A 54250-nucleotide genomic window follows, 5' to 3' on the forward strand; every position below is an offset into this window, starting at 1 on the left:
TGCGGCTGCAGGTGCAGTGGAACGGCGAGCGCTTTGGCGAACCGCACGGCGGCGAGATGAACTTCCACTTCGGCCAGCTCGTCGCGCACGCCGCCCGCACGCGCCGCCTCACCGCCGGCTGCATCGTCGGCTCGGGCACCGTGAGCAACGTGGCACGTGCGGCGGGCTCGGCCTGCATCGCCGAGCGCCGCGTGATCGAGAAGATCGACCAGGGCGAGATCCGCACCGGCTTCATGAAGTTCGGCGACCGCGTGCGCATGCAGGCGCTGTTCGAGGACGGCCGGCCCGGCCCCTTCGGCGTCATCGACCAGCGCGTGGTGCCGGCGTGACGGAGGCCCGCGCATGCATGTGCTGATCACCGGTGCGGCGGGGTTTCTGGGGCGGGCGCTGGCGCAGCGCCTGCTGCCCGGCCGCCGGCTGGGCGACCGGTCCGTCACCCGGCTCACGCTGCTGGACCTGGCGCTCGAAGGCCAGCCGCCGGACGGCGTGCGGCACTGCGAAGGCGACATGGGCGACGCGGACTGGCTGCGCGGCGCCCTGAACGGCGGGCCGCCCATCGATGCGCTGTTCCACCTCGCCAGCATCCCCGGTGGCACGGCCGAACAGGACTACCCGCTCTCGCGCCGCGTGAACCTGGAGGCCACGCAGACCCTGCTGGAGTACGGCCAGCAGCAGGTGGCCGCCGGCCATCGCGCGCCGGTGTTCGTGTTCGCCAGCTCCATCGCGGTGTTCGGCCACCTGCCCGCGCTGGTGGACGACGACACGCCCACCCGCCCGCAGATGACCTACGGCACCCAGAAGCGCATCGGCGAGCTGTGGGTGGACGACTTCAGCCGGCGCGGCTGGGTCGATGGCCGGGCCGTGCGCATCCCGGGCGTGCTGGCGCGCCCGCCCGCGCGCACCGGTCAGCTCTCGGCCTTCCTCAGCGACCTCATCCGCGAGCTGGCGGCGGGCCGCGCCTTCACCTGTCCCACCACGCCCGGTGCCACCACCTGGGCCTCCTCGCTGCCCTGCGTGGTCCGCCAGCTGCTGCACGCGGCCATGTTCGACGTGGCCACCAGCGGGGGCCACCGCGTGCTGACCCTGCCCACCCTGCGCTTTGCCATGGCCGATCTGGCGCGGGTGGTCGGTCGGGTGCACGGCACGCCCGCCGCCGACTTGGTGCGCTGGGCACCCGACGAGCGCATCGAAGCCCTGTTCGGGCGCTTCCCGCCGCTGCTCACGCCCCGCGCCGAGGCCGCGGGTTTCCGGGCCGACGCGGACCTGGAGGCGCTGGTGCGGCAGGCGCTGGCGCCGGGCTGAGCGGCTGGTTCAGTCCGTTCCGAGTCCCAGCTGCCCGCGCACATGCGCCAGCAGCCCCTCGCTGCCGTCCTCCACCAGGTCGAGCACGTGCTCGAAACCGTCCGGTCCACCCTGGTACGGGTCGGGCACGATGGGGCTGTCGTGCCGCTCGCAGAACTCGGCAAAACGGCGCAGCTTGCGGATGTGCCGGGGCGGGCACAGCCGCTCGGCCGCCACCTGGTTCTCCCAGTCCATCACCAGAACCAGGTCGAAGGCCTCGAAGTCGTCCGCGGTGAGCTGGCGCGCGCGCTGGTTCGAGAGGTCGTAGCCGCGCCGCAGCGCGTGGGCCTGGCTGCGGTGGTCGGGCGGCGCGCCCACGTGGTAGTTGTGCGTGCCGGCCGAGTCGACCTCGACGCGCTCGGTCAGGCCGGCCTCGCGCACCTTGGCCTCGAACACGCCGTGGGCGGTGGGGCTGCGGCAGATGTTGCCCATGCAGACAAAAAGGATGCGGTAGAGGGAAGGGGTCACTGCGTTCATGGCCTGCATTTGAACCGCAAACACGTGACTTTTCCGGGTATTCAACCCCGGGGGGGCGGGACTATGCTGTCCACTGGGGTTGGTTCGCCGCTGCGGCGCGCCGGCCCGGGCTTTCTCTTCTCTTTCTGACACCGGGACCGACATGGCCAGCGATCTGGACACGGTGCGCGTGCTGCGCGCCCTCTTCAACGACCTGCCGCGCGCGCCGCAGGGCCTGTCGCACGAGGCGACAATGGACTGGATCCGCCGCACCATGACCGACTACCCTGGCGGCGACCTGGCCTACACGCTGGAGCACATCACCCGCAACTCGCTGCTGGACATCGTGCTGCGCCTGCGCGAGGACGGCCACCTCAAGGACGACGCCGCCTTCGACCAGGCGGTCGAGCAGCTGTCCACACCCGAAGGCCGCAAGACCTTCATGGACTGGATCATCAACGCGCAGAAGAGCGTGGACGCCACCGCGCGCCTGCTCAACCGCGCCAAACGCGCCTGGAGCGAACCCGAGCCGCTGTTCGTGGCCGACCCGGTGGCGGTCAACCGCTTCATCGACAACCGCCCGACCGGGCCGGGGGCGATGTTCACCGAGTTCTCGATGCGCGACGACGCGCGCGAGGTCGGCGTGTTCGACACCGAGCCGGACGCCGTGCACGAATTCGACTGGGGCTTCATCGCCGAGGAGCCCGGCGCCTGGAACATCTACGTGGCCGAGATCTGGCGCAAGGGCACGGTGGGCCACTTCGACCGCATGCTCGGCGCCTGGCGGCTGGAAACCACCCACGCCCTGCCCGAAGGCCAGCTGCACGCACCGCACGTGCCGCCGGGCCTGACCGAGGACATCGGCATCACCCGCTTCTGCGCCTTCACCCTGCACGCCAAGACCAACCCGGCCGACCCCGATGTGCGCCGCTGGGTGGGCGAGGTGTTCATCACCCACATGCTGCCGGTGATGGCGGCGCGCGCGCTGGACGAGAACTACGACTTTCCGGCCAGAGTCATGGAGCTGAACTAGGCCCCCACGCTCCGCCGCTGCGCGGGTCGCTGCCCCCCGAGGGGGTGCGAATCCAGCTTGGGGCGGCCCGGCGCTGGATTCATACGCCTCAAGCCTCGTACAGCTCCAGCGGCAGGCCGTCCGGGTCGCTGAAAAAGGTGAAGCGCCGGCCGGTGTATTCGTCCACCCGCACCGGCTCCACTGTCACGCCGAGCGACTCCAGCCGCGCCTTGCAGGCCGGCACGTCCTCCACCACGAACGCCAGGTGCCGCAGACCCTGCGCCTCGGGGTAGGACGGGCGCGGCGGCGCGCCGGGGAAGGAGAACAGCTCCACCTGCGAGCCGTCGGGCAGGCCCAGGTCCAGCTTCCAGGAGTTGCGCGCTTCGCGGAAATGTTCGGCGATGACCGTCAGGCCCAGGACCTCGGTGTAGAAGCGCCTGGAGCGCTCGTAGTCGGAGCAGATGATGGCGGCGTGGTGGATGCGGGTGAGCATGGCGAGCGGTACCTGATGAGACGGACATTCTGTCTCAGGACGTCACCCCCACACCGCGTCCAGCGCCCCCAGCGCCGCCGCAATCACCGGTTCGCCCGCCCGCTCGGCCAGGCAGAGGAAGCTCAGATCGCATTCCAGCGCCACCTGGTCGGCCACCACCAGCCCGTGCGCCTGCGCCTCGCGCATCGCGATCGCATCGCGCACCAGTGACAGGCCGACGCCGCTCTTGACCAGATCCAGCATCGACGCCTCCTGATCGACCAGGGCCACCCGGCGCGGTTCGATGCCGGTGACCGAGCCGGGGCCGAACACGCGGCGCTGCAGCCGGTGGTGGGCGCTGGCCGGGGGCGTGGCGAGCCAGGGCAGGGCGGCCAGGGCCTTCCAGTCCTTGCCTTTGACCTGCGGCCCCCAGCCGGCGGGCGCGAGCACGCGGTAGGTGAAGCGGGTCAGGGCGCGCAGCCGGTAGGGCGGGCCCAGCGGGTCGGCCGGCAGGTCGAGGAAGAAGCCCACGTCCAGTTCGCCGCGCGCGATGCGCGCCAGCACGTCGCCGCTCATGCCCTGTCCCAGTTCGGTGTGGACCTGCGGTGCGCTTTCCACCAGCTGTTTGAGGAAGGCGCCCAGGCGGGTGAACTCGGGGTCGAGGATGGTGCCGATGCGCAGCGTGCCGCGCACCGTCTGGTGCAGCGCGGCGGCGGCCTGGCCGAAGTCCGACAGGGCGGCGAGTGCGCGGTCGGCCAGCGGCAGCAGGGCGGCGCCGTCGCGCGTGAGCGCCATGCCCTGCGGCGTGCGGGTGAACAGCTGCAGCCCGGTGGCCTCGGCCAGGGTCTTGAGCTGCAGGCTCACCGCCGGCTGGCTCAGGTGCAGGCGCTGCGCCGCGCGCGAGACATTGCCCTCGCGCGCCACGGCGACAAAGGCGCGCAGGGTCTGCGGGTCGGTGGCGGGCAGGCGGTTCGGCGGGTTCATTATTTGGCGAGCTTATACCTGGCCTTGCCACATTTCATTGGAAGTCTGTGGGCGAATCGGGCAAAGTGCCTGGCAATCGTCGGGTTGCATCATGAGCCCGGCCAATGAACAACGAGGAGACCTTGCGCATGAGCGACGCCACCGCCACCTTTGACTATGTGATCGTCGGCGCGGGCACGGCCGGCTGTCTGCTGGCCAACCGGCTCTCGGCCGACCCGTCCAAGCGCGTGCTGCTGATCGAGGCCGGGCGCAAGGACGACTACCACTGGATCCACATTCCCGTCGGCTACCTCTATTGCATCGGCAACCCGCGCACCGACTGGCTCTACCAGACCGAGGCCGACCCGGGCCTGAACGGCCGCACGCTGCGCTACCCGCGCGGCAAGACGCTGGGCGGGTGTTCGAGCATCAACGGGATGATCTACATGCGCGGCCAGGCGCGCGACTACGACCAGTGGGCGCGGCTGACGGGTGACAGCGACTGGCGCTGGGACCGCTGCCTGCCGGACTTCAAGGCGCACGAGGACCACCACCGCCTCGACCGCTACACCGAGGGCCAGGGCAACGCCACGTTTGCCGCCCTGCACGGCCACCGCAGCGTGGCCAGCTCGGGCGAGTGGCGCATCGAGAAGCAGCGCCTGCGCTGGGACGTGCTCGACGCGTTTGCGCAGGCGGCGCAGCAGGCCGGCATCCCGGCCACCGACGACTTCAACCGCGGCGACAACGAGGGCGTGGGCTATTTCGAGGTGAACCAGAAGGCCGGCTGGCGCTGGAACGCGAGCAAGGCCTTTCTGCGGCCGGTGCAGCACCGGCCCAACCTCACGGTGTGGACGCAGATCCAGGTCGAGCGCCTGCGGCTGGAGCGGGACGCGGCGGGCGCGCTGCGCTGCACCGGCGCCGACGTGGTGAGCCACGGCCAGCGCGTGCACGTGGCGGCCGCGCGCGAGGTGGTGCTCAGCGCCGGCAGCATCGGCTCGGTGCAGATCCTGCAGCTCTCGGGCATCGGCCCGGCGGCGGTGCTGCAGGCCGCAGGCGTGACGCCGTTGCACGAGCTGCCGGGCGTGGGCGAAAACCTGCAGGACCACCTGCAGATCCGCTCGGTCTACAAGGTCACCGGCGCCAAGACGCTCAACACCCTGGCCAACTCGCTCTGGGGCAAGGCGGCCATCGGCCTGGAGTACGCGCTCAAGCGCAGCGGGCCGATGAGCATGTCGCCCAGCCAGCTCGGCGCCTTCACGAGAAGCGACCCTTCACAGCCATACGCCAATCTCGAATACCACGTGCAGCCGCTCAGCCTCGACGCCTTCGGCGAACCGCTGCACAGCTTCCCGGCGTTCACCGCCAGCGTCTGCAACCTCAACCCCAGCAGCCGCGGCCATGTGCGCATCAAGAGCCCGCGCTTCGAGGACGCGCCGGCCATCGCGCCCAACTACCTCGCCACGGAGGACGACCGGAAGGTGGCGGCCGACAGCCTGCGCGTGACGCGCCGCATCGTCGGCCAGCCGGCGATGGCGAAGTACCGGCCCGAGGAGTTCAAGCCCGGTGTGCAGTACCAGAGCGACGAGGAGCTGGCCCGCCTGGCCGGCGACATCGCCAGCACCATCTTCCATCCGGTGGGCACGACCAAGATGGGGCGCGAGGACGATGCCATGGCCGTGGTCGACAGCCACCTGCGGGTGCGCGGCGTGGCCGGGCTGCGCGTGGTGGACGCGGGCGTGATGCCCACCATCACCAGTGGCAACACCAACAGCCCGACGCTGATGATCGCGGAGAAAGCGGCGCGCTGGATCGTCGCCGGGACGTGAGGCGGGGCAGTGACCCGCGCAGCGGCGGAGCGTGGGGGCTACGGGCCAGCCGCCGGGCCGCCCCAAGGCAGGCCCAGCCCCCTCGGGGGGCAGCGACCCGGGCAGCGGCGGAGCGTGGGGGCTTGTTACCTCAGGCGGCCGATGTAGCGGGCGCTGGGGTCGCTGGCCGCCGCCAGGGGCGCCGGTGCCGACACCGGCGCGCTGGGCCGGCGCACCGGTATCACCAGCGACTCCAGCCGCTCGGCCAGGGGCAGCAGTTCGTCCAGGCCGTCCTCGCGCGCCCGCTGGCGGGCAAAGCTCACCACCGCCTGCGCGTATTCCACGTTGTTCACCATCCACTCGGTGTCGGTCACGCGGCCGGTCTTGCGGCGCAGCAACACATGCAGGTGGGCGGCGGCGGCGAATGCATCGTTTTGCGACATGGTGTTTTCCTCTTCCAACGACACGGGATGCGCTGCATTTCCTGTGCCACCGGTTCCGGGCACCAAGGGAAAGCCCGTATGCACGGGTCTGGTGCGGGCGGCTACAGTACCGCCACTCGCAAACGGCGCCAGACGCCGCGACCGCGGGGGACCGAGGAGACAACCCAGTCCTATCAGAACAAATCCTTCAGCGTCCCAAGAGATGCACCGAACCATCAGCCGACCCTTGCGGGTCGGCTTTTTTTTGCCTGTGCGGCGGACGGTGGCTGGATTTTTGAGTGGAAGTTTGATTTCCATTTTGTTTCAGAAAACGGAAAGTCTTCGAACCCCCTGAATGGTGGATGGCAGTGACTGCCTGTTGGTCATTGAAAATATTTGTTTCCTGACAACGGCTTACAAGCCCGTGTCGGTGTTTTCCCTTGGTGCCCCGATCGTGGCCCGCGGATTGCGAACGGTCACACACCTGCCCATTCCCAGCGTTTGCGGGCGGGACCCGGATCCGCCCCACACAGCCCACGGAGACACCACACGATGGAAACCTTTTACGAGGTCATGCGCCGCAAAGGCATTTCGCGCCGCAGTTTCATGAAGTACTGCTCGCTCACCGCCACCTCGCTGGGGCTGGCACCGAGCTTTGTGCCTCAGATCGCCCACGCGATGGAAAACAAGCCGCGCACCCCGGTGCTCTGGCTGCACGGTCTGGAATGCACCTGCTGCACCGAAGCCTTCATCCGCTCGGCCCACCCGCTGGCCAAGGACGTGGTGCTCTCCATGATCAGCCTGGACTACGACGACACCCTGATGGCCGCCGCCGGCCACCAGGCCGAGGCCATCCTCGAAGAGATCATGACCAAGTACAAGGGTCAGTACATCCTGGCGGTGGAAGGCAACCCGCCGCTGAACGAAGACGGCATGTTCTGCATCCAGTCGGGCAAGCCCTTCATCGACAAGCTCAAGCACGTCGCCAAGGACGCCAAGGCCATCATCGCCTGGGGTTCGTGCGCCAGCTGGGGCTGCGTGCAGGCCGCCAAGCCCAACCCGACCCAGGCCACGCCGATCCACAAGGTCATCACCGACAAGCCCATCATCAAGGTGCCGGGCTGCCCGCCCATCCCCGAGGTGATGACGGGCGTGATCACCTACATGCTGACCTTCGACCGCATTCCCGAGCTGGACCGCCAGGGCCGCCCGAAGATGTTCTACAGCCAGCGCATCCACGACAAGTGCTACCGCCGCCCGCACTTCGACGCCGGCCAGTTCGTCGAGGCCTGGGACGACGAGTCTGCGCGCAAGGGCTACTGCCTCTACAAGGTCGGCTGCAAGGGCCCGACCACCTACAACGCCTGCTCCACCGTGATGTGGAACGAGGGCACGAGCTTCCCGATCAAGGCCGGCCACGGCTGCATCGGCTGCTCGGAAGACGGCTTCTGGGACAAGGGTTCGTTCTACGACCGCTTGACCGACATCCACGCCTTCGGCATCGAGGCCAACGCCGACGAGATCGGCGGCAAGGCCGCCGCGGTGGTGGGCGCTGCGGTCGCCGCGCACGCCGCGATCTCGGTCGCCAAGCGGGCGCGCGACACGTCCAAAGAGAAATCGAAGAACCACGCCTGAGGCCAGGAGAACACGACATGGGTGCTTACGAAACACAGGGCTTCAAGCTCGACAACTCCGGCCGCCGCGTGGTGGTCGACCCGGTGACCCGCATCGAGGGCCACATGCGCTGCGAGGTCAACCTCGACAGCAACAACGTCATCCGCAACGCCGTCTCCACCGGCACCATGTGGCGCGGCCTGGAGGTGATCCTCAAGGGCCGCGACCCGCGCGACGCCTGGGCCTTTGTGGAGCGCATCTGCGGCGTCTGCACCGGTTGCCACGCGCTCACCTCGGTGCGTGCGGTGGAAGACGCCCTGGGCATCAAGATCCCGCTGAACGCCCACCTGATCCGCGAGATGATGGCCAAGACGCTGCAGGTGCACGACCACGCGGTGCACTTCTACCACCTGCATGCGCTGGACTGGGTCGACGTGGTCTCGGCGCTGAACGCCGACCCGAAGAAGACCAGCGAGCTGCAGCAGCTGGTCTCGCCCTCGCACCCGCTGTCCTCGCCCGGCTACTTCCGCGACGTGCAGAACCGCCTGAAGAAGTTCGTGGAGAGCGGCCAGCTGGGCCCGTTCAGCAACGGCTACTGGGGCAGCAAGGCCTATGTGTTGCCGGCCGAGGCCAACCTGATGGCCGTGACCCACTACCTCGAAGCCCTGGACCTGCAGAAGGAATGGGTGAAGGTGCACACCATCTTCGGCGGCAAGAACCCGCACCCGAACTACATGGTCGGCGGCGTGCCCTGCGCGATCAACCTCGACGGCGACGGCGCCGCCGGCGCGCCCATCAACATGGAGCGCCTGAACTTCGTTGAAGCCCGCATCAAGGAGATGATCGAGTTCAACAACAACGTCTACATCCCGGACGTGCTGGCCATCGGCACCATCTACAAGCAGGCCGGCTGGCTCTACGGCGGCGGCCTCTCGGCCACCAACGTGGCCGACTACGGCACCTACGAGAAGGTGCCTTACGACCACAGCACGCACCAGCTGCCCGGCGGCGTGATCCTGGACGGCAACTGGGACAAGATCCACGAGATCGACCCGCGCGACCCAGAGCAGGTGCAGGAGTTTGTGACCCACAGCTGGTACACCTACGGCAACGACAGCAAGGGCCTGCACCCCTGGGACGGCATCACCGAGCCCAACTACAAGCCCGAGGGCCCGAACTTCAAGGGCACGCGCACCAAGATCGAGCAGCTCGACGAATCCGCCAAGTACTCGTGGATCAAGTCGCCGCGCTGGCGCGGCCACGCGGTCGAGGTCGGCCCGCTCTCGCGCTACATCCTGGGCTACGCCCACGCGATGAAGGGCAACAAGTGGTGCCAGCGCGTCAAGGAACAGGTGGACGCGTCGGCCGTGGCCATCAACAGCGCCATTCCCAAGGCCCTGGGCCTGCCGGAGACGCAGTACAGCGCCAAGCAGCTGCTGCCCACCACCATCGGCCGCACCCTGGCGCGCGCACTGGAGAGCCAGTACGCCGCCGAGATGATGATGGACGACTTCCGCCAGCTGGTGCAGAACATCAAGGCCGGCGACACGTCCACCGCCAACGTCGAGAAGTGGGACCCCGCCACCTGGCCCAAGGAGGCCAAGGGCGTGGGCACGGTGGCCGCGCCGCGCGGCATGCTGGGCCACTGGATCAAGATCAAGGACGGGAAGATCGAGAACTACCAGTGCGTGGTGCCCACCACCTGGAACGGTTCGCCGCGCGACGCAAAGGGCCAGATCGGCGCCTTCGAGGCCTCGCTGATGAACACGCCCATGGTCAACCCCGAGCAGCCGCTGGAGATCCTGCGCACCCTGCACAGCTTCGACCCCTGCCTGGCCTGCTCCACCCACGTGATGAGCCCGGACGGCCAGGAGATGGCCAAGGTCACGGTGCGCTGAACCCACGGAACAACGAGGAGAAACACATGCAATCGAAAACCATCCGCCGCGCCACCGCCGCAGCGCTGCTGGCCGGTCTGGCCGGCGCCGCCCAGGCCCACACCGGCCACGGCACCCACAGCCTGATGGAAGGCCTGGTCCACCCCTTCGGCCTGGACCACCTGCTGGCCATGGTGGCCGTGGGCGTCTGGTCGGTGTCTGCCCTGCCGCAGGGCAAGGCCTGGCAAGGGCCGGCCACCTTCCTGCTCGCGCTGGTCATCAGTGCGGCGCTGGGCGCGGCCGGAGTCACCGTGCCGTACCTGGAGCACGCCATCTCTTTGAGCGTGGTGCTGTTCGGCCTGATGCTGATCGTCGCCCAGCGGGCGATGCCGGTGGTGCTGGGCCTGGGGCTGATCGCCGCAGCCTCGTCGCTGCACGGCCTGGCCCACGGCGCCGAAACGCCCGAAACCGGCTTCGCGGGCTACGCCGCGGGCTTCATGCTGACCACCGCGGTGCTGCACATCAGCGGCGTCGGGGTCGGCCTGGCCATTCAGCGCTGGCTGGCCGAGCGCCGTGGCGCTGTGCTGGGCGGGCTGGGTGCCGCTGTCGGCGCCGCCGGGCTCTACTTGTTCGGCCAGCTGGTCGCCTGACCGCTACCTCTTCGCACAGGAGATCACCATGTCCTCCCTGTCTGCACAAGAACTGGCGCAGCAGCGCCTGGCCGATGTCACCGGCATCGACGAGAGCGCCGTCTCGCACGGCCAGAGCACCAAGTCGGTCTATGTGTACGAAGCCCCGGTGCGCATCTGGCACTGGGTCAACGTCGCGGCCATCACCGTGCTGTGCCTCACCGGCTACTTCATCGGCAAACCGCTGCCGACCATGCCCGGCGAGGCCAGCGCGAACTACCTGATGGGCTACATCCGTTTCGCGCACTTCACGGCCGGCTACATCCTGGCCATCGGCCTGCTGGGCCGCGCCTACTGGGCCATCGTGGGCAACCACCATGCGCGCGAGCTGTTCTGGGTGCCGCTGTTCCAGAAGGCCTACTGGGGCGAGATTTTCACCATGCTCAAGTGGTACGCCTTCCTGATCCCGCGGCCCGGCCGCTACGTGGGCCACAACCCGCTGGCGCGGCTGGCCATGTTCTCCGGCTTCCTGGTGCTGATGGTCTTCATGATCCTGACCGGCTTCGCGCTCTACAGCGAAGGCGCCGGCGTGGGCTCGTGGCAGGACACGATGTTCGGCTGGGTCATTCCGCTGTTCGGCCAGAGCCAGGACGTGCACACCTGGCACCGCCTGGGCATGTGGGCCATGATCATGTTCATCACCCTGCACGTCTACGCCGCGATCCGCGAGGACATCATGGGCCGCCAGTCCATCGTGTCGACCATGATTTCCGGTCGCCGCACCTTCAAGGACTGATGTCGTGAAGAAAGCTGCCGTCAGCTGGTCGATCCCCCCGCGCGGTGTGCCGGTGCGTGCACCGCTGCACCCGGGGCGGCTGCTGGCGCGCACCTGCCTGGCGCCGCTCTCGCTCAACCAGAGCGAGGCGGCCCGGCTGCTGGGCCTCTCGCGCCGGCGCCTGCACGAGCTGGTGCACGGCCAGCGGGCGATGTCGCCCGACACCGCGATCCGTTGCGCTCGCCAGTTCGGCATCGACGCCGGCTTCTGGCTCGCGCAGCAGGCCGCCTGGGACAGCTTCCACGCCTGGAAGCGCCTGTCCTCGGGTTCGGCCACGTCCCCTTTCCCCCGCTGACTTCACACAGGTTTGCCTGCCATGCGCACCACTCCGACCGAATCCACCTGTCACCCCGGGGGTGACACCCCACCGGCCAGCATCGTCGTGCTGGGCATCGGCAACCTGCTCTGGGCCGACGAAGGCTTTGGCGTGCGCTGCATCGAAGCGCTGCAGCGCCGCTGGGAGTTCGCCGACCACGTGCAGCTCATCGACGGCGGCACCCAGGGGCTGTACCTGATCCAGCACGTGCAGGAGGCCGATGCGCTGCTGATCTTCGACGCCATCGACTACGGCCTGGAACCCGGCACGCTGAAGGAGGTGCGCGACGACGAGGTGCCGCGCTTCATGGGCGCCAAGAAGATGAGCCTGCACCAGACCGGCTTCCAGGAGGTGCTCTCGCTGGCCACGCTGACCGGCAAGTACCCGCAGCAGGTGCTGCTGATCGGCTGCCAGCCGCAGGAGCTGGAGGACTACGGCGGCAGCCTGCGCCCGGTCGTCAAGGCCGCGATGGAAACGGCGCTGGCGCTGGGTGTGGCCGAGCTGGAACGCTGGGGCGCCCGGCCGGTGGAACGCCGCACGCCGCTGGCCCCGCGCGAGGCCGTGACGCTGGACGAACTGGCGCTGACCGCCTACGAGGCGCAAAGGCCCGCAGCGGAAGAAGCCTGCCGCATCGGCGACGACCGCTTCATGCCGAAGGCCGAGGTCTGAACCATGTGCATCGGCATCCCCATGCAGGTGGTCGAGGCCGATGGCCGCTTCGCCTTGTGCGAAGGCCGCGGCGAGCGCCGCCGCATCAACACCGCCCTGGTCGGCGAGGTCTCCAGCGGCGATTGGCTGCTGGTCTTCCTCGACGACGCGCGCGAGCGCATCGATACCGACCGCGCGACCGAGGTGAACGCGGCGCTGGACCTGGTGCTCGGTGCCATGCAGGGTCTGGAGGCGCAGGAAGACGCGGGCTTCGCCCTGCCGTCGCAGATGAGCCCGGAACAAATGCGCGCCCTGACCGGCGCCTGAACACAAGGAGACACCATGATTGAAACCACAGAAGCCCACGCCCCCCTGGTCCAGCGCCTCGCGCGCGAGTTCGGTGCCACCTGGGTCGACGAGACCAGCGTGGCCGAATGGACCGCCGGTGGCGGCGACCGCGTCGTGCTGCTGGCCGGCGACCCGGTGCGTTTTCCCGAAGGCGTGGACGTGGCGGCGGTGCTGCCCGAGCTGATGAAGTCCTTCCCGAACCGCTTCGCTGTGGCCGTGGTGCCGCGCGACAACGAGGACGCGGTGGCCAAGCGCTACGGCTCGCAGCGCTGGCCCACGCTGCTGTTCTTCCGCGACGGCCAGTACGTGACCGCGATCGCCGGCATGCAGGACTGGGACGTGTACCTGTCCGGCGTGGCCGCCGCGCTGGCCATGCCGCCCTCGCGCCCGCCCACCATCGGCATTCCTGTCGTCAGCCAGACCGGCGGCAGCAGCTGCCACTGACCCCACCGACCACGCCCCACCGCCGCACCAGGAGCCTCTGATGAAAGCCTTTCCCATCCCCGTGGTCGCCCTCGGCCCCGGCACCCAGACCGAGGACGAGCACCTCGACTACCTGCCCATGCCCAAGGACATGGACACCTACCGCGCGCCCATGCTGCCCGAGCCGGAGGAGATTGCCGGCCGCGCGGCCGCACGCGAGGCCCTGGTCCAGGTGCTGGCGCTGCTCGACCAGGCCGCCGACGGCGGGGCGGGCGGGCAGGTGAGCCTGCAGGCCCTGCCGTCCGAAGACCGGCAGCTGATCAACCAGGTGATGGGCGAGGGCGAGGCCAGCGCCATCGTGCGCGAGGAGTCCTCGTCGCTGGAAGTGCGCATCCAGGAGTCGGTGTTCGCCGGCGTCTGGCGCCTCATGACCTTCAGCGACGGCGCCCTGGTCGACGACGTGGTCGAGGTCGGACCGGTGCCGGCCCTGCTGCGGGTGGTGGCCGAGGAAGACGCCGAGCGCGAGTACCGGCCCTGGCTCGGCCCGCTGCCGCCCAATGTGCAGAATGCGCCCCTGCTGGTCGACGAGGTGCGCGACCAGGTGGCGCGCTGGCAGCCGGGCCACACCTCGCACGTCATCAACCTGACGCTGCTGCCGGTGACGCCCGAAGACATCGGTTTCCTCGACCACCAGCTGGGCACCGGCCGCGTGCTGCTGCTCTCGCGCGGCTACGGCAACTGCCGCATCTCCAACACGCGCCTGCCGCACTGCTGGCGCGTGGTGTACTACAACTCCATGGACAAGGTGATCCTCAACACGGTCGAGGTGGTGGACATGCCCGAGGTCGCGATGGCGGCCCCGGAGGACCTGCGCGACTCGCACGAGCGCCTGAGCGACGTGCTCGGCTACCTCGAACAATCATGAGCGGCTTCGACGGTCAGGGCTTTGAAGGCTCGTACCTCGGCAACCGCGAGGTGCTGCGGCCCGGTTCGCGCCTGGAGTGCAAGATCTGCTGGTGGGTCTACGACCCCGCGGTTGGCGACCCGCAGTGGCAGATCCCGCCCGGCACGCCGTTCGCCGAGCTGCCGCCGCACTGGCGCTGCCCCAACTGCGACTGCGATGCAGAACAGTTCCTCTTGCTGCCGGACTGAGACCATGGAACACCGTGTGTCCACCCTCGTGCAGTTCTACCGCCTCGTGCAGACCGAGCGCATGCAGGGCGTGCCCATCCTCAACCCGGCGCTGTCCGTCGAGGCCGTCGGCTTCCAGTGGGGCGACGACGGGCAGACCGTGGCCGAGGGCGTGCTGATCACCCCCTGGTTCATGAGCCTGGTGCGCCTGCCGCGGGCGGTGGAAGGCCACGGCGGCCGCGTCGCGCGCAAGGCGGTGCACAGCTTCGGCAACGAACGCTTCGAGTTCATCGGCGCGCACGACCCGGCCGTGGGCTACCACGAGACCTGCGCGCTGTTCTCGCCCATGGGCGGCTTCGCCACGCAGGCGCAGGCCGTCGACACCGCCGAGGCCTCGCTGGCCCTGCTGCGACCCGCGCCGACGCCCGCGCCCGCCGCCGAGCCCGTGCCCGCGCGCCGCGCCTTCTTCACCGGCCGCCGCGGCGCGCCCGGAGCCCCGGCATGAGTGCCGCGCTGGATCTGGCCGGCCGCCTGCGCGTGCGCCCCGGCGCACCGCTGGCGCAGGCGCTGCACAGCAGCCGGCGCGACTGGGCCGGGCGGCTCGGCCAGGGCCAGCCTGCCACCGCGCTGCCGGGCCTGCTGGCCAGCCTGTTCAACCTCTGCAGCCACGCGCACCGGCTGTGCGCCCAGCTCGCGATTGCGGCGGCGCGGCCCGGCGCCATGGCGATGCCCGGTGACGCCGCGCAGCGGCTGCGCCAAGAGACTGCGCAGGAGCATGTGCGCCGCATCGGCCTGGACTGGCCGCGCCTGCTCGGCCCCGCCGACGGCCATGCCCAGGGCGCCGCGCTGCAAGCGCTTCAAACCTGCCCGCTGCTGCGGCCTGCGGCCAAAGGCGACGAGCCCTGGCCGCAGGCGCTGGACTGGCTCCAGCGCGAGTGCCTGCACATGCCGGCCACCACCTGGCTGCGCGCCTGGCAGGCCTGCGGCGCCGACTGGCTGCTCGACTGGGGCACGCGCCACGGCGGCTGGCTGCCGGCCCTGGTGCGCGGCGCGCGCGAGGCTGACAGCGGGCGCGCGCTCGACATGGCGCGGGCCCTGCGCGCGCATGGTCAGGACGACCAGCTGCGCACGCTGGCCGCAGCGTTGGCGCTCAAGCCGGGATTTGCCATGCAGCCGCTGTGGCACGGCGCCTGCGCCCACACCGGCCCCTGGGCGCGCCTGCACAGCGCCGACGACGGCCTGCCGCTCACGCCCTGGGCCCTGCTGGGCAGCCGCCTGGCCGAACTGGTGCGGCTGTGCCTGCCGGACGGGCCGGGGCAGGGCGCCGGCTGGCTGCGCCATGGGGCGCTGCACACGGCCGACGGCCAGGGCCTGGCCTGGGTCGAGATGGCGCGCGGCCTGCTGGTGCACCAGGTGGAGCTGGAGCCCGATGTGCCGGTGGTGCGCGCCTGCCGCGTGCTGGCGCCGACCGAGTGGAACTTCCACCCGGCCGGCGAGGTGGCGCGGCGCATCTCGGCGCTGGATGCCACGCTGCCCGCCGGCCTGCGCACGGGCCAGTTGAATCTGTTGATGGCGGCGTTCGACCCCTGCGTGCCGTTCGAGGTGGACGCCGCGCCAGCGGTGGAAGGAGAAGTGGCCCATGCATGAAGCGAGTCTGGCCGGCGGCGTGCTGCAGCTGGTGGAGGACACGGCGCGGCGCGAAGGCTTTGCGCGCCTGCTGGAGTTGCGGCTGGAAGCCGGGCAGCTGGCCGGTGTGGACGTGCGCGCGCTGCGCTTCGCGCTGGAGAGCCTGGCGCCCGGCACCCTGCTGGAGGGGGCGCGCATTCAGATCGACGAGCCGCCCGGGCAGGCCTGGTGCATGGCCTGCGCGCAGACCGTGGCCATCGCCCAGCGCGGCGACGCCTGCCCGGCCTGCGGCGGCTGCCAGCTGCAGCCCACGGGCGGCATGGAATTGCGCGTGATTGATATGCGCGTGAGTGATGATTGAAGCAACGTTGAAGGAGACCGACCATGTGTGTCGTGTGCGGATGCAGTGACAACAGCCCGGCCCATGCCCGGCATGTGCAACAGAGCGCGGGCAGCGAGCCCGGCGTGATCACGGTCAACCCGGCCAACGGCGACCTGCACTTCGGGGCCGGCGCGGCCCGCGTGTCGGTGCCCGGCATGAGCCAGGAACGCGCCATCAAGCTGGAGACCGACATCCTGGGCGCCAACAACCGCGTGGCGCAGCAGAACCGCGCACACTTCGAGTCGCACGGTGTGACCGCGCTCAACTTCGTCTCCAGCCCCGGCTCGGGCAAGACCACGCTGCTGTGCGCCACCATCGAGGCACTCAAGGCGCGCCAGCCCGGCCTGCACGTGGCCGTGATCGAGGGCGACCAGCAGACCAGCTTCGACGCCGACCGCATCCGCGCCACCGGCGCGCCCGCCATCCAGGTCAACACCGGCAAGGGCTGCCACCTGGATGCGCCCATGGTGGCCGAGGCGTTTGCGCAGCTGCACACACACCACCACTCGCACGACCACACCCACGGTCACGATCACGGGCATCACCACCACCACGGCGACGACCACAGCCTGCTGTTCATCGAGAACGTGGGCAACCTGGTCTGCCCCGCCGTGTGGGACCTGGGCGAGGCCGCCAAGGTGGCCATCCTCTCGGTGACCGAGGGCGAGGACAAGCCGCTGAAGTACCCCGACATGTTCGCGGCCTCGCAGCTGATGATCCTGAACAAGACCGACCTGCTGCCGCACGTGAAGTTCGACGTCGCGCGCTGCATCGACCTGGCGCGGCGCGTGAACCCGGCCATCGAGGTGATCCAGCTGTCCGCCACCACCGGCGAGGGCATGGACGCCTGGCTGCACTGGCTGGACCACGCCATGGGTCATGACCATCACCACCACGAAGCTCCGGATGCCGAAGCTGCGCTGCGTCAGCGCGTGCAGCAGCTGGAGGCCGAACTGGCCCGCGCCAAAGCTGCCTTGTCGGCCAACTGACGGACTGGCGCCATGTCCACCTCCGTGCTCGCCGTCGGCGCCTGGCTCAAGAACGCGGCCTGCCTCGTGCTGGACGGCCGCGCGCACTGGTCGCCGGTGCATGGCGACCTCAGCGACCCGGCGGCCTGCGACGCGCTGGAGCGCTCGGTGCAGGCGCTGGCACGGCAGGCGGAAGCCGCCGGTGCGCCGGTGCAGGCCATCGCACACGACCTGCACCCCGACTTCTTCAGCACCCGGCTGGCCATCGCCACCGCCGATGCGCTGGGCGTGCCGGCCATCGGCGTGCAGCACCACCACGCGCACCTCGCGGCGGTGGTCGCCGAACACGGCATCGAAGGCCCGGTGGTCGGGCTTGCGCTGGATGGCGTGGGCCTGGGAACGGACGGCATGCCCTGGGGCGGCGAACTGTTGTGGCTCGACGGGCCGCGCTGGCAGCGCCTGGGCCATTTGCAGCCGCTGGCCCTGCCCGGCGGCGACCGCGCGGCGCGCGAACCCTGGCGCATGGCGGCGAGCGCGCTGCACGCGCTGGGCCGCCGCGACCAGATCGTGCCGCGCTTCGCACCGGTGGTGGGCGAGGCCGCGGCGGCGGGCGTGCGCCAGATGCTCGACAAGCGCCTGAACTGCCCGTTGACCAGCAGCGCCGGCCGCTGGTTCGACGCCGTCGCGGGTGCGCTCGGCCTGTGTCACCACCAGCAGGACGAAGCCCAGGCGGCCATCGCGCTGGAGCAGGCCGCTGCGCGGGCGCTGGCGGTCCGGCCGGGCTTGCCGCCGCTGCCCGGCGTGGTGCAGCACACCGATGGCCGCATCGACCCGCGCGCCGTGCTGGCCCAGCTGTTCGACGTCCCCGATGCCGACACCGCCGCCGCCGGCTTCCACCTGGCCCTGGCCGATGCGCTGGCCGAGGCATTGATCGCCGCCGCGCGCGGGCGCGGCGTCCACACCGCCGCGCTGGGCGGTGGCTGCTTCTTCAACCGCATCCTGCGCGAGCGCACGGTGCAGCGTTTGCAGACCGCCGGCCTGCGGGTGTGGCAGACCGGCGACAAAGGCTGCGGCGACGCCGGGCTGGCCATCGGCCAGGCCTGGGTGGCGGTGCAGCAGCTTCAGACACCACAGACAACATCCCCCGTTGAGGAGACCACCCCATGTGCCTAGCCATTCCCGCGCGCCTTGTCGAGAAGCGCGACCACGACCAGGCGGTGGTCGACCTGGGCGGCATCCGCAAGCCCATCTCCATCGCCCTGGTACCCGAGGCCGAGGTCGGCGACTACGTGATCGTGCACGTGGGCCACGCCATCGGCATGATCGATCCGGAGGAGGCCGAGAAGACGCTCGCCTTGTTCGCCGAGATGCAGGCCATGACCGGCGCGGAGGTTCAGTCATGAAGTACATCGACGAATTCCGCGACGGCGAGTTGGCCAAACAGATCGGTGAGCGCATTCGCGCCGAGGCCGACCCGCAGCGGTCGTACAGCTTCATGGAGTTCTGCGGCGGCCACACCCACGCCATCAGCCGCTACGGCGTGCTCGAACTGCTGCCGTCCAACGTGCGCATGGTCCACGGCCCGGGCTGTCCGGTCTGCGTGCTGCCCATCGGCCGCATCGACCTGGCGATCCGCCTCGCGCTGGAGCGCGACGCCATCGTCTGCACCTACGGCGACACCATGCGCGTGCCGGCCAGCGACAGCCTCTCCCTCATCAAGGCCAAGGCGCGCGGTGGCGACATCCGCATGGTCTATTCGGCCGCCGACGCGCTGGCCATCGCCCGCGCCAACCCGCAGCGCGAGGTGGTGTTCTTCGCCATCGGCTTCGAGACCACCACGCCGCCCACGGCGCTGGCCATCCGCGACGCGCAGCGCGAAGGCCTGGCCAACTTCAGCGTGCTGTGCTGCCACGTGCTCACGCCCTCGGCCATCACCCACATCCTCGAATCGCCCGAGGTGCGGCAGTTCGGCACCGTGCCCATCGACGGCTTCGTCGGCCCCGCCCACGTCAGCATCGTGATCGGCTCCGCGCCCTACGACCATTTCGCCGAGGAGTACCGCAAGCCGGTGGTCATCGCCGGCTTCGAACCGCTGGATGTGATGCAGGCCATCCTGATGCTGGTGCGCCAGGTCAACCGCGGCGCCGCCCATGTGGAAAACGAATTCACCCGCGCCGTCACGCCCGAGGGCAACCTGCGCGCCCAGGCACTGGTGTCCGAGGTGTTCGAGCTGCGGCCCAGCTTCGAGTGGCGCGGCCTGGGCGAGGTGCCCTACAGCGCGCTCAAGATCCGCGAGGCCTTCGCGGCCTTCGACGCCGAGCGCCGCTTCGACCTCGCCTACCAGTCGGTGCCCGACAACAAGGCCTGCGAGTGCGGGGCCATCCTGCGCGGCGTGAAGAAGCCCACCGACTGCAAGATCTTCGGCACCGTCTGCACGCCCGAGAACCCGGTCGGCTCCTGCATGGTGTCCAGCGAAGGCGCCTGCGCCGCGCACTACACCTATGGCCGCTTCCGCGACATCCCCATCGTCGCCGCCACCGCCACTGAAGAGGTCACCCCATGAGAACCGAACACGACCAGGCCGGTGCCGGCGAGGCGCCCGCCCCCAAACCCGTGAAGAAAAACTACATCCGTCCGCTGGACATCAAGCACGGCCGCATCGACATGGGCCACGGCGCGGGCGGCAAGGCCGCGGCGCAGCTGATCGAGGAGCTGTTCCTGGCCGCCTTCGACAACGAATTCCTGCGCCAGGGCGACGACGGCGCGGTGCTGGCGCTGCCGGCCTTCGACCCGGCCGAGGGGCGGCTGGTGATGGCGACCGACGGCCACGTGATCTCGCCGCTGTTCTTCCCCGGCGGCGACATTGGTTGCCTGTCGGTGCACGGCACGGTCAACGACGTGGCGATGTCGGGCGCGCGGCCGCTGTACCTGAGCGCCAGCTTCATCATCGAAGAAGGCTTTCCGCTGATCGACCTGCAGCGCATCGTGCAGTCCATGGCCGCGGCATCGCGCGAGGCCGGCGTGCCGGTGGTCACCGGCGACACCAAGGTGGTGGAGCAGGGCAAGGGCGACGGCGTGTTCATCAGCACCACCGGGGTGGGCGTGCTGCCGCCGGGCGTGTCCATCAGCGGCCGCCACGCGCGGCCGGGCGACGTGGTGCTGGTCTCGGGCAGCATCGGCGACCACGGCGTGGCCGTGCTCTCGCAGCGCGAGTCGCTGGCCTTCGAGACCACCATCCAGAGCGACACCGCCGCGCTGCACACCCTGGTCGCCGCCATGCTCGCGGCGGCACCCGGCGCGGTGCGCGTGCTGCGCGACCCCACGCGCGGCGGCCTGGCCACCACGCTCAACGAGGTGGCGCGCCAGTCCGGCGTGGGCATGCTGCTGCAGGAGGCGGCGATTCCGGTCAAGCCGCAGGTCGATGCGGCCTGCGAGCTGCTGGGCCTGGACCCGCTCTACGTGGCCAACGAGGGCAAGCTGATCGCGGTGGTTGCGCCCGAGGCGGCCGAGGCCGTGCTGGCCGCCATGCGCGCCCACCCGCTGGGGCAGGACGCGGCCCGCATCGGCGAGGTGACCACCGACCCGCACCACTTCGTGCAGATGGCCACGCGCTTCGGCGGGCGGCGGGTGGTGGACTGGCTCAGTGGAGAGCAACTGCCGAGGATCTGTTGACGACCCCCCCCTGCGCCGCTGCACGGCTTCCCCCCGCTCTGGCGCGCCTTCGGCGCTGGGCAGGGGGACGGCACCTGAGGCCCGGCGAAGCCGGTTCCTCGGTGCCCCTGGAAGGGGCACCTCGCTCGGGGCGGGGTCTGATGAAAACAAGAGACGAGGAGACGTGGGATGTCGAGTCTGGTGTTTCGCAAGACCGAGGGTGGCAAGGCCGAGATCGCGCAGCGGCAGGCCGGGCTGGCGCCGGCCGCGCGGCAGCTGCTGATCCTGGTCAACGGGGTGGACAGCGTGCAGGCGCTGCTGGCCAAGGGGCTGGGCGATGTGCGCGGGCACCTGGACACGCTGCTGTCGCTGCGCCTGATCGAGCCGGTGCCGACACCGCCCAAGGCCGCGCCACTTCCTCCCGCGGCACCGTCGCCCGCACCGGACGTGCAGGCGGACTCGTCGACCGAATCTGAAGACCCGCAGCACCTGCTGGCCCTCCAGCGCCGCGCCTGGCAGACGCTGCAGCCGCACTTCGGCCCCGACACGCCCACCGTGGCGCAGGACCTGCTGGCCGCGCGCAGCATCGCGCAGTACCTCGCCTCGCTGGACGGCATCCAGGCCAAGCTGGCCATTTACATGGGACGCAAGCAGGCCGAGCGCGAGATCGACGCCCTGCGCCGCTGAACACACGCACCACCACCGCCATGTCCCTGCGCATCCTGCTGCTCTGCCACAGTTTCAACAGCCTCAGCCAGCGCCTGTACGCCGAGCTGCGCGCGCGCGGCCACACGCTCAGCGTCGAGCTGGACATCGCCGACAGCGTGACCGAAGAGGCGGTGGCGATGGCCCGGCCCGACCTGGTGCTGGCGCCGTTCCTCAAGCGCCGCATCCCGGCCTCGGTCTGGCAGCGCGTGCCCTGTTTCGTGGTGCACCCCGGCCCGCCCGGCGACCAGGGGCCGAGCGCGCTGGACTGGGCGGTGCGCGACCGCCAGCCGCACTGGGGCGTGACCGTGCTGCAGGCCGACGGTGAGTTCGACGCCGGCCCGGTCTGGGCCCACGCGTCGTTCGACATGCGCCCGGCCACCAAGGGCAGCCTGTACCGGCGCGAGGTCACGCGCGCCGCGCTGCAGGCCACGCTGGCCGCGGTGGATCGCTTCGCGGGCGGCGAGCGTGAGGCGCCCGCAGAACGATTCGCCGCCGGGCCGCCCCAAGGCGAATCAGCCCCCTCGGGGGGCAGCGACCCGCGCAGCGGCGGAGCGTGGGGGCGTGGCTGGAAGCCCTTGATGAAGCAAGCCGACCGAGCGGTGGATTGGTCGCGCGACGACACCGCGACCGTGCTTGCGAAGCTGCGCTGCGCGGACGGCCAGCCCGGCGTGCTGGATGCGCTCTGGGGCCAGTCCTGTTACCTGGGCGATGCCCACGAGGCCAGCGCCGCGACCCTGGCCGAATTCGCCGACCGCGCACCCGGCGATCTGCTGGCGGTGCGCGACGGCGCGCTGCTGCGCCGCACGGTGGATGGCGGCGTGTGGATCGGCCAGGCCCGGCTCGCCGACCCGCCCGGCACCGCGCCGGGCCAGGGCCATTTCAAACAGGCGGCGGCCGAGCTGTTCGCCACCGAAGCGGCGGCGCTGCCGCAGCGCCCCGCGCCTCTGGTGCGGCCCGACGACGAATGGGCCGAGCTGCGCTACACCGAGCACGGCCCCGAGGGCGCGCGCGTGGGCTGCCTGAGCTTCGACTTCTGCAACGGCGCCATGGGCACCGAGCGCTGCGAGCGCCTGCGCGCGGCCCTGCTGGATGTGCGCGAGCGCCCGACGCAGGTGCTGCTGCTGATGGGCGGCGATGGCTTCTTCAGCAACGGCATCGACCTCAACCGCATCGAGGCCGCGGCGCACCGCGCGGGCGACAGCGCGGCCGACGAATCCTGGCGCAACATCCAGGCCATGGACGACGTGGCACTGGCCGTGCTGGAGACCACCGACCGCCTGACGGTGAGCGTGATGCGCGGCAACGCGGGCGCGGGTGGCGTGTTCCTCGCACTCGCGGCCGACCAGGTCTGGGTGCACGAAGGCGTGGTGCTCAATCCGCACTACAAGAACATGGGCAACCTCTACGGCTCGGAGTACTGGACCTACCTGCTGCCGCGCCGCCTGGGCGAGGCCGGCGCGCGCGAGCTGATGGCGGGCCGCCTGCCGCTGCGCGCCGCCGACGCGTTGCGCATCGGCCTCATCGACGCCTGCGACGAAGGCCCGCGCGAGGGCTATGAAAACCGCGCCATTCAACGCGCGCTGGCGCTGGCCGGCTCCTACAATCATCGCGAACAGGTGGCGGCCAAACAGGCCCGGCGCGCCGCCGACGAGGTGCACTGCCCGCTGGCCCGCTACCGCGAACAGGAACTGGCGCGCATGCACCGCAACTTCTACGGCTTCGACCCGAGCTACCACGTGGCCCGGCACCACTTCGTGCACAAGCTGCCGCACGCCTGGACACCGCGCCACCTCGCCACCCACCGATGACCCCACCCCCGTTCCACGACCTCTTGCCCACCGTGCTGGTGGTGGACGACGAGGTGCGTTCGCAGGACGCGCTGCGCCGCACGCTGGACGAGGACTTCACCGTGTTCACCGCCAGCAGCGCCGACGAGGCGCGTGGCCTGCTGCAGCGCCAGCCGGTCAGCGTGATCCTGTGCGACCAGCGCATGCCCGGCATGACCGGCGTGAACTTCCTCAAGGAAGTGCGCGAGCAGTGGCCCGACATCGTGCGCATCGTCCTCTCGGGCTACACCGACAGCGAAGACATCATCGCCGGCATCAACGAGGCCGGCATCTACCAGTACATCCTCAAGCCCTGGTCGCCCGACCACCTGCTCGACGCGGTGCGCAACGCGGTGGAGGCCCAGGTGCTGCAGCAGCAGACCAGCCGGCTCGACCTGGAGCTGCGCACCAGCACCCGCGTGCTGCGCCAGCGCACCGCGAGCCAGATGGCGCAGGCCAAGAGCCATTTCGGGTTCGAGCGCATCGTGCGCGCGCCGGGCAGCCCGCTGGACCTGCTCTGCCGCATGGCCGAACGCGCGGCGCGCTACGACATCCCGGTGCTGGTGCTGGGCGAGTCGGGCACCGGCAAGGAGCTGTTGGCGCGCGCCATCCACTACGCCAGCCCGCGGCTGACCGGCCCCTTCGTGGTGGAGAACTGCGCCGCCATCCCCGACACCCTGCTCGAATCCGAACTGTTCGGCCACAAGCGCGGCGCCTTCACCGGGGCCTTTGAAGACCACGCCGGCCTGTTCCAGCGCGCCGACGGCGGCACCGTCTTCCTCGACGAAATCGGCGAGACATCGCCGGCGTTCCAGGTCAAGCTGCTGCGCGTGCTGCAGGAGGGCGAGGTGCGGCCCGTGGGCGCGGCGCGGCCGGTGCCGGTGGACGTGCGCATCATCGCCGCCACCCACCGCAACCTCGAACAGCGGGTGCGCGAGGGCCTGTTCCGCGAAGACCTCTACTACCGGCTCTCGGCCGTCGCGCTCACGGTGCCGCCGCTGCGCGAGCGGGTGGGCGACATCCCGCCCATCGCGCGCCAGATCGCGCAGGACGTGGCGGGCGAACTCGGCCACCCGGGCGCCGCACTCACCGACGAGACCCTGGCCTGCCTGCTGGCCTACCCCTGGCCCGGCAACATCCGCGAGCTGCGCAACGAGATCGGCCGCGCGCTGGCGCTGCACGAGGGCACCGAGCTGCCACCCGAGGCGTTCTCGCCGCGCGTGCTGCAGGGCCGTGCGGCCGGCGGCGGCGGTGATCTCACCGCGGCCCTGCCGGCCAGCGGCAGCCTGACCGAGCGCCTGGACGTGATCGAGGCCATGGTGCTGCGCGAGACCCTGCTGCGGCACCGCTGGAACAAGACGAAGGCGGCGGCAGAGCTGGGCCTCTCACGCGTGGGCCTGCGGGCCAAGATGCAGCGCTTCGGCCTGGACAAACCATGACCGCCTTTGACCAGCCCTCCGCCCTCCACGCCGCCGACGCGGTGCTGGCGCGCTGGCAGCACGACCCGCACGCGCTGGTGCAGGTGCTGCGCGAGACGCAGGCGCAGACGCACTGGCTGCCGCGCGAACTGCTGGCCCACATCGCGGCCGCGCTGCGCCTGACCACCGCCCATGTCGAAGGCGTGGCCAGCTTCTACCGCTTCTTCCACCTGCGGCCTGTGGGCCGGGTGCACGTGCTGTTCTCCGACAACATCACCGACCGCATGGCGGGCAGCGACGCGCTGATGGCGCGGCTGTGCGCGCGCCTGGGCGTCGCCCCCGGCCAGGTCGATGCGCAGGGCCGCTTCTGCGTCGACCGCTGTTCCTGCACCGGCCTGTGCGACCAGGGCCCGGCCCTGCTGGTCAACCACCACCAGGTGGTGACGCGGCTGGACGCCGGGCGCGTGGACCAGCTGGCCGAGCGGCTGCTGGCCGGCGTGCCGCCCGAGGACTGGCCGGCCGACTGGTTCGCGGTGGAAGACCACGTCCGGCGAGCCGACGTGCTGCTGCAGGGCCTGCCCGCCGATGCCCCGTCGCTGCCCGCCGTGTTGTCCCGCACACCCGCCGAACTGTTGGCCGAGGTCGAACGTTCGGGCCTGCGTGGCCGCGGCGGCGCAGGCTTCCCGACCGCGCGCAAGTGGCGCGCCTGCGCCGAGGCCGACGCACCCGACGGCCAGCGCTGCGTGGTCTGCAACGCCGACGAGGGCGAACCCGGCACCTTCAAGGACCGCGTGCTGCTCGGCCGCCACGCCGACGAGCTGTTCGACGGCATGACGCTGGCCGCGCGCGCCATCGGCGCGCAGACCGGCCTCGTGTACCTGCGCGGCGAATACCGATTCCTGCTGCCGCAGCTCGAAGCCGTGCTGCAGCGCCGCCGTGCGAACGGCCTGCTGGGGCGCAACGCCGGCGGCGTGGCCGGCTTTGATTTCGACATCGCCATCCACCTCGGCGCGGGCGCCTACGTCTGTGGCGAAGAGTCGGCGCTGATCGAGTCGCTGGAAGGCCAACGTGGCACGCCGCGCATCCGCCCGCCCTTCCCGGTGCAGCGCGGCTACCTCGGCCGCCCGACCGTGGTCAACAACGTCGAGACCCTGGTGGCGGTGGCCCACATCGCGCGCCGCGGCGGCGCCTGGTGGGCCGGCCTCGGCACGCCCGAATCCACCGGCACCAAGATCCATTCGGTCTCGGGCGACTGCGAGCGCCCCGGCCTCTACGAATACCCGCTGGGCACGCCGCTGGCGCAGATCCTGGCCGACTGCGGCGCGCGGAATGCGCAGGCGGTTCAGGTGGGCGGTCCCTCGGGCAGTTGCGTGCCGGCCAGCGGTTTCCATCGCGCCATCGCCTTCGAAGACCTGCCCAGCGCCGGCGCCCTGATGGTGTTCGACCAGACCCGCGACCTGTTCGAGGTCGCGCGCCACTTCGCGCGCTTCTTTGCCCACGAAAGCTGCGGCCTGTGCACGCCGTGTCGCGTCGGCACCGAGCTGGTCGTGCGCCGGCTGGACAAGCTGGCCCACGAACGCGGGGCAGGGCGCGGCTCGGCCTTCGACATCGCCCGCCTGCAAGAGCTGGACGCGCTGCTGCACAGCGGCACACACTGCGGCCTGGGCGTCTCGGCCTGCAACCCGCTGCGCGACACCCTGGCCCACTTCGGTCAGGCCTACGCCCAGCGCAGCACGGCGGCGCAGTTCCAGCCCGGGATCGACCTGGATGCCGAGCTGTCGTCGGCGCGCCGGGCGACCGGACGGCAAGACCGGGGTGCACACCTGAACACGGAGCACGGCGCATGACGACCTTCGACTTCGACGGCCAGCCCGTGCCGCTGCAGCCCGGCGACACCATCCTGCAGGCCGCCCAACGCGCTGGCCACGAGGTGCCGCACCTGTGCTGGCACGAAGGCGTCTCGGCCAGCGCCTCCTGCCGGCTGTGCACCGTGGTGGCCGACGGCCGGCCGGTGCCGGCTTGCGCCACGCCCGCGGTCGCCGGCCAGCGTGTGGAGTGCCACACCGAGGCCCTGAAGACGCGGCGCCTGCACCTGCTGCAGATGCTGTTCGTCGAGGGCAACCACTTCTGCCCCGGCTGCGAAAAAAGCGGCAACTGCCAGCTGCAGCACCAGGCCGAACGCGCCGGCATGACCGACCTGCACTACGAGCCGCTGCACCCCGAGCGCCCGGTGGACGCCAGCCACCCCGAAGTCTGGTTCGAGCCCAACCGCTGCATCCTGTGCCAGCTCTGCGTGCGCGCCAGCGACGAGCTCGATGGCAAGCGCGTGTTCGCTATCGGCGGCCACGGCATCGGTGCGAAGCTGCTGATCGACAGTGAGAGTGGCCGGCTCGGCGACAGCCAGTTGTCGGTGGAGGACCGCGCGGCCCACATCTGCCCGGTGGGCGCGCTGCTGCCCAAGCGCGTCGGCTTTGCCCAGCCCTACGGACAGCGGACCTTCGACGATGCGGAGACGCGCGGATGAACACCGACAGCACCCCCCGCAAGTGGCGTGTCGCCACGGTCTCGCTGGCCGGGTGTTTCGGCTGCCACATGTCTTTCCTCGACATCGACGAGCGCCTGTTCGGGCTGATCGAGCACATCACCTTCGACCGCTCGCCGCTGACCGACATCAAGACCGTCGGCCCCTGCGACATCGGCCTGATCGAAGGCGGGCTGTGCAACGCCGAAAACGTCGAGGTGCTGCGCGCCTTCCGCGACCAGTGTCGTGTGCTGGTGGCCGTGGGCGCCTGCGCCATCACCGGCGGCCTGCCGGCGCTGCGCAACCACCTGGACGTGGGCGAGATGATGAAGGCCGTCTACGGCGAGGTGCCGAACGACCCCGAGCTGCCGCTGCCGCTCAACCGCGTGCGGCCCATCCACGAAGTCGTGCAGATCGACCACGCGCTGCCCGGCTGCCCGCCGCCCGCCGATGCGTTCTGGCAGCTGCTGCAGGACCTGATGGCCGGGCGCGAACCGAAACTGCACAAAGGGCTCATTCGCTATGACTGACGCCGCCCGCCCGCTCGAAACCGCAGCCGACCCGCAGGGCCTGCGCCGCATCGTGATCGACCCGGTCTCGCGCGTCGAAGGCCACGGCAAGGTCACGCTGCTGCTGGACGAGCAGCAGCGCCTGCAGCAGGTGCGGCTGCACATCGTCGAGTTCCGCGGCTTCGAGCAGTTCATCGTCGGCAGGCCCTACTGGGAGGTGCCGGTGATGGTGCAGCGCCTGTGCGGCATCTGCCCGGTCTCGCACCACCTGGCCGCGTCCAAGGCGCTAGACCGCGTGGTCGGCGGCTGGCCGGTGCCCGAGGCTGCCGACCGCATCCGCCGGCTGATGCAGTACGGCCAGATCGTTCAGAGCCACGCGCTGCACTTCTTCCACCTGTCCTCGCCCGACCTGCTGTTCGGCTTCGACGCCGACGTCGCGCAGCGCAACATCGTCGGTGTGGCGATGGCGCACCCCGAGGCCGCGCGCCAGGGCGTGATGCTGCGCAAGTTCGGCCAGGAGGTGATCCGCATCACGTCGGGCAAGCGGGTGCACGGCACCGGCTCGGTGCCCGGTGGCATGAACCGCGCCGTGGCGCGCGAAGACCGCGACACGCTGCGCGCGCAGCTGCCCGAGGTGCTGGCCTGGGCCGAGGCGGCGGTGGAGCTGGCGCAGCGCCTGCACACCGGTCTGCCGCCCGCCTATGAGCACTTCGGCGAAACGCCTGCGGCCATGATGTCCCTCATCGGCCCCGGCGGCGCGATGGAGCTGTACGACGGCGCGCTGCGCCTGCGCGAGGCCGACGGCCGCATCGCGGTGGATGGCTTCGAGGACCAGCGCTACCGCGAGCTGATCGACGAGGCGGTCAAGCCCTGGACCTACATGAAGTTCCCCTACCGCCGCGCGCTCGGGCCCGAGGCCGGCTGGTACCGCGTGGGCCCGCTGGCGCGGCTCCAGAACTGCGACCACATCCCCACGCCACGCGCCGAAGCGCGGCGCCAGGCCTTCGTCGCGGCGCACGGCGGCCGGCCGGTGCACGCGGTGCTGGCCACGCACTGGGCGCGCATGATCGAGCTGCTGCACGGCGTGGAGGTGATCGCGCGGCTGCTGGACGACCCGGTCATCCTGGGCGGCCCGCTGCAGGCCACGGGCGAGCGCCAGCGCAGCGGCGTCGGCATCATCGAGGCGCCGCGCGGCACGCTGATCCACGAATACGAAGTGGGCGACGACGACCTGGTCAAGAGCTGCAATCTGATCGTCTCGACCACACACAACAACCAGGCCATGAACGAGGCGGTGCGCTCGGTCGCGCTGCAGTACCTGGACGGCCAGACCATCACCGAGCCGCTGCTCAACCACCTCGAAGTCGCCATCCGTGCCTACGACCCCTGCCTGTCCTGCGCCACCCACGCGCTGGGCCAGATGCCACTGTCGGTGACGCTGCGCGGACCGGATGGCGAGGTGCTCGACCACGTGCTGCGCTCGTCCACTGGCGAGACGCAGCGCGGCGCCACGCCGCACCCCATGGAGCGCGCGCAATGAACGAGCCGGTGGCGCCGCTGCTGGTGCTGGCCTGGGGCAACCCCAGCCGCGGCGACGACGCGCTCGGGCCGATGCTGGCTGAGCGTTTGCTGGCCCATGCCGAGGCGGCTTCGCTGGCCGGCCGCGTCGAGGTGCTGACCGATTTCCAGCTGCAGGTGGAACACGCTCTGGACCTGTTGGGCCGGGAGCGCGTGCTGTTCGTCGATGCCGCGCTCGACCTCGCAGAGCCGTTCACCGTGCGCCCGCTGCAGGCCGCGCGCGGCGGCGGCATCGGCAGCCATGCGCTGGCGCCCGAGGCGGTGCTGCAGGTGTACGAGGACCTGCATGGCCACGCGCCACCGGCCTCGACCCTGCTGGCCATTCGCGCGTCCGCTTTTGAACTGGGCGCCGCGCCGAGCGTCCAAGCGTTGAAGGATCTGGAGCAGGCCGTCGCCTGGGTCTGCCGCTGGCTGACTGGCGAACTCGTTACGGAAGAGGTCCCCGCATGAACGTCCTGTGGCTGCAATCCGGTGGCTGCGGCGGCTGCAGCATGTCGCTGCTGTGCGCCGACACGACCGACTTCCAGGGCCATCTGCGCGACGCGGGCATCCACATGCTCTGGCACCCCTCGCTCTCGCTGGCCAGCGGCGAGGACGTGCTGGCGCTGCTGCAGTCGGTCATGGACGGGGGCACGCGGCTGGACGCGCTCTGCGTCGAAGGCTCGCTGCTGCGCGGCCCCAACGGCACCGGCCGCTTCCACATGCTCGCCGGCACCGGCCTGCCCATGATCCACTGGGTGCGCGAGCTGGCGGCGAAGGCGCGCCACGTGCTGGCGGTGGGCAGCTGCGCAGCCTGGGGCGGCGTCACGGCCGGCGGTGACAACCCCACCGACGCCTGCGGCCTGCAGTACGAGGACGACCGCCCCGGCGGCCTGCTGGGGGCGGATTTCCGCAGTGGCAGCGGCCTGCCGGTGATCAACATCGCCGGCTGCCCCACGCACCCGAGCTGGGTCATCGACACGCTCATGGCGCTGGCCGCCGACGGCTTCACCGAAGACGATCTGGACCCGCTGGCCCGCCCACGCTTTTACGCCGACCAGCTGGTGCACCACGGCTGCACGCGCAACGAGTACTACGAGTTCAAAGCCAGCGCCGAAAAGCCCTCCGACCTGGGCTGCATGATGGAGCACATGGGCTGCAAGGGCACGCAGGTGCACGCCGACTGCAACATCCGGCCCTGGAACGGCGAGGGCAGCTGCACCCGGGGCGGCTACGCCTGCATCGCCTGCACCGAGCCGGGCTTCCAGGAGCCCGGCCATCCCTTCCACCAGACGCCCAAGATCGCCGGCATCCCGGTGGGGCTGCCGACCGACATGCCCAAGGCCTGGTTCGTGGCGCTGGCCTCGCTGTCCAAGAGCGCCACGCCCAAGCGGGTGAAACACAACGCGGTGGCGGACCACCTGGTGGAGAAGCCCGCCATACGCAGGACACGCCTCAAATGAGTTCCCGTCTGCTCGTCGGCCCTTTCAACCGCGTCGAAGGTGATCTCGAAGTCGCGCTCACCATCGAGGGCGGCCGCGTGCGCGAGGCCCAGGTCAACGCCACCATGTACCGCGGTTTCGAGCAGATCCTGCAGGGCAAGGCGCCGCACGACGCGCTGGTCTACGTGCCGCGCATCTGCGGCATCTGCTCGGTCTCGCAGTCGGTCGCGTCGGCGCGTGCGCTGGCCGACCTCGGGGGCATCGTGATGCCACCCAACGGGCAGCACGCGACCAACCTGATCCTGGCGACCGAGAACCTGGCCGACCACCTGACCCACTTCTACCTGTTCTTCATGCCCGACTTCGTGCGCCCGGTGTACGCCGACCGGCCCTGGCACGCCGAGGCGGTGCGCCGCTTCGCGCCCGACACGGGGGAACAGGTGCGCGCGGCGACGGCGGCGCGCCAGCGCTGGTTCACGCTGCTGGGCACGCTGGGCGGCAAGTGGCCGCACACGCAGTCGGTCGAGCCGGGCGGCTCCACTCGCCCGATCGACGCGGCCGAGCGCGTGCGCCTGCTGGCCAAGCTGCGCGAGTTTCGCGGCTTCCTGGAACGGCAGCTGATCGGCGACGCGCTCGAAACCTTCACCGCGCTGGACAGCGAAGACGCGCTCTGGGCCTGGCATGCGCGCGATCCGCTGGGCAGCGACCTGCGCTTCTTCCTCACCCTGGTGCAGGACCTGTCGCTGCAGACGCTGGGCCCGGGGCCGGGGCGCTACCTCAGCTACGGCGCCTACGTGCAGCCGGATGGCTCCCATGCGCTGGCGCAGGGTCTGTGGCGCGGCGATGCGCAGCGCCTGGACCCGGTGGACGCGCACGCCATCACCGAAGACGCCACGCACGCCTGGCTGGCGCAGCCGCGCGAACCGCTGCATCCCCTGCACGGTCTCACCCGGCCCGAGCCCGACAAGGCCGGCGCCTACACCTGGAACAAGGCGCCGCGACTGGGCGGAGAGGTGGTCGAGACGGGGGCCATCGCGCGCCAGCTCGCCAGCGGCCACCCGCTGCTGCGCGATGCGGTGGCGCGCCACGGCGGCACCGTGTTCACGCGCGTGCTCGGCCGCGTGCTCGAACTCGCGCGCGTGCTGCCGATGATGGAGGGCTGGCTGCAGGCCATCCGTCCGACCGAGGCCTTCTGTGTGCCCACCGAGCTGCCCGACGAAGGACACGGCGTGGGGCTGTCCGAAGCGGCGCGCGGCGCGCTGGGCCACTGGCTGGTGGTTCGTGGTGGGCGCATCGCCAACTACCAGATCGTCGCACCCACCAGCTGGAACTTTTCGCCGCGCGATGCGCAGGGCACACCGGGTGCGCTGGAGCAGGCGCTGGTGGAGGCGCCGGTGCGCGACGGCGAAAAGACCCCGGTCGCGGTGCAGCACATCGTGCGCTCCTTCGACCCCTGCATGGTCTGCACGGTGCATTGAGATGAGCAAGGCCCGCGCCCCCAGCCCGCTGCCCACCGCGCCCATGGAGGGCGTGGACGAATCGACCTGGCTGGACGTGATCCAGAAGATGGACGAGGTCTACACCCGGCTGATCGACGACGAGGTCGAGCTGGAGAAGAAGAACAGCGAACTGGAGCAGTCGCAGCAGTTCATCTTCAGCGTGCTCAGTGCCATGTCGGACGTGCTCATCGTCTGCGACGAGCGCGGCCTGATCGAGCAGACCAACGCCGCGCTGTGCGAGCTGGTGGGCCGGCGCGAGGAACAGCTGCGCGGCAGCGGCCTGGCCGATCTGCTGGCCGATGAGGCCAGCGTGCAGGCGGCGCGCGCCGCCATGGACCGCGGCGAGGCGCCGCACGGCGGCCAGGGCATCGAGCTCAACCTGCTGGACCGGCAAGGCCAGCCGGTGCCGGTGGATGCGAACTGCACGCCGCGCATTGGCGCCAACGGCAAGCGCCTGGGCACGGTCTGGGTCGGTCGGCCCACGGCCGAGCTCAAGCGCGCCTACCACGAGATGCGCGCCGCGCACGAGGCCCTCAAGCGCACCCAGCAGCAGCTGCTGCATTCGGAGAAGATGGCCTCGCTGGGCCAGCTGGTGGCGGGTGTGGCGCACGAGCTGAACAACCCGATCAGCTTCGTGCTGGGCAACGTGCATGCGCTCAACAAATACAGCCAGCGCCTGCGCAGCTACATCGCCGCCTTTCACGCCCACGAGCCCGAAGCCGTGCTGCAGCAGCAGCGCGAGAAGCTGCGCATCGACCACCTGCTGGCCGACCTGCCGTCGCTGATCGACGGCACGCTCGAAGGCGCGCAGCGCACCGCCGACATCGTGCACGGCCTCAAGCGCTTCTCGGCCATGGACCCGGAGGAGCGCAAGCCGGTGAACCTGGTCGAGGTGATCGAGCGCGCCATCCACTGGGTGCAGAAGGGCCGTGCGGTGCCCGTGCCGGTGCGCTGGGCACCGGCACGGGCACCGTGCTGGGCAGCGCTGGCCAGTTGCAGCAGGTGATGATGAACCTGCTGCAGAACGCCTTCGACGCGCTGTCGTCGGTGCACGAGCCCATGGTCTGGGTGGAGATGGGTTGCCCCGGCGAAGCGGACCCGCCCACGGTGCGGGTGACGGTGCGCGACAACGGCCCTGGCATCCCGCCCGAGCACCTGCTGCGCATCTTCGACCCCTTCTTCACCACCAAGCCGGTGGGCAAGGGCACCGGTCTGGGCCTGTCGATCAGCTACGGCATCGTCGAGCAGCACGGCGGGAGCCTGACCGCGCGCAACGCCGAGGGCGGCGGGGCCGAGTTCGTGCTCGAGTTGCCGCGGGCCTGATCGGACCGGCGGCGACAATCGCCGCATGGAGATCTTTCTTGTTTCGCTGGCCTCGCTGTTCGCCGGCTTCGTCGATTCGATCGTGGGCGGTGGTGGCCTGATCCTCACGCCCACCCTGTTCGCGATCTTTCCCACCACCCACCCGGCCACGCTGTTCGGCGTCAACAAGAGCGCGTCGATCTGGGGCACGGCGGCCGCCGCCGCGCAGTACGCGCAGCGCGTGCAGATGCCCTGGCATGCGCTGCTGCCCGCGGTCGCCGTGTGTTTTGCCGGGGCCATGGCGGGCGCCTGGACGGTGACGGTGATCTCGCCGGAGTTCCTGCGCAAGGCGCTGCCGCTGATCCTGCTGCTGGTGCTGGGCTACACCCTGATGCGCAAGGACCTGGGGCGTCACCACACACCGCGCTTCACGGCGCGCGGCGAGATGCTGGCGGCCTGCACGCTGGGCCTGCTGATCGGTTTCTACGATGGCTTCTTCGGCCCGGGCACCGGCAGCTTCTTCGTCTTCCTGTTCGTGCGCTGGCTGGGCTACGACTTCCTGCACGCCAGCGCCAGCGCCAAGCTGCTCAACACCGCGTCCAACCTCGCGGCGCTGATCCTGTTCTCGCTCAAGGGCCACATCTGGTGGCACTACGTGCTGCCGCTGGCGGCGGCCAACGTGATCGGCAGCCTGCTGGGCACGCGGCTGGCGCTCAAGCACGGCAGCGGCTTCGTGCGCGTGGCCTTCATCGTGGTGGTCAGCGCGCTGATCCTCAAGACCAGCTACGACGCCTGGCTCCGCTGAAGCCTCAGGGGCTGTCCCAGGGCACCTCGCTGGCCTTGAGCGGCGTGCCGATGGGCGGGCCGGCTTCTCCCTTCTGCACCGCGGCCAGGTCCTGCGGGTTCGGGTACTGGTCCATCAGCAGGTAGTCGAACACGCGCCGCGCGATCGGCGCCGCAGCGGCCGCGCCGAAGCCCGCGTTCTCGACCACCACGGCCAGCGCCACGGTGGGGTTCTCCAGGGGCGCGAAGGCCAGGTAGAGCGAGTGGTCGCGCTGGTGTTCTTCGAGTTTGCGGGCGTCGTAGCGGTCCTTCTGGCCAATGGTCACCGCCTGGGCCGTGCCGGTCTTGCCACCGCTGAGGTAGCCGGCACCGGCGAACACCCGCGTCGACGTGCCTTCGACAGTGACACCGTGCATGGCGCGCAGCACGGTGTCGATGTTCTGGCGCTTGAACCCCAGGTTGACTTCGGCGGGCGTGGGCAGGGGCGTGCGCTCGCGCGTCAGCACGTTCTCGGTGGCCAGCGTCAGGTGGGGCGTGCGCTTGATGCCGCCGCCCGCCAGCGTGGCCATGGCGTGGGCCAGCTGCAGCATGGTGAAGTTGTTGTAGCCCTGGCCGATGCCCAGCGAGATGGTTTCGCCCGGGTACCACTTCTGCTGCTCGGGCCGCTTGTAGGTCTTGCGCTTCCACTCCTGGTTGGGCAGCACGCCGCGCACCTCGCCCTTGAGGTCGATGCCGGTGATCTGGCCGAAGCCCAGCGGCGCCATGAAGTCGTGCATGGCCTCCACACCCATCTCGTTGGCCAGCGAGTAGTAGTAGACGTTGCTCGACTTGACGATGCTGCGGTGCATGTCGACCGCGCCCAGGCCGCCGTCGCCGTGGCTGCGGAAGCGGTGGTTGCCGAACATCCAGTAGCCCGGGTCGTTGATGACGGAGCTCGCGCTGCGGGTGCCGGTTTCCAGTGCGCCCAGGGCCATGAAGGGCTTGTATGTGGAGCCGGGCGGGTAGGTGCCGCGCAGGGCGCGGTTGAGCAGGGGTTTGTCCAGCGACTCGTTGAGCGCTTTCCAGCTTTCCGAGTCGATGCCTTCGACGAACAGGTTGGGGTCGAAGGTCGGTTTGGAGACGAAGGCCAGCACCTCGCCGTTGCGCGGGTCGATGGCCACCAGCGCGCCACGGCGCTCGCCGAACATGTCCTCCACCAGCTTCTGCAGCTTGATGTCGATCGACAGGACCACGGTGTTGCCCGGGGTGGCCGGCGTGTTGGCCAGCGAACGCACGGCGCGGCCGCCGGCCGAGGTCTCGACGCGGTCGAAACCGGTGACGCCGTGCAACTCGCGCTCGTACTGCTGCTCGGTGCCCAGCTTGCCGATGTGGTCGGTGCCGCGGTAGTTGGCCTGGTCTTCTTCCGGCCACTCCTCGATGCTTTCCTTCTCCCGCTGGTTGATGCGGCCGATGTAGCCGATCACATGGCTGGCGACCTCGCCATGGGGGTAGTGGCGGATCAGGCGCGCGCGCACATCCACCCCGGGAAAACGGTAGCGCTGCGCGGTGAAGCGGGCGACCTCGTCGTCGGTCAGGCGGGTGCGGATGGGCAGCGAATCGAAGCGCCGCGACTCTTCGAGCAGCTTGCGGAAGCGCCGCTTGTCGCGCGGCTGGATGTCGACCAACTCGCCCAGCGCCTCGATGGTGCCGTCCAGGTCCTCGACCTTGGAGGGGGTGATCTCCAGCGTGTAGGCCGAGAAGTTGGTGGCCAGCACGCGGCCGTGCCGGTCCAGGATCTGCCCGCGGTTGGGCACCACCGGCAGCACCGCGGTGCGGTTGCTCTCGGCCTGGGCGTCGAGCTCGTCGTGGCGCAGCACCTGCAGGTAGACCATGCGCGCGGCCAGCAGGCCGAACGCAAACAGCACCGCCAGCCCCGCCACCACCACCCGGGTGCGGAACTGCGCCAGGTCGGCTTCGACATTGCGAAGTTCGGTCATGTCAGAGGGGGCGGTTGTCGTCCGGGTCCGGTGCGCGGCGCTGTGGCGCCAGCAGCAGCACCGAGGCCACTGGCCACAGCGCGGCTTCGATCACCGGCGCCAGCAGGTGGCTCCAGCTCGGAAAGCCGTCGCCGGCGATCAGCCGCACCAGCCACTCCAGCGCGTGCACCGCGAAGAACAGCGGCAGCACCTGCACCGCCTGCGTCGGCACGTCGAACCACAGCAGGCGCCGGTGCATGAACACCGCGAAGTAGCCGAGCACGGTGTAGGCCAGGGCGTGCTGGCCCAGCAGGGCGCCCTGGTGCACGTCGATCACCAGACCGAAGAAGAAGGCCGTGCCCACACCGATGCGCAGCGGCTGGTGCACGCTCCAGAACACCAGGGCCACGACCAGCAGGTCCGGCGTCCAGGCGGCGCGGCCCCACAGGCCCATGTTCATGAGGATGTTGATCAGCAGCGCACCGATCAGGCTGCTCCAGATGAACACCGGGTTGGCCGGCAGCAGCAGCTGCTGCCCGGGGCGCATGATCATGGCGACCTCCCGCGGTCGGATGGGGTGGCCGCGACCGGGGGCGCTCCCTTGCCGGCAGCGGCCGGGCCTGCTGGCGGCGCGGGCAGCGACTGCCCCACGGGCGTGAGCACCAGCACATGCAGCACCCCCTGCATGCGGGCCACCGGCGCGCAGTTGATGCGGGTGAACGAGGACTCGGCGCGGCGTTCGACCTTGGTGATGCGCCCCACCGGCAGGCCCGCCGGGTAGACCCCGTCGACGCCGCTGGTGGTCAGGAGGTCGCCCTCGTTGATGTCGGCGTTGGCCAGCGTGTAGCGCAGCTCCAGCCCATCGCCGTCTTCGCCGGGCTGACCATAGACCACACTGCGCACACCAGTGCGGGTGTTGAGCACCGGGATGGCCTGGTCGCGGTCGATCAGCATCGTGACCTCGGACACCAGGGGGTAGACGCGCGTGACCTGGCCCAGCACGCCGCTGTCGTCGATCACGGGCGATCCCGGCACGATGCCATGGGTCTGGCCGCGGTCGATGACCACCTTGCGCGAATAGGGGTCGGCGGCGTCGTAGAGCACCTGTGCGCCGGTGGCGGGCGTGGTGATGCGCTCGCGCATCACCAGCAGTTCGCGCAGGCGCTGGTTCTCCAGGGTCAGTTGCTCGACCTGCAGCGCTCGCTCGGCCTGGGTCGCGAGTTGCGTGCGTGCGTCGGACGCCACCTGCTCGGCGGCGTGCAGGCTGGTGAAGTAGCCGCCGGCCTGGCGGGCGGCGTCCACCGGCTGCATCACCAGCCACTGCACCGGGTACAGGGCCGTGGCGAGCGCCGCGCGCAGCGGCATGGTGATCTGGAAACGGGTGTCCGCGACCATCAGGAACAGCGCGACCGCGCTGAACACCATGAGCTTGGACAGGGCCGACGGCCCCTGTTTGAAAAACGGGGGCGGGGTGCGGTCCAGGGTGCCCAGTGGCATGGCGGGATGGGCTCTCGACGGGGCCGGTGATCCGGCGCGCGCTTATTCGCTGGTGAAGATGGTGCCCAGGCGCTCCATGCGCTCCAGGGCCATGCCGCAGCCGCGCACCACGCAGGTCAGTGGCTCTTCGGCCACCAGCACCGGCAGGCCGGTTTCTTCGGCCAGCAGGCGGTCCAGGTCGCGCAGCAGGGCGCCACCGCCGGTGAGCATCATGCCGCGCTCGGCGATGTCGGCGCCGAGCTCGGGGGGGGTCTGCTCCAGGCCCATCTTGACCGCCGAGACGATGTTGTTGAGCGGGTCGGTCAGTGCCTCAAGGATTTCGTTGCTGGAGATGGTGAAGCTGCGCGGCACTCCCTCGGAGAGGTTGCGGCCCTTGACTTCCATTTCCTTGACTTCGCTGCCCGGGAAGGCCGAGCCGATGTTCTTCTTGATGGCTTCGGCGGTGGGTTCACCGATCAGCATGCCGTAGTTGCGGCGGATGTAGGCAATGATCGCGTCGTCGAAGCGGTCACCGCCCACGCGCACGCTGCCCTTGTAGACCATGCCGCCCAGCGAGATCACGCCGACTTCGGTGGTGCCGCCGCCGATGTCGACCACCATGGAGCCCGAGGCGTCGGAGACCGGCAGGCCGGCGCCGATGGCCGCGGCCATGGGTTCTTCGATCAGGTAGACCTCGGAGGCGCCGGCACCCAGGGCGGATTCGCGGATGGCGCGGCGCTCGACCTGGGTCGAGCCGCAGGGCACACAGATGATGATGCGCGGGCTCGGCTTGAACATCGAGCGTGGGTGCACCATCTTGATGAACTGCTTGAGCATCTGCTCGGTGACGGTGAAGTCGGCGATCACGCCGTCCTTCATCGGGCGGATGGCCTCGATGTTGCCGGGCACCTTGCCCAGCATGGCCTTGGCTTCGTGGCCCACGGCCTGGATGGTCTTCTTGCCCTGGGGGCCGCCTTCGTGGCGGATCGAGACCACAGAAGGTTCGTCAAGGACGATGCCCTTGCCGCGAACGTAGATCAGGGTGTTGGCGGTGCCAAGGTCAATGGCCAGGTCGGTCGAGAAACTCCGACGGAACGCTTCAAACATGGTGCGAAAAATCCTGTGGGGCGCGACCGCCGCTTCGTGTGGCCGCCGCCGGGTGCGGGTCGGAGGAAATCCGGTTAAGTCCTTGATTCAGCGACAAAAACGGCCCGATGGGCGGTCGGGGTCGCCAAACCTTGGATAATACCGTATCCCCTGTGCATAACTGCGCGCAACGGGGGCGAAATCATCTCCTTTACAGGCCGTTTCAGCCGCCTTGCGGTTCGCCCGGGCCTGATTTCTTTCGACCGACCGTCCCGGAATTCCCCGTCATGTCCCTGACCCTGACCGACATCGGCCGCATCGCCAACCTGGCCCGGCTGGAAATGCCCCCGGCCCAGGCCGAGCGCATGCTCACCCAGCTCAATGGCTTCTTCGACATCGTCGAGCAGATGAAGGCGGTGGACACCACCGGCGTGGAGCCGCTGGCCCACCCGACCGCCGTCATCGACCACGTCAGCCTGCGGCTGCGTCCCGACGTGGCCAGCGAGCCCAACAACCGCGAGGCCAACCAGCGCAGCGCCCCTGCCGTCGAACGCGGCCTGTTCCTCGTGCCCAAGGTGATCGAATGAGCTCGAAGCAGATCCATGAAATGGGCGTGGCCGAACTGGCCACCGCCATTGCCGACAAGAAGACGTCCGCCGCTGAAGCCGCTCAGGCCCTGCTCGGCCGCGCGAAGCAGCATGAGAACCTGGGCGCCTATCTGGCCTTCAACGAAGACCTGACCCTGTCACAGGCGAAGTCCGCCGACGCGCGCATCGCGGCCGGCGAACGCGGCCCGTTGCTGGGTGTGCCGTTGGCGCACAAGGACATCTTCGTCACACAGGGCTTCCCCAGCACCGCGGGCAGCAAGATGCTGCAGGGTTACCAGAGCCCCTTCGACGCCACCGTGGTCGCCAAGCTCGCACAAGCCGGTGCCGTGACCCTGGGCAAGCTCAACTGCGACGAGTTCGCCATGGGCGGCAGCAACGAGAACTCCGCCTACGGCGTGGCCCGCAACCCCTGGGACATCGACCGTGTGCCGGGCGGCTCCTCGGGCGGCTCGGCCGTGGCGGTCGCCGCGCGCCTGGCGCCGGCCGTCACCGGCACCGACACCGGTGGCTCCATCCGTCAGCCGGCCAGCTTCTGCAACGTGACCGGCATCAAGCCCACCTACGGCCGCTGCTCGCGCTACGGCATGATCGCCTTCGCCTCCAGTCTGGACCAGGCCGGCCCGATGGCGCGCAGCGCCGCCGACTGCGCCATGCTGCTGACGGCCATGGCCGGCCCGGACATCGACCGCGACTCCACCAGCCTGGATCACCCGGCCGAGGACTACACCCGCCTGCTGGGCACCCCGCGCGAAGGCGCCAGCGCTGCCCAGCCGCTCAAGGGCCTGCGCATCGGTCTGCCCAGGGAGTTCTTCGGCGAAGGCTGTGCGCCCGATGTGGTCGCCGCCGTGCGCGCCGCGCTGAGCGAGTACGAAAAGCTCGGTGCCACGCTGGTCGACATCTCGCTGCCGCGCACCGAACTGTCGATCCCGGTCTACTACATCATCGCGCCGGCCGAGGCCTCGTCCAACCTCAGCCGTTTCGACGGCGTGAAGTTCGGCCACCGCGCTGCGCAGTACGACGACCTGATCGACATGTACAAGAAGTCGCGCAGCGAGGGCTTCGGCCCCGAGGTGCAACGCCGCATCATGATCGGCACCTACGTGCTGAGCCACGGCTACTACGATGCCTATTACCTCAAGGCGCAACAGATCCGTCGCCTGATCGCGCAGGACTTCCAGAACGCCTTCACCCAATGCGACGTGATCGCCGGCCCGGCCGCGCCCACCACCGCCTGGAAGATCGGTGAGATGAGCGACGACCCGGTCGCCAACTATCTGGCCGACATCTTCACGCTGCCGGCCTCGCTGGCCGGCCTGCCCGGCATGAGCGTGCCGGCGGGCTTCGGTTCGGGCCAACTGCCTGTGGGCCTGCAGCTGATCGGCAACTACTTCCAGGAAGCCGCGCTACTGCAAACCGCGCACGCTTTCCAGGAGGCCACCGACTGGCACACGAAAACGCCGGAGGGCTTCTGAACATGAGCAACCAGAAACAAGCTTCCCTGCTGGTGCAAGGTTACGAAGTCGTGATCGGCTTCGAGACCCACGCCCAGCTGGCCACGAACAGCAAGATCTTCAGCCGCGCGCCCACCGCCTTCGGTGCCGAGCCGAACACCCAGGCCTGCGCGGTGGACCTGGCGCTGCCGGGCACGCTGCCGGTGATGAACCGCGAGGCCGTGGCCTGCGCCATCCGCCTGGGTCTGGCGCTGGGCTCGCACATCGCCGAGCAGAGCGTGTTCGCACGCAAGAACTATTTCTACCCCGACCTGCCCAAGGGCTACCAGATCAGCCAGTTCGAGATCCCGGTGGTGCAGGGTGGCGAGGTGAGTTTTTTCCTCGGCGACGAGAAGAAGACCGTGCGCCTGGTGCGCGCCCACCTGGAAGAAGACGCGGGCAAGAGCCTGCACGAGGACTTCATCGGCCAGTCGGGCATCGACCTCAACCGCGCCGGCACGCCGCTGCTGGAGATCGTGACCGAGCCCGACATCCGCTCCAGCGCCGAGGCTGTGGCCTACGCCAAGGAGCTGCACAAGATCGTGACCTGGATCGGCATCTGCGACGGCAACATGCAGGAAGGTTCGTTCCGCTGCGACGCCAACGTCTCGGTGCGCAAGCCAGGCGCGCCGCTGGGCACGCGCCGCGAGATCAAGAACCTGAACTCGTTCAAGTTCATGCAGCAGGCCATCGACTACGAGGTGCGCTGGCAGATCGAACAGATCGAGGATGGCCACGCCATCCAGCAGGCCACGGTGCTGTTCGATCCCGACACGGGCGAAACCCGCGCCATGCGCACCAAGGAAGACGCGGCGGACTACCGCTACTTCCCCGATCCTGATCTGCCGCCGCTGGTGATCGCGCGTTCGTGGGTCGATGAGGTGAAGGCCAGCATGCCAGAGCTGCCGCGCCAGATGGCCGAGCGCCTGGTGGCCGACTACGGCCTGCCGGAATACGACGCCACCACGCTGACGCAGAGCCCGGCGATGGCAGCCTACTTCGAGACGGCGGCCAAGGCGTCCGGCCAGGCCAAGATGGCCAGCAACTGGATCATGGGCGAGGTCTCGCGCCGGCTGAACAACGAAGAGAAGGACATCGCCCAGGTGCCGGTGAGCGCCGACACGCTGGCCGCGCTGCTCAGGCGCATCGCCGACGGCACGGTGTCGAACAACGCCGCCAAACAGGTGATGGACGCGTTGTGGGCAGGCGAAGGCCAGGACGTGGACACCGTCATCGAAGCCAAGGGCCTCAAGCAGATGAACGACTCCGGCGCGCTGGAAAAGATCATCGACGAGGTCATGGCCGCCAACGCCCCGATGGTCGAGCAGTTCCGCGCCGGCAAGGACAAGGCCTTCAACGCGCTGGTGGGCCTGGTCATGAAGGCCAGCAAGGGCAAGGCCAACCCGCAGCAGGCCAACGAGCTGCTCAAGCAAAAGCTGGGTTGAGAAGGCTGCGCCGTGTCAGCGGCGCAGCGGAGTCACCGTTTCACCCAGAGCGTGCGCAGCTTGGCGAGCTCTTCGTCGAACCGGGCGTTGATTCGCTGCTTCTCCAGGTTCTGGTCGCTCAGGAAGCGGTTCTGCACCTGCACCTGCTGGGCGTTGTCTTCCAGTTTGCGCTGCAGCCAGGGCGGCGCCTTTTTGGGGTCGCCCTGATAGAACTCCAGCTCCTGGTCGATCTCCTGGCGCTGCCTGCCCAGTTCGGTCACGCGCTTTTTCACCGCCTCGATGACCTCGTCGATCTGCTTGAGCGCTTCGGCACGCTCCTTGTCGTGCATGGCCTGGTTGGGGTAGCGGATCAGCAGGGCCCGCTCGCGCCGCCGCTCTTCGGCGATCCGCGAGCGCTCCAGCTCTTCCGCCCGGCGCTGCTCCTCAAGGCGGGCCCTTTCTTCGGCCGTGTAGCTGGGCGGCACGACCCGCCGGACCGTGCCCGAGGCGCCCAGTTCCTTCTGTTCCCGGTCCAGGCAGTCAACGATGGGGCGGTCCGAGGTGAGTCGTCGCCCCTTGCTGTCCACACAGCTGTAGATGCCGCCGCTGTTCTTCTCCTGGGCCATCGCCAACGGAGGCATCAGTGCCAGCAACAGCAGGCCCGCACTGGTCAGGCAGTGGCTACATGCAGTGGCGGCGATGGGCACAGATCGGATCAAGGCGTTTCCTCAGGCAACGCCGTAGCGTTCGCGGTAGGCCAGCACGCGGTCCCGGTGCTGGTTCAGTTCGGCACCTGTATGGCCCGTCAGATACTGCAGCAAATCCTCCAACCTCGCAATGGCGCAGACCTTGAGACCGAGGGCGTTCTGCACATACTGCACGGCGCTGTGGTCCACATCCCGCACGCTGCCGTCGGCGGCTTTCTCGGTGGCTTTCTCCTGCCGGTCCAGTGCGATGGCCACGGCGTGCGCGGTGGCGCCGGCGGCCTGGATCAGGGCGATTGATTCGCGCGCGGCGGTGCCGGCGCTCATCACGTCGTCGACGATCAGCACCCGGCCCTTGAGCGGCGCACCGACCAGCGTGCCGCCTTCGCCGTGGTCCTTGGCTTCCTTGCGGTTGTAGGCAAACGGCACATTGCGACCCAGGCGGGCCAGCTCGATGGCCACGGCGGCGCCCAGCGGGATGCCCTTGTAGGCGGGGCCGAAGATCATGTCGAACTCAATGCCACTGGCGATCAGGGCCTGTGCATAGAATTGCGCGAGCCGGCCGAGCTTGGCGCCGTCGTCGAACAGTCCGGCGTTGAAGAAGTAGGGCGACAGGCGGCCGGCCTTGGTCTTGAACTCGCCAAAGCGCAACACGCCCGAGTCCACGCAGAACTGCACGAAGTCCTGCGCCAGCGAATCCTTTTTTGCACCGGCGCCCACGGCGCCCGCATCCAACGACATGGGGAAATCCTTGTTCAAACTGACCAGCCTCAACCTCAACGGCATCCGTTCGGCCAGCAACAAAGGGCTGGAAACCTGGCTCGCCGGGCATGCGCCGGATTGTATTTGCGTGCAGGAGGTCAAGGCCCAGGCCGCCGACGTAGCCGGTCGGTTCGAAGAGATGGTCGGCCTCAAGGGGCACTTCCATTTCGCGGAGAAGAAGGGCTACTCGGGCGTGGCGGTCTACACCCGGCACGAGCCGAGTGACGTGGTCATTGGCTTCGATGGCGGCGAGTTCGACGCCGAAGGGCGTTGGGCCGAGCTGCGCTTCGACACCCCCAAGCGCAAGTTCTCGGTCATCAGCGTGTACTTTCCCAGCGGTTCGTCCGGTCCCGAGCGGCAGGAGGCCAAGTACCGCTTTCTGGACCTGGTGTACCCGCACCTGATGGCGCTGAAACAGAAGCGCGAGTTCGTGATCTGCAGCGACGTCAACATCGCGCACCAGGAAAAAGACCTGAAGAACTGGCGCAGCAATCAGAAGAACAGCGGCTTCCTGCCCGAAGAGCGCGCCTGGATGACGAAGCTGCTGAACGAGGGCGGGCTGATCGACGTCTACCGCCGGCTGCAGCCCGACACCACCGACACCTGCTACACATGGTGGAGCAACCGGGGTCAGGCCTATGCCAACAACGTGGGGTGGCGGCTGGACTACCACCTGGCGACCCCGGCGTTCGCCGAGACGGCGCGCAGCGAGGCGATCTACAAGGGCGAGAAGTTCAGCGACCACGCCCCGATCACCATCGAATACGACTTCCAGCTCTGAGCCGCTGCTCAAAACCCTGGGCCACACCGCCGGTGAGCGGTGCTGCGGACGACCGTGCCGGCCGGGTGGGGCGCTGACTGACCGCTTGTGGCGGGCAGGACGGTGGTCCGCTGGGGTGGGTGTATTGAACGCGGGCCAGGGTCATCTGTCCAATACAGAGCATTCACACTACCATCTCGAAAACAGATGGATTGGTGCTTGCGATGGAACTCAGACAGTTGCGCTATTTCGTGGCGATCGCCGACAGTGGCAGCGTCACCAAGGCGGCCGAGCGCGTGTTCGTGGCGCAGTCGGCGCTGAGCCACCAGCTCGCGCAGCTGGAGGCGGAGCTGGGGGTCAGCCTGTTCGAGCGCTCACGCCGCGGGGTCGGCCTGACCGAGGCCGGGCAGCGGTTTTTCCCGCACGCCGTGTCGATCCTGCGCCAGGCCGAGGAGGCCGTGGCCAGTGCCCGCAGCACCCGCCAGGAGCCCGAAGGCACGGTGGTGTTCGGCCTGCCGCACAGCGCCTCCAGCGCCTTGGCGCTGCCGCTGCTGCGCGAGGTGAGGCAGCGCTTTCCCCGGGTGACGCTGGAGCTGACCGAGGAACTGACCGGGAACCTCTCGCGCCAGCTGCGCACCGGCCAGATCCAGCTGGCGGTGCTGTTCGACGATGGCCAGCTCGGGGGCTTTTCGGTGAGCCCTGTGCTGAGCGAGCAGCTCTGCCTGATCGAGCCGGCCAGCGCGCCCCGGCCCGGGCGCCGGGGCCGCACGCTGACCCTCCAGCAGGCACTGGCGCAGCCGCTGATCCTGCCGGCCAGTCCGCACGGTGTGCGCCCGATCATCGAGGCCGCGGCGGCCGCCGCAGGCTTGCCGCCACCGCGGGTCGAGGCGGACATCAGTTCGATCAGCATCCTGCGCACCACGTTGCTGGCCGGCCTGGGTCGCACGCTGCTGCCGGTCATGCCCCTGCAAGCCGACATCGACGCGGGCCTGCTGCGCGCCACGCCGGTGGGCCATCCGCCCCTGGAGCGGGTGTTGGCGGTGTGCAGTTCGGCGCACATTCCCCGCTCCACGGCCTGCCAGGCGGTGGCCGCACTGGCCGTGGCGACCATGCAGCAGCTTTGTCGTCAGGGGCAATGGGTGGGTGCCCGGTCCCTGGTTCGTTGATGGGAGTGAAGGAGAATCCGGGGCTTGGCCGTCACCCCAACGTCTTTGCGATGCCGACCCACCATGTTCCGTTACCAGACCATTCCCGTCACCGCCTTTGCCCAGAACTGCTCCATCGTCTGGTGCGATGAAACCCGCGACGCCGCCGTGATCGATCCGGGCGGCGACCTCGACCGCCTGGTCGACGCGGCGAAGCAGCTGGGCGTCGCGCTCAAGGCCATCTGGCTGACCCATGCCCACATCGACCACGCGGGCGGCACGGCCGAGCTGGCCGGACGGCTGAACCTGCCCATCATCGGCCCTCACCCGGGCGACCAGTTCTGGATCGACGGCCTGCCCCAGCAGAGCCGGATGTTCGGCTTCCCGCCAGCGGGCCATTTCACGCCGACGCGCTGGCTGGCCGACGGCGACACGGTGCAGATCGGGCGCTGCACGCTCAACGTGCGGCACTGCCCGGGCCACACGCCGGGCCACGTGGTGTTTCACTCGCCCGAGGCGCAGCGGGTCTTCGTCGGCGATGTTCTGTTTGCCGGCAGCATCGGCCGCACCGATTTCCCGCAGGGCAATCACGCGCAGCTGATCGCCAGCATCAGGGACCGGCTCTGGCCCATGGGGGACGACACGGTGTTCATCCCGGGGCACGGGCCGGAGAGCACGCTGGGCGAGGAGCGGCGTTTCAACCCGTACGTCAAGGCGGCCTGAACGGCCGGCCCGGACACCGCCCGCTCAGAGGCCGAGCAGCTTCTTCGCGTCGCCGAGGGCCTTCATGGACTCGTCGTGCTTGCCTTCCTTGTGCATCTTTTCTCCTTGCGCGCGCAAGGACTTCACCTTGTCCATGTCGGCCGCGGACAGGCTCGGGCTGGTGCCGAGCTTGGCATCGATCGCCTTCATTTCGTTGGGACAGTTGTGGGCAAAGGCCGCCGAGCAGAACAGCAGGGCGGACGCGGTCACCAGGGCTTTCATGGCGTGTCTCCTTCGGGTGGACGTCGGCAGTCGCCGACGGGCGGATGCTAGCCCCGCCGGGCCTGCTCGTACAGCCCTTGCACCTTCGGCACATTCGCCTGCAGCTGCCTGATGCGCTCCGGTCCGCTGGGGTGGGTGGAGAGGAAGGCAATGCCGTTGCCGCCGCCGGCCTTGGCCATCTTCTGCCAGAGGCTGACGCTGGCATTGGGCTGGTAGGCGCCGCGCGCCGCCAGCTCCAGGCCGACCAGATCGGCCTCGCTCTCGTCTTCGCGGCTGAACTTGAGCGTCAGCAGCTGCGAGCCCATGTCGGCGGCGACCGCGCCCAGGTTGCCCAGGCCCAGGAGTTCGGCGCCCAGGCGCAGACCGAGGTTGGTGGCGCTGCTTTTTGCCAGGCGTTCTCGCGCGTGTTCGCGCAGCGCATGGGCCATTTCGTGGCCCATGATCATCGCCGTCTCGTCGTCGGTGAGCTGCAGCTTGTTCAGGATGCCGGTGTAGAAGGCGATCTTGCCGCCGGGCAGGCAGAAGGCGTTGATCTGGTCGCTGTTGATCAGCGCCACCTGCCACTGCCAGTCCTTCGCCCGCGGGTTCCAGGCGGCGGTGAACGGAATGATCTTCTTGGCAATGACGTGCAGGCGTTTGGTCTGCGGGTGGTCCGCGGGCATCAGTGCGTTCTGCTTCTTCGCCTCCTGGACCGTGGCCACGAACTGCTGGGCGCCGGCTTTTTCAATCGTTTCGGCGGGCACCAGCTTGCGCATGCCCGACGCCTTGCCGACGTCGACCTGGGCCATGGCCGGTGCGGCCGCCGCCGCGGACGCGGCGAGCAGGAAGGCGCGCCGGGCCTGCCAGGGACCGGCGGCCGGGGCATCGGGGGAGCGCTGTTTGAGGTCGCAGAGAAAGCACATGGGCCAATAATAGGCAAAGCCCCCGTCGCCTGCCACGGGTCCGCCGCTTGGCCTCGCGCCCACCCTGTTCATGAACCAGCCATCCGTCACGCCAGCGTCGCCCGACACCCACGCCACCACCCCCCGCCCCAGCTGGGGCGAAACCCTCAAGGCCTATCTGGAACCGGCCAGCCTGCGCATGTTCGCGCTCGGGTTTTCGGCTGGTCTGCCGCTGCTGCTGGTGCTGGGCACGCTGAGCTTCCGCCTGCGCGAGGCGGGGCTGGACCGCACCACCATCGGTTACCTGAGCTGGGTCGGACTTGCATACGGTTTCAAATGGGTCTGGTCGCCGCTGGTCGACCGGCTGCCGATCCCGCTGCTGACCCGCGCCATGGGCCGCCGCCGCAGCTGGCTGCTGTTGTCGCAACTCGCGATCATGGTGGCGCTGACGGGCATGGCGTTCGCTGATCCGCGCGCCCACCTGGACACGGTGGTCTGGTGCGCGCTCGCGGTTGCCTTCGCCTCGGCCACGCAGGACATCGCACTGGACGCCTACCGCATCGAGTCGGCCGACGCCGCCCACCAGGGCGCGCTGGCAGCGACCTACCAGACCGGCTACCGGCTGGCCATGATCTGGGCCGGTGCCGGCGTGCTCTGGCTGGCGGCGCGGGCCGAGGTGGCGCCTGCGGCGGCTGCGGTGGCGGGGGCTGTCGAAGCCGCCAAACCGGCGCCCGGCGCGCTCTACCAGAACGCCGCCTGGACCACGGCCTACCTCGTCATGGCGGCGAGCATGCTGGTGGGGGTGGTCACGGTGCTGTTCTCGCGCGAGCCGGCGCAGGTCGCGCTGCCGCCCAGCCGCAACGCGGCCGAGTGGTTCCGCGGCGCCTTCGTCGAACCGTTTGCCGATTTCCTCAAGCGCTACGGCACCCATGCCGTGCTGATCCTGGCGCTGATCGGCGTCTACCGCATCAGCGACGTGGTGATGGGCATCATGGCCAACCCGTTCTACGTGGACATGGGCTACACCAAGGACGAGGTGGCCGCGGTCACCAAGGTCTACGGCGTGATCATGACCCTGGTCGGCGCCTTTGTCGGCGGTGCGCTCTCGCTGCGGCTGGGCGTGATGCGGGTGCTGATGCTCGGCGCCATTCTCTCGGCCGCCAGCAACCTGCTGTTCGCCTGGCTGGCCGGGCACGGGCACGACGTGACCGCGCTGATTGCCGTGGTCTCCGCCGACAACCTGAGCGCGGGCGTGGCCTCGGCGGCCTTCATCGCCTACCTGTCGAGCCTGACCAACGTCAGCTACTCGGCCACGCAGTACGCGCTGTTCAGTTCCATGATGCTGCTCGCGCCCAAGTGGCTGGCGGGCTACTCCGGTGCCTTCGTCGACGCCTACGACTACCCGACCTTCTTCACCGCCACCGCGCTGCTTGGGCTGCCGGTGCTGGTGCTGATTTGGCTGGCCACACGCGTCAGTTCGCCGGCGGCGTCTCCAGCAACGCCTTGAGCGCGGCCTTCTGGACCTTGCCCAGCGCGGTGCGCGGCAGGGCCTCCAGCCGCACCCAGCGGCGCGGCCACTTGTAGCGCGCCAGCCGGCCGTCGAGGAAGGCGCGCAGCGGTGCGTCCCAGCCCTCCGCAGCGGCCGATGCGTCGCGCAGCACCACCACCGCCACCGCGACCTCCCCCCAGCGCGCGTCGGCCTGCCCGACCACGCTGCATTCGGCCACCGCCGGGTGGGTGGCGATCAGGTTTTCGATCTCGGCTGGGTAGATGTTCTCGCCGCCCGAAATGATCATGTCCTTGGCGCGGCCAACCACCGTGAAGCTGCCGTCCGCGGCCTGCTGCGCCAGGTCGCCGCTGTGGAAGAACCCGTCGGCGTCGAGGGCGGGCCGGTCGGGCCAGTAGGTCGCGACCACGTTGGGCGCGCGCACCGCGATCTCGCCGACCTGTCCAGCGGGCGCGGGCCGGCCGTCGAAGCCCAGCAGCCGGATGTCCACGCCCGGCGCCGGCCAGCCGCAGGAGCCGAGGTGGGTGGCGGCGTGCTCCGGTGGCAGGGCGATGGAGAACGGGCCGGTCTCGGTGCTGCCGTAGACATTGCTCACCGGCACGCCGCGCGCCATGAAGGCCTTGAGCGGCTCGGGTGGCAGCACCGAAGACCCGGCCCAGACCGTGCGCAGGCATGAGAGTTCGGTGGCGGTCCAGCCGGGGTGGGCGGTCAGCGCCTGCAGGGTGGCGGGCACCTGCAGCGTCAGGCTGGGTCGTTCCTCGGCAATGGCACGCAGCGTGGCCGTGGGGTCGAAGCGGCTGTGCAGCAGCACGGTGGCGCCGACCGAGAGCGCTGGCAGGGTCTGGATGCACAGGCCGCCCACGTGGAACAGCGGCAGCACGGTCAGCACCGTGTCCTCCGCCGTGAGGCCCTGCACCTGCGCGGCGATGGCCATGTTCGCGAGCAGGTTGCCCTGGGTGTGCACGGCGGCCTTGGGCGTGCCGGTAGTGCCCGAGGTATAGACCAGCAGCGCCGGGCGGTCCAGCGCCTCGGTCGGGGCTTCCGGCAGCAGGGTCGACGGCGCGCACGCTAGCAGGTGGTCGAGCGTCAGGTCGACCGGGCGACCGGGGCCGTCGCAGAGCACGCCCGCCGCCTCGTTGAACGAGGTGTCGTGCACCAGCAGCTTGGGCGTGCAGTCGTCCAGCACCGCGCTCCACTCGGCCACGGCCAGCCGCGTGTTCAGCGGCACCAGCACCGCTTCCAGGCGCCCGAGCGCGAACAGCGCGGCGATCAGTGCCGGGTGGTTCAAGCCCAGCCAGGCCACGCGGTCGCCCGGTAGCACACCCAGCACCATGAAGCAGCGGGCCAGCGTGTCGGCGACCGCGTTGAGCCGGGCGAAGCTCCAGTCGCTGCGGGTGTCCGTCGCGGTGTCGAGCCAGCGGATGGCCGGGGCGTCGGGCTGGGTCTGCACCAGACCGTGCAGCAGACCAGGCAGCGAGCGGGCGGGCAGGGCAGGGGCGTCGGGCGTGAACATGGCGGCAACTTTACGTGAGCGAGACAAACGGTTCACGCGCATGGGAGACCATGCATGGTCCAGGTCTATAAACTGCCTGCATGAACGCCCCGACCCCCACCCGCCTCCTGATGATCGAAGACGATGCGCGCCTGGCGCAGATGGTCACCGAGTACCTGGCCCAGTCCGGCTACGAGGTGACCCACGCGCCTGACGGCGAAAAGGGTCTGGAGCAGCTGCCGCTGCTGCAGCCCGAGCTGGTGATCCTGGACCTGATGATGCCGGGCATCGACGGCCTGGAGGTCTGCCGGCGCATCCGGGCCCTGCCCAACGGGGGGGCCAAGGTGCCGGTGCTGATGCTGACGGCCAAGGGCGACCCGATGGACCGCATCATCGGCCTCGAGCTCGGCGCCGACGACTACCTGCCCAAGCCCTTCGAGCCACGCGAACTGCTGGCGCGTATTCGCGCCGTGCTGCGCCGCCGCGGTGAGGCGACTGCCGCCGCGGCCACGACGCGCGCCACGCCGGTGCTGTGCTTCGGCTCGCTGGAGATCGACCGCGACGCTCGCACGGTGCAGGTGGCGGGCAAGGCCTGCGAGCTGACCTCCTACCAGTTCGATCTGCTGGTGGCGCTGGCCGAACGCGCCGGCCGCGTGCTCACGCGCGACCAGATCATGGAGGCGGTGCGCGGACGCGAGCTCGAAGCCTTCGACCGCAGCATCGACGTGCACATCGGCCGCATCCGCAACGCCATCGAGGCCGACAGCAAGGAGCCCAAGCGCATCCTCACGGTGCGCGGCGTGGGCTACGTGTTCGCGAAACAGCAAGACTGATGAAAAGCCTGCTCGGTCAGAAGCTCTACCTCCGCATCTGGCTGGCCATCGTGGCCGCCGTCGCGGTGCTGACCCTGGTTGTCGGCTGGCTGTGGCAGATGGCGCTGGACCGCGACCGCGAGGAGCGCGACGCGCGGATCGCGCGCGAGATCGTGTTGCGCAATGGTACTGGCGAGGTGCTCGGTGCGGCGCCGGCACAGGCGGTGCGGGTTCCCGGCCAGGGGCTGGAGTTCCAGGTGCAGATGAAGGATGGTCAGACCTTGTACATCCAGCTGCCGCGCCCGAACCGGCAGCCCGGCAGCCCCGCGCCGGGGCGGCGCAGCCTGTTCGGCCTGCAGTCGCCGATCGGCTTTGCCTGGCTGCTGGGCCTGGTCGGGCTGGCGGTGGCGCTGGGCGCCTACCCGATCGTGCGGCGCCTGACCCAGCGGCTGGAACGGCTGCAGCGCGGCGTTGAGCGCTGGGGGCAGGGCGACCTCAGCGCCCGCCTGCCGGTCAGCGGGCAGGACGAGGTGGCCTTCCTCGCCGAGCGCTTCAACGCGGCGGCCGAACGCGTGCAGACCCTGATGCTCTCGCACAAGACCCTGCTGGCCAATGCCTCGCACGAGCTGCGTTCTCCGCTGGCCCGCATCCGCATCGGCCTGGAGTTGCTTGGCAACGACCCGGCGCGGGCACCGCAGCGTGCCGAAATCGCGCGCAACATCGACGAGCTGGACCAGCTGATCGACGAGATCCTGATGGCCAGCCGGCTGGACCTGCGCGATGCCAACGAGGTCTCGGCGCTGGGCCCGACCGAGGAGGTCGACCTGGTGGGGCTGGCGGCCGAGGAGTGCGCGCGCACCGGCGCCGACCTGGACGTGGCCGAAGGCATCTCGCCGGTGCTGGTGCAGGGGTACCCCAAGCTGCTGCGCCGACTGCTGCGCAACCTGCTGGAGAACGCACGGCGCTACGGCCACCGGCCGGAAGCGGGGGGCTTTGCCGAACCGGCCCGTCTGGGCATCGACCGGATCACGGTGCCGGGTGGCCAGACCCTGGTGCGGGTGAGCGTCGAGGACCATGGTCCGGGCGTGCCGGCCGAACTGCGGGAGCGCATCTTCGAGCCGTTCTACCGGTTGCCAGGAGCCAGCGAGAGCGTGGGCGGGGTGGGTCTGGGCTTGTCGCTGGTGCGGTCGATCGCCCAGCGGCACCTTGGCAGCGTGCGCTGCGAAGACCGCCCCGGGGGCGGTGCACGTTTTGTCGTCGAATTGCCTCTGTAACCTGGTGTAAATATTGTTGGCTTCCCAGATGTGCGATTTGTCACGACATTGTGGGCTCGGCAGCATTTGGTGCTGATTTGCTGCCCAAATTCTGAGCGAATTGCAACAAAGGGCCACAGTTCTCCCCCAAACAGGGGATGGTCGGAAGGTGTGCCGCAACGCACAATTCGCGGGTTGCTGTCACAACAAAGCGAGCGACGGCTTAATTCCAAATCCAAAACGTCGCTCGCACCGCTCTCCCAACGACGTCCTTCCAAGGACTTTCAAAGCCACCGCAAGGTGGCTTTTTTTTGGCCGGTGCGCGGCAATCGTCAGAGCTCGACGATGCCGTGGGCCGTGGTGGTCTTGCCCTGTCGCAGCGCCTGGCGCGCCGCCTGTTTGTTGCGCACGCGTTCGTCCGGGTGGGCATAGTCGCGCTGGTGTTCCAGGTGCAGCACGGGGGCCGTGTACCGCAGGTGGACCCCCCGGACGCCCGCGTTGTTGAGGCGGAATCCCAGTTCGATGTCCTCGGCGCCATAGCCGAAGTTCTCGTCGAATCCGTTCACCCGGATCAGGTTGATGCGCGCCGTGGAGCTGTTGCCGCCGTTCCAGGTGCGGCGCACGGTGGTCAGGCGCTCAGCCAGGAGGGAGGCCCAGGGCGGGTAGAGGCCCGCCTTGAGCCGGGCGCTGGTGCTGCGCAGGGCGTCGTGTGATGTGAGCCAGGACGGCGTGAAGACCTCGCCCGAGTCGACACCCGGTGCCTGCACCGCCTCGCTGGCGGCCAGGGTGAGCCGGATCACCCCGCCGGTGCAGAAGCGCCGGGGCCGCGCCAGCGCGAGGTGGCGCGCCACGAAGTGCTCGGACGGCAGGCAGTCGCCGTCCAGGAAGACCAGGTAGTCGGCGGTCGAGCTGGCGATGGCCTTGTTGAGGATGCGGTTCTTGCGAAAGCCGCGGTCTGCCTGCCAGATGTGGCGCAACCGGGGACCCAGGCGTTGCTGCCACGCCGCGATGAGTTCGGCGGTCTGCGGCCCCGAACCGTCGTCGGCGATGCAGATCCGGAAGTCCGGCTGGCTCTGCCGCAGCAGCGCGTGCAGCAACAGGTCCAGCGCGCGGGGGTGGTTGTAGGTCGAGACCACCACCTCGACGCTGCCCACCGTCCTCATGTTCAGTGTCCGTGCGCCACCACTTCGCCGGCCTTGAGGGCGTACACCGTGCCGCAGTAGGGGCAGCGGGCTTCACCGGTCTTGGCCACATCCAGGTACACCCTGGGGTGGCTGTTCCAGAGCTTCATGTCGGCCTTGGGATTGGGGCAGAACACGCCGCCCTGCGGGTTCAGGTCCTTGGCGGCCAGTTCGATCTTGGAAGAAGTGCTCATGGGATGTTCCTCAGACCTTGGTGAGCCAGTGCGCGTACTTGGGATTGCGGCC

General features: G+C 69.7%; 58 protein-coding genes and 1 pseudogene (2 of these 59 running past the window's edge). 43 read left to right on the forward strand and 16 right to left on the reverse strand.

Features of this window, described 5'->3' with window-relative positions; all coding sequences use genetic code 11:
- Positions 1 to 329, forward strand: the end of a protein-coding gene (locus tag HPF_RS01360) for a fumarylacetoacetate hydrolase family protein (RefSeq protein ID WP_133155533.1). The gene continues 640 nt to the left of window position 1, outside the view; 329 of the gene's 969 nt are visible here — the last part of the coding sequence; its start codon lies off the left edge, out of view; its stop codon occupies positions 327 to 329.
- Between the two features lie 13 nt (positions 330 to 342).
- Complete coding sequence (locus HPF_RS01365) at positions 343 to 1302, forward strand: NAD-dependent epimerase/dehydratase family protein (protein ID WP_133155534.1); 960 nt, start codon at positions 343 to 345, stop codon at positions 1300 to 1302.
- A 9-nt stretch (positions 1303 to 1311) separates the two neighbouring features.
- Here the strand turns inward: HPF_RS01365 and HPF_RS01370 are convergent, their stop codons facing one another.
- Positions 1312 to 1818: a low molecular weight protein-tyrosine-phosphatase gene (locus HPF_RS01370; protein ID WP_066152606.1), complete on the reverse strand. Its 507-nt coding sequence runs from the start codon at positions 1816 to 1818 to the stop codon at positions 1312 to 1314.
- A gap of 142 nt (positions 1819 to 1960) precedes the next feature.
- On the opposite strand from HPF_RS01370, the gene HPF_RS01375 reads away from it, so the two are divergent.
- Complete coding sequence (locus tag HPF_RS01375; RefSeq protein ID WP_133155535.1) at positions 1961 to 2830, forward strand: hypothetical protein; 870 nt, start codon at positions 1961 to 1963, stop codon at positions 2828 to 2830.
- Positions 2831 to 2918: 88 nt separating this feature from the next.
- On the opposite strand, the gene gloA2 is transcribed toward HPF_RS01375, so the two are convergent.
- Positions 2919 to 3302 carry an SMU1112c/YaeR family gloxylase I-like metalloprotein gene (gloA2, locus tag HPF_RS01380; RefSeq protein WP_133155536.1) on the reverse strand — a complete coding sequence of 128 codons (384 nt, stop codon included), beginning with the start codon at positions 3300 to 3302 and terminating at the stop codon, positions 2919 to 2921.
- Between the two features lie 42 nt (positions 3303 to 3344).
- Positions 3345 to 4265, reverse strand: a complete 921-nt coding sequence (locus HPF_RS01385) for a LysR family transcriptional regulator (protein WP_133155537.1) — start codon at positions 4263 to 4265, stop codon at positions 3345 to 3347.
- 128 nt (positions 4266 to 4393) lie between these two features.
- Between HPF_RS01385 and HPF_RS01390 the strand changes: the two genes are divergently transcribed.
- The gene (locus tag HPF_RS01390) at positions 4394 to 6070 is read left to right on the forward strand and encodes a GMC family oxidoreductase (RefSeq protein WP_133155538.1); all 1677 of its coding nucleotides are present in this window, start codon (positions 4394 to 4396) and stop codon (positions 6068 to 6070) included.
- A 125-nt stretch (positions 6071 to 6195) separates the two neighbouring features.
- Here HPF_RS01390 and HPF_RS01395 read toward each other — a convergent pair whose 3' ends face one another.
- Positions 6196 to 6492 carry a hypothetical protein gene (locus HPF_RS01395; protein ID WP_079366572.1) on the reverse strand — a complete coding sequence of 99 codons (297 nt, stop codon included), beginning with the start codon at positions 6490 to 6492 and terminating at the stop codon, positions 6196 to 6198.
- A gap of 531 nt (positions 6493 to 7023) precedes the next feature.
- Here HPF_RS01395 and HPF_RS01400 point away from each other — a divergent pair.
- From HPF_RS01400 to HPF_RS01545, 30 genes and pseudogenes are all read left to right on the forward strand, one after another.
- Positions 7024 to 8106, forward strand: coding sequence for a hydrogenase small subunit (locus HPF_RS01400; protein WP_066161125.1), 1083 nt, complete (start codon positions 7024 to 7026; stop codon positions 8104 to 8106).
- Positions 8107 to 8123: 17 nt separating this feature from the next.
- Positions 8124 to 9983, forward strand: coding sequence for a nickel-dependent hydrogenase large subunit (locus HPF_RS01405; RefSeq protein WP_133155539.1), 1860 nt, complete (start codon positions 8124 to 8126; stop codon positions 9981 to 9983).
- A 26-nt stretch (positions 9984 to 10009) separates the two neighbouring features.
- Positions 10010 to 10612, forward strand: a complete 603-nt coding sequence (locus tag HPF_RS01410) for a HupE/UreJ family protein (protein WP_133155540.1) — start codon at positions 10010 to 10012, stop codon at positions 10610 to 10612.
- A 28-nt stretch (positions 10613 to 10640) separates the two neighbouring features.
- A complete protein-coding gene (gene cybH / locus HPF_RS01415; protein WP_127805831.1) occupies positions 10641 to 11387 on the forward strand; it encodes a Ni/Fe-hydrogenase, b-type cytochrome subunit in 747 nt (248 codons plus the stop codon).
- 4 nt (positions 11388 to 11391) lie between these two features.
- Positions 11392 to 11721, forward strand: a complete 330-nt coding sequence (locus HPF_RS01420) for a HigA family addiction module antitoxin (RefSeq protein WP_218016612.1) — start codon at positions 11392 to 11394, stop codon at positions 11719 to 11721.
- A 21-nt stretch (positions 11722 to 11742) separates the two neighbouring features.
- Positions 11743 to 12411 (forward strand): HyaD/HybD family hydrogenase maturation endopeptidase, encoded by a 669-nt coding sequence (locus HPF_RS01425; RefSeq protein ID WP_133155541.1) that lies wholly within the window; start codon positions 11743 to 11745, stop codon positions 12409 to 12411.
- Between the two features lie 3 nt (positions 12412 to 12414).
- On the forward strand, positions 12415 to 12717 hold the full coding sequence (locus tag HPF_RS01430) for a HypC/HybG/HupF family hydrogenase formation chaperone (RefSeq protein WP_079366467.1): 303 nt from the start codon (positions 12415 to 12417) through the stop codon (positions 12715 to 12717).
- A gap of 15 nt (positions 12718 to 12732) precedes the next feature.
- On the forward strand, positions 12733 to 13182 hold the full coding sequence (locus tag HPF_RS01435) for a thioredoxin domain-containing protein (RefSeq protein ID WP_127805828.1): 450 nt from the start codon (positions 12733 to 12735) through the stop codon (positions 13180 to 13182).
- Between the two features lie 40 nt (positions 13183 to 13222).
- On the forward strand, positions 13223 to 14086 hold the full coding sequence (locus HPF_RS01440) for a hydrogenase expression/formation protein (RefSeq protein WP_133155542.1): 864 nt from the start codon (positions 13223 to 13225) through the stop codon (positions 14084 to 14086).
- A complete protein-coding gene (locus HPF_RS01445) occupies positions 14083 to 14313 on the forward strand; it encodes a rubredoxin (RefSeq protein WP_127805826.1) in 231 nt (76 codons plus the stop codon). The genes HPF_RS01440 and HPF_RS01445 overlap by 4 nt, the downstream gene beginning before the upstream one ends.
- Positions 14314 to 14317: 4 nt before the next feature.
- Positions 14318 to 14797 carry a [NiFe]-hydrogenase assembly chaperone HybE gene (gene hybE, locus HPF_RS01450; RefSeq protein WP_207959287.1) on the forward strand — a complete coding sequence of 160 codons (480 nt, stop codon included), beginning with the start codon at positions 14318 to 14320 and terminating at the stop codon, positions 14795 to 14797.
- On the forward strand, positions 14794 to 15939 hold the full coding sequence (locus HPF_RS01455; RefSeq protein ID WP_133155544.1) for a hydrogenase formation protein: 1146 nt from the start codon (positions 14794 to 14796) through the stop codon (positions 15937 to 15939). Before hybE ends, HPF_RS01455 begins: the two co-directional genes overlap by 4 nt.
- Positions 15932 to 16279 (forward strand): hydrogenase maturation nickel metallochaperone HypA/HybF, encoded by a 348-nt coding sequence (locus tag HPF_RS01460; protein WP_133155545.1) that lies wholly within the window; start codon positions 15932 to 15934, stop codon positions 16277 to 16279. Before HPF_RS01455 ends, HPF_RS01460 begins: the two co-directional genes overlap by 8 nt.
- Before the next feature lie 23 nt (positions 16280 to 16302).
- The gene (gene hypB / locus HPF_RS01465) at positions 16303 to 17289 is read left to right on the forward strand and encodes a hydrogenase nickel incorporation protein HypB (RefSeq protein WP_133155546.1); all 987 of its coding nucleotides are present in this window, start codon (positions 16303 to 16305) and stop codon (positions 17287 to 17289) included.
- 12 nt (positions 17290 to 17301) lie between these two features.
- Entirely contained in the window at positions 17302 to 18441 is a 1140-nt protein-coding gene (locus HPF_RS01470; protein ID WP_133155547.1) for a Kae1-like domain-containing protein, read from the forward strand.
- Positions 18432 to 18671 carry a HypC/HybG/HupF family hydrogenase formation chaperone gene (locus HPF_RS01475; RefSeq protein ID WP_079366475.1) on the forward strand — a complete coding sequence of 80 codons (240 nt, stop codon included), beginning with the start codon at positions 18432 to 18434 and terminating at the stop codon, positions 18669 to 18671. Before HPF_RS01470 ends, HPF_RS01475 begins: the two co-directional genes overlap by 10 nt.
- Positions 18668 to 19831: a hydrogenase formation protein HypD gene (gene hypD / locus HPF_RS01480; RefSeq protein ID WP_133155548.1), complete on the forward strand. Its 1164-nt coding sequence runs from the start codon at positions 18668 to 18670 to the stop codon at positions 19829 to 19831. The genes HPF_RS01475 and hypD overlap by 4 nt, the downstream gene beginning before the upstream one ends.
- Positions 19828 to 20940: a hydrogenase expression/formation protein HypE gene (gene hypE, locus HPF_RS01485; RefSeq protein ID WP_279512606.1), complete on the forward strand. Its 1113-nt coding sequence runs from the start codon at positions 19828 to 19830 to the stop codon at positions 20938 to 20940. Before hypD ends, hypE begins: the two co-directional genes overlap by 4 nt.
- A gap of 168 nt (positions 20941 to 21108) precedes the next feature.
- Positions 21109 to 21606 (forward strand): hypothetical protein, encoded by a 498-nt coding sequence (locus tag HPF_RS01490; RefSeq protein WP_133155549.1) that lies wholly within the window; start codon positions 21109 to 21111, stop codon positions 21604 to 21606.
- A 20-nt stretch (positions 21607 to 21626) separates the two neighbouring features.
- A complete protein-coding gene (locus tag HPF_RS01495; RefSeq protein WP_133155550.1) occupies positions 21627 to 23435 on the forward strand; it encodes an enoyl-CoA hydratase-related protein in 1809 nt (602 codons plus the stop codon).
- Positions 23432 to 24892: a sigma-54-dependent transcriptional regulator gene (locus HPF_RS01500; protein ID WP_133155551.1), complete on the forward strand. Its 1461-nt coding sequence runs from the start codon at positions 23432 to 23434 to the stop codon at positions 24890 to 24892. The genes HPF_RS01495 and HPF_RS01500 overlap by 4 nt, the downstream gene beginning before the upstream one ends.
- On the forward strand, positions 24889 to 26718 hold the full coding sequence (locus tag HPF_RS01505) for an NAD(P)H-dependent oxidoreductase subunit E (protein WP_133155552.1): 1830 nt from the start codon (positions 24889 to 24891) through the stop codon (positions 26716 to 26718). The genes HPF_RS01500 and HPF_RS01505 overlap by 4 nt, the downstream gene beginning before the upstream one ends.
- Positions 26715 to 27395 (forward strand): 2Fe-2S iron-sulfur cluster-binding protein, encoded by a 681-nt coding sequence (locus tag HPF_RS01510; RefSeq protein ID WP_133155553.1) that lies wholly within the window; start codon positions 26715 to 26717, stop codon positions 27393 to 27395. Before HPF_RS01505 ends, HPF_RS01510 begins: the two co-directional genes overlap by 4 nt.
- Positions 27392 to 27922 (forward strand): NADH-quinone oxidoreductase subunit B family protein, encoded by a 531-nt coding sequence (locus HPF_RS01515; protein ID WP_133155554.1) that lies wholly within the window; start codon positions 27392 to 27394, stop codon positions 27920 to 27922. Before HPF_RS01510 ends, HPF_RS01515 begins: the two co-directional genes overlap by 4 nt.
- Complete coding sequence (locus HPF_RS01520) at positions 27915 to 29441, forward strand: Ni/Fe hydrogenase subunit alpha (RefSeq protein ID WP_133155555.1); 1527 nt, start codon at positions 27915 to 27917, stop codon at positions 29439 to 29441. Before HPF_RS01515 ends, HPF_RS01520 begins: the two co-directional genes overlap by 8 nt.
- Positions 29438 to 29929, forward strand: coding sequence for a hydrogenase maturation protease (locus HPF_RS01525; RefSeq protein WP_133155556.1), 492 nt, complete (start codon positions 29438 to 29440; stop codon positions 29927 to 29929). The genes HPF_RS01520 and HPF_RS01525 overlap by 4 nt, the downstream gene beginning before the upstream one ends.
- On the forward strand, positions 29926 to 30921 hold the full coding sequence (locus HPF_RS01530; RefSeq protein WP_133155557.1) for an NADH-quinone oxidoreductase subunit B family protein: 996 nt from the start codon (positions 29926 to 29928) through the stop codon (positions 30919 to 30921). The genes HPF_RS01525 and HPF_RS01530 overlap by 4 nt, the downstream gene beginning before the upstream one ends.
- Complete coding sequence (locus HPF_RS01535) at positions 30918 to 32378, forward strand: nickel-dependent hydrogenase large subunit (protein WP_133155558.1); 1461 nt, start codon at positions 30918 to 30920, stop codon at positions 32376 to 32378. Before HPF_RS01530 ends, HPF_RS01535 begins: the two co-directional genes overlap by 4 nt.
- A 1-nt stretch (position 32379) precedes the next feature.
- Positions 32380 to 33722, forward strand: a pseudogene (locus HPF_RS01540) (sensor histidine kinase).
- 25 nt (positions 33723 to 33747) lie between these two features.
- A complete protein-coding gene (locus HPF_RS01545; RefSeq protein ID WP_066159918.1) occupies positions 33748 to 34506 on the forward strand; it encodes a sulfite exporter TauE/SafE family protein in 759 nt (252 codons plus the stop codon).
- A gap of 4 nt (positions 34507 to 34510) precedes the next feature.
- On the opposite strand, the gene mrdA is transcribed toward HPF_RS01545, so the two are convergent.
- The 4 genes from mrdA to HPF_RS01565 are packed head-to-tail and all read right to left on the reverse strand — an operon-like array spanning position 34511 to position 39022.
- Positions 34511 to 36460, reverse strand: a complete 1950-nt coding sequence (gene mrdA, locus HPF_RS01550; RefSeq protein ID WP_066159921.1) for a penicillin-binding protein 2 — start codon at positions 36458 to 36460, stop codon at positions 34511 to 34513.
- Between the two features lies 1 nt (position 36461).
- A complete protein-coding gene (gene mreD / locus HPF_RS01555; RefSeq protein ID WP_066159924.1) occupies positions 36462 to 36992 on the reverse strand; it encodes a rod shape-determining protein MreD in 531 nt (176 codons plus the stop codon).
- Entirely contained in the window at positions 36989 to 37936 is a 948-nt protein-coding gene (gene mreC / locus HPF_RS01560; protein ID WP_066159927.1) for a rod shape-determining protein MreC, read from the reverse strand. The genes mreD and mreC overlap by 4 nt, the downstream gene beginning before the upstream one ends.
- Before the next feature lie 42 nt (positions 37937 to 37978).
- Complete coding sequence (locus HPF_RS01565; RefSeq protein WP_066159930.1) at positions 37979 to 39022, reverse strand: rod shape-determining protein; 1044 nt, start codon at positions 39020 to 39022, stop codon at positions 37979 to 37981.
- Positions 39023 to 39288: 266 nt separating this feature from the next.
- Between HPF_RS01565 and gatC the strand changes: the two genes are divergently transcribed.
- Genes gatC through gatB form a run of 3 tightly spaced genes read left to right on the forward strand, consistent with a single transcriptional unit; the run spans position 39289 to position 42544 of the window.
- Positions 39289 to 39588, forward strand: a complete 300-nt coding sequence (gene gatC, locus HPF_RS01570) for an Asp-tRNA(Asn)/Glu-tRNA(Gln) amidotransferase subunit GatC (RefSeq protein ID WP_066159933.1) — start codon at positions 39289 to 39291, stop codon at positions 39586 to 39588.
- Positions 39585 to 41081, forward strand: coding sequence for an Asp-tRNA(Asn)/Glu-tRNA(Gln) amidotransferase subunit GatA (gene gatA / locus HPF_RS01575; RefSeq protein ID WP_133155559.1), 1497 nt, complete (start codon positions 39585 to 39587; stop codon positions 41079 to 41081). The genes gatC and gatA overlap by 4 nt, the downstream gene beginning before the upstream one ends.
- 2 nt (positions 41082 to 41083) lie before the next feature.
- Positions 41084 to 42544, forward strand: a complete 1461-nt coding sequence (gene gatB / locus HPF_RS01580; RefSeq protein WP_133155560.1) for an Asp-tRNA(Asn)/Glu-tRNA(Gln) amidotransferase subunit GatB — start codon at positions 41084 to 41086, stop codon at positions 42542 to 42544.
- Between the two features lie 32 nt (positions 42545 to 42576).
- Here gatB and HPF_RS01585 read toward each other — a convergent pair whose 3' ends face one another.
- Entirely contained in the window at positions 42577 to 43242 is a 666-nt protein-coding gene (locus HPF_RS01585; protein WP_133155561.1) for a DUF4124 domain-containing protein, read from the reverse strand.
- 9 nt (positions 43243 to 43251) lie between these two features.
- Positions 43252 to 43968: an orotate phosphoribosyltransferase gene (gene pyrE, locus HPF_RS01590; RefSeq protein ID WP_066159945.1), complete on the reverse strand. Its 717-nt coding sequence runs from the start codon at positions 43966 to 43968 to the stop codon at positions 43252 to 43254.
- Positions 43969 to 43978: 10 nt separating this feature from the next.
- Between pyrE and HPF_RS01595 the strand changes: the two genes are divergently transcribed.
- The 3 genes from HPF_RS01595 (at position 43979) to HPF_RS01605 (ending at position 46617) form a co-directional block, all read left to right on the forward strand.
- Entirely contained in the window at positions 43979 to 44770 is a 792-nt protein-coding gene (locus HPF_RS01595; protein ID WP_133155562.1) for an exodeoxyribonuclease III, read from the forward strand.
- Between the two features lie 203 nt (positions 44771 to 44973).
- Positions 44974 to 45915 carry a LysR substrate-binding domain-containing protein gene (locus tag HPF_RS01600; protein WP_133155563.1) on the forward strand — a complete coding sequence of 314 codons (942 nt, stop codon included), beginning with the start codon at positions 44974 to 44976 and terminating at the stop codon, positions 45913 to 45915.
- Positions 45916 to 45978: 63 nt separating this feature from the next.
- Positions 45979 to 46617 (forward strand): MBL fold metallo-hydrolase, encoded by a 639-nt coding sequence (locus tag HPF_RS01605; RefSeq protein WP_133155564.1) that lies wholly within the window; start codon positions 45979 to 45981, stop codon positions 46615 to 46617.
- 24 nt (positions 46618 to 46641) lie between these two features.
- On the opposite strand, the gene HPF_RS01610 is transcribed toward HPF_RS01605, so the two are convergent.
- Both HPF_RS01610 and HPF_RS01615 read right to left on the reverse strand, forming a co-directional pair.
- Positions 46642 to 46878: a hypothetical protein gene (locus tag HPF_RS01610; protein WP_066159958.1), complete on the reverse strand. Its 237-nt coding sequence runs from the start codon at positions 46876 to 46878 to the stop codon at positions 46642 to 46644.
- A 47-nt stretch (positions 46879 to 46925) separates the two neighbouring features.
- On the reverse strand, positions 46926 to 47780 hold the full coding sequence (locus tag HPF_RS01615; RefSeq protein WP_133155565.1) for a M48 family metallopeptidase: 855 nt from the start codon (positions 47778 to 47780) through the stop codon (positions 46926 to 46928).
- Positions 47781 to 47850: 70 nt separating this feature from the next.
- On the opposite strand from HPF_RS01615, the gene HPF_RS01620 reads away from it, so the two are divergent.
- The gene (locus tag HPF_RS01620) at positions 47851 to 49266 is read left to right on the forward strand and encodes an AmpG family muropeptide MFS transporter (RefSeq protein WP_133155566.1); all 1416 of its coding nucleotides are present in this window, start codon (positions 47851 to 47853) and stop codon (positions 49264 to 49266) included.
- On the opposite strand, the gene HPF_RS01625 is transcribed toward HPF_RS01620, so the two are convergent.
- Positions 49232 to 50779 (reverse strand): class I adenylate-forming enzyme family protein, encoded by a 1548-nt coding sequence (locus HPF_RS01625; protein WP_133155567.1) that lies wholly within the window; start codon positions 50777 to 50779, stop codon positions 49232 to 49234. The genes HPF_RS01620 and HPF_RS01625 overlap by 35 nt on opposite strands.
- Before the next feature lie 80 nt (positions 50780 to 50859).
- On the opposite strand from HPF_RS01625, the gene HPF_RS01630 reads away from it, so the two are divergent.
- The gene (locus HPF_RS01630) at positions 50860 to 51591 is read left to right on the forward strand and encodes a response regulator transcription factor (protein ID WP_133155568.1); all 732 of its coding nucleotides are present in this window, start codon (positions 50860 to 50862) and stop codon (positions 51589 to 51591) included.
- On the forward strand, positions 51591 to 52844 hold the full coding sequence (locus tag HPF_RS01635) for an ATP-binding protein (protein WP_207959291.1): 1254 nt from the start codon (positions 51591 to 51593) through the stop codon (positions 52842 to 52844). Before HPF_RS01630 ends, HPF_RS01635 begins: the two co-directional genes overlap by 1 nt.
- A 311-nt stretch (positions 52845 to 53155) precedes the next feature.
- Here HPF_RS01635 and HPF_RS01640 read toward each other — a convergent pair whose 3' ends face one another.
- The 3 genes in view from HPF_RS01640 to HPF_RS01650 are tightly spaced (at most 10 nt apart) and all read right to left on the reverse strand, a layout consistent with a single transcriptional unit that may run on beyond the window.
- Positions 53156 to 53986: a glycosyltransferase gene (locus HPF_RS01640; RefSeq protein ID WP_133155569.1), complete on the reverse strand. Its 831-nt coding sequence runs from the start codon at positions 53984 to 53986 to the stop codon at positions 53156 to 53158.
- 2 nt (positions 53987 to 53988) lie between these two features.
- Positions 53989 to 54198: a zinc-finger domain-containing protein gene (locus HPF_RS01645; RefSeq protein WP_066159976.1), complete on the reverse strand. Its 210-nt coding sequence runs from the start codon at positions 54196 to 54198 to the stop codon at positions 53989 to 53991.
- Positions 54199 to 54208: 10 nt separating this feature from the next.
- A protein-coding gene (locus HPF_RS01650) for a branched-chain amino acid transaminase (protein ID WP_133155570.1) crosses the window boundary here: on the reverse strand, positions 54209 to 54250 show its 3' portion. It continues 900 nt past the right edge of the window; the window shows 42 of its 942 coding nt (coding positions 901-942); its start codon lies off the right edge, out of view; its stop codon occupies positions 54209 to 54211.

The organism is Hydrogenophaga pseudoflava (genome assembly GCF_004353865.1).
GTDB lineage: Bacteria > Pseudomonadota > Gammaproteobacteria > Burkholderiales > Burkholderiaceae_C > Hydrogenophaga > Hydrogenophaga pseudoflava.

What these genes read in the sequence shown, in the direction of transcription:
- HPF_RS01475 (WP_079366475.1), top strand. Translation starts at nt 18,432, where the DNA reads ATGTGCCTAGCCATTCCCGCGCGCCTTGTCGAGAAGCGCGACCACGAC.
- HPF_RS01535 (WP_133155558.1), top strand. Translation starts at nt 30,918, where the DNA reads ATGAGTTCCCGTCTGCTCGTCGGCCCTTTCAACCGCGTCGAAGGTGAT.
- HPF_RS01400 (WP_066161125.1), top strand. Translation starts at nt 7,024, where the DNA reads ATGGAAACCTTTTACGAGGTCATGCGCCGCAAAGGCATTTCGCGCCGC.
- HPF_RS01440 (WP_133155542.1), top strand. Translation starts at nt 13,223, where the DNA reads ATGAAAGCCTTTCCCATCCCCGTGGTCGCCCTCGGCCCCGGCACCCAG.
- gloA2 (WP_133155536.1), bottom strand. Translation starts at nt 3,302, where the DNA reads ATGCTCACCCGCATCCACCACGCCGCCATCATCTGCTCCGACTACGAG.
- HPF_RS01430 (WP_079366467.1), top strand. Translation starts at nt 12,415, where the DNA reads ATGTGCATCGGCATCCCCATGCAGGTGGTCGAGGCCGATGGCCGCTTC.
- HPF_RS01365 (WP_133155534.1), top strand. Translation starts at nt 343, where the DNA reads ATGCATGTGCTGATCACCGGTGCGGCGGGGTTTCTGGGGCGGGCGCTG.
- HPF_RS01495 (WP_133155550.1), top strand. Translation starts at nt 21,627, where the DNA reads ATGTCCCTGCGCATCCTGCTGCTCTGCCACAGTTTCAACAGCCTCAGC.
- HPF_RS01640 (WP_133155569.1), bottom strand. Translation starts at nt 53,986, where the DNA reads ATGAGGACGGTGGGCAGCGTCGAGGTGGTGGTCTCGACCTACAACCAC.
- HPF_RS01630 (WP_133155568.1), top strand. Translation starts at nt 50,860, where the DNA reads ATGAACGCCCCGACCCCCACCCGCCTCCTGATGATCGAAGACGATGCG.
- hypD (WP_133155548.1), top strand. Translation starts at nt 18,668, where the DNA reads ATGAAGTACATCGACGAATTCCGCGACGGCGAGTTGGCCAAACAGATC.
- HPF_RS01635 (WP_207959291.1), top strand. Translation starts at nt 51,591, where the DNA reads ATGAAAAGCCTGCTCGGTCAGAAGCTCTACCTCCGCATCTGGCTGGCC.
- HPF_RS01525 (WP_133155556.1), top strand. Translation starts at nt 29,438, where the DNA reads ATGAACGAGCCGGTGGCGCCGCTGCTGGTGCTGGCCTGGGGCAACCCC.
- HPF_RS01460 (WP_133155545.1), top strand. Translation starts at nt 15,932, where the DNA reads ATGCATGAAGCGAGTCTGGCCGGCGGCGTGCTGCAGCTGGTGGAGGAC.
- gatC (WP_066159933.1), top strand. Translation starts at nt 39,289, where the DNA reads ATGTCCCTGACCCTGACCGACATCGGCCGCATCGCCAACCTGGCCCGG.
- HPF_RS01625 (WP_133155567.1), bottom strand. Translation starts at nt 50,779, where the DNA reads ATGTTCACGCCCGACGCCCCTGCCCTGCCCGCCCGCTCGCTGCCTGGT.
- HPF_RS01600 (WP_133155563.1), top strand. Translation starts at nt 44,974, where the DNA reads ATGGAACTCAGACAGTTGCGCTATTTCGTGGCGATCGCCGACAGTGGC.
- HPF_RS01620 (WP_133155566.1), top strand. Translation starts at nt 47,851, where the DNA reads ATGAACCAGCCATCCGTCACGCCAGCGTCGCCCGACACCCACGCCACC.
- HPF_RS01390 (WP_133155538.1), top strand. Translation starts at nt 4,394, where the DNA reads ATGAGCGACGCCACCGCCACCTTTGACTATGTGATCGTCGGCGCGGGC.
- HPF_RS01520 (WP_133155555.1), top strand. Translation starts at nt 27,915, where the DNA reads ATGACTGACGCCGCCCGCCCGCTCGAAACCGCAGCCGACCCGCAGGGC.
- mreC (WP_066159927.1), bottom strand. Translation starts at nt 37,936, where the DNA reads ATGCCACTGGGCACCCTGGACCGCACCCCGCCCCCGTTTTTCAAACAG.
- mrdA (WP_066159921.1), bottom strand. Translation starts at nt 36,460, where the DNA reads ATGACCGAACTTCGCAATGTCGAAGCCGACCTGGCGCAGTTCCGCACC.
- HPF_RS01370 (WP_066152606.1), bottom strand. Translation starts at nt 1,818, where the DNA reads ATGAACGCAGTGACCCCTTCCCTCTACCGCATCCTTTTTGTCTGCATG.
- HPF_RS01645 (WP_066159976.1), bottom strand. Translation starts at nt 54,198, where the DNA reads ATGAGCACTTCTTCCAAGATCGAACTGGCCGCCAAGGACCTGAACCCG.
- hybE (WP_207959287.1), top strand. Translation starts at nt 14,318, where the DNA reads ATGGAACACCGTGTGTCCACCCTCGTGCAGTTCTACCGCCTCGTGCAG.
- mreD (WP_066159924.1), bottom strand. Translation starts at nt 36,992, where the DNA reads ATGATCATGCGCCCCGGGCAGCAGCTGCTGCTGCCGGCCAACCCGGTG.
- HPF_RS01505 (WP_133155552.1), top strand. Translation starts at nt 24,889, where the DNA reads ATGACCGCCTTTGACCAGCCCTCCGCCCTCCACGCCGCCGACGCGGTG.
- HPF_RS01455 (WP_133155544.1), top strand. Translation starts at nt 14,794, where the DNA reads ATGAGTGCCGCGCTGGATCTGGCCGGCCGCCTGCGCGTGCGCCCCGGC.
- HPF_RS01470 (WP_133155547.1), top strand. Translation starts at nt 17,302, where the DNA reads ATGTCCACCTCCGTGCTCGCCGTCGGCGCCTGGCTCAAGAACGCGGCC.
- HPF_RS01510 (WP_133155553.1), top strand. Translation starts at nt 26,715, where the DNA reads ATGACGACCTTCGACTTCGACGGCCAGCCCGTGCCGCTGCAGCCCGGC.
- pyrE (WP_066159945.1), bottom strand. Translation starts at nt 43,968, where the DNA reads ATGTCGTTGGATGCGGGCGCCGTGGGCGCCGGTGCAAAAAAGGATTCG.
- gatA (WP_133155559.1), top strand. Translation starts at nt 39,585, where the DNA reads ATGAGCTCGAAGCAGATCCATGAAATGGGCGTGGCCGAACTGGCCACC.
- HPF_RS01435 (WP_127805828.1), top strand. Translation starts at nt 12,733, where the DNA reads ATGATTGAAACCACAGAAGCCCACGCCCCCCTGGTCCAGCGCCTCGCG.
- HPF_RS01395 (WP_079366572.1), bottom strand. Translation starts at nt 6,492, where the DNA reads ATGTCGCAAAACGATGCATTCGCCGCCGCCGCCCACCTGCATGTGTTG.
- HPF_RS01375 (WP_133155535.1), top strand. Translation starts at nt 1,961, where the DNA reads ATGGCCAGCGATCTGGACACGGTGCGCGTGCTGCGCGCCCTCTTCAAC.
- HPF_RS01425 (WP_133155541.1), top strand. Translation starts at nt 11,743, where the DNA reads ATGCGCACCACTCCGACCGAATCCACCTGTCACCCCGGGGGTGACACC.
- HPF_RS01405 (WP_133155539.1), top strand. Translation starts at nt 8,124, where the DNA reads ATGGGTGCTTACGAAACACAGGGCTTCAAGCTCGACAACTCCGGCCGC.
- HPF_RS01565 (WP_066159930.1), bottom strand. Translation starts at nt 39,022, where the DNA reads ATGTTTGAAGCGTTCCGTCGGAGTTTCTCGACCGACCTGGCCATTGAC.
- hypB (WP_133155546.1), top strand. Translation starts at nt 16,303, where the DNA reads ATGTGTGTCGTGTGCGGATGCAGTGACAACAGCCCGGCCCATGCCCGG.
- HPF_RS01500 (WP_133155551.1), top strand. Translation starts at nt 23,432, where the DNA reads ATGACCCCACCCCCGTTCCACGACCTCTTGCCCACCGTGCTGGTGGTG.
- cybH (WP_127805831.1), top strand. Translation starts at nt 10,641, where the DNA reads ATGTCCTCCCTGTCTGCACAAGAACTGGCGCAGCAGCGCCTGGCCGAT.
- HPF_RS01490 (WP_133155549.1), top strand. Translation starts at nt 21,109, where the DNA reads ATGTCGAGTCTGGTGTTTCGCAAGACCGAGGGTGGCAAGGCCGAGATC.
- HPF_RS01445 (WP_127805826.1), top strand. Translation starts at nt 14,083, where the DNA reads ATGAGCGGCTTCGACGGTCAGGGCTTTGAAGGCTCGTACCTCGGCAAC.
- HPF_RS01515 (WP_133155554.1), top strand. Translation starts at nt 27,392, where the DNA reads ATGAACACCGACAGCACCCCCCGCAAGTGGCGTGTCGCCACGGTCTCG.
- gatB (WP_133155560.1), top strand. Translation starts at nt 41,084, where the DNA reads ATGAGCAACCAGAAACAAGCTTCCCTGCTGGTGCAAGGTTACGAAGTC.
- HPF_RS01610 (WP_066159958.1), bottom strand. Translation starts at nt 46,878, where the DNA reads ATGAAAGCCCTGGTGACCGCGTCCGCCCTGCTGTTCTGCTCGGCGGCC.
- hypE (WP_279512606.1), top strand. Translation starts at nt 19,828, where the DNA reads ATGAGAACCGAACACGACCAGGCCGGTGCCGGCGAGGCGCCCGCCCCC.
- HPF_RS01605 (WP_133155564.1), top strand. Translation starts at nt 45,979, where the DNA reads ATGTTCCGTTACCAGACCATTCCCGTCACCGCCTTTGCCCAGAACTGC.
- HPF_RS01615 (WP_133155565.1), bottom strand. Translation starts at nt 47,780, where the DNA reads ATGTGCTTTCTCTGCGACCTCAAACAGCGCTCCCCCGATGCCCCGGCC.
- HPF_RS01410 (WP_133155540.1), top strand. Translation starts at nt 10,010, where the DNA reads ATGCAATCGAAAACCATCCGCCGCGCCACCGCCGCAGCGCTGCTGGCC.
- HPF_RS01545 (WP_066159918.1), top strand. Translation starts at nt 33,748, where the DNA reads ATGGAGATCTTTCTTGTTTCGCTGGCCTCGCTGTTCGCCGGCTTCGTC.
- HPF_RS01385 (WP_133155537.1), bottom strand. Translation starts at nt 4,265, where the DNA reads ATGAACCCGCCGAACCGCCTGCCCGCCACCGACCCGCAGACCCTGCGC.
- HPF_RS01530 (WP_133155557.1), top strand. Translation starts at nt 29,926, where the DNA reads ATGAACGTCCTGTGGCTGCAATCCGGTGGCTGCGGCGGCTGCAGCATG.